Raw genomic sequence first — 57,671 nt, forward strand, 5'->3', positions numbered from 1 at the left:
TTTAAGATGTGTTTGCTATACCCCAAAATAGGTTAAAAACGTAATAAAGCACCAGCTATTGCTGGTGCTAATAATTAAAACTTTTTGGGACATTTTCAAATTCAGTTGACAGTATTTGAGAATGTATATTTTCAATATTTATTGATAAAAAAATGTAAGAAAAACATATAAATGCTTTTATACTTAGAAAATATTATTCATATTAAAGCATAATATTTGTACCCAATGTGTAATTTGAGAATATTAATATAATAGGGAATTGAAAGGAGGCTGAGTATGAATAGGGAATTAACTCCGAAGGATATTATATATGAATTTGATATTGAAAATATTGATTTAGTAGAATCATTGGATTCTATGCCACAGTATTTTGATGCAATAGAAAATATTAAAACTGCTATGAGCATAGATGAAGAAGGTTTTAATGTTTATTTAATAGACGATTTTTCAAAAGATTCACTTAGAGATATTATGAAATATGTAAATAAAATTTTAGAAAATAAGAGTAAACCTAAAGATATTTGTTATGTATTATATGAAGATGAAAAATCACCTGAACCAATTTTTGTAAGCAATGGTGGGGGTAATAAATTAAAAGAAGCACTAGAAGATATACAAAATGAATATTTAGAGTGCACATTTCAATTTTATAATAATTCTACAAATATGGAAAAGGAAGAAATTCAGGAAAGTATTCAGAATGAAAGAAATGAATTGATAGGAAATCTAATAGATACAGCAAAAGAAAAAGGATTTGATATAAAATCTAGTAATAGTGGCTTTACATTCATACCTATAAGTAATGGAAAAGAAATGTCTGAAAATGAATATGACACATTACACAAGGAAAAAAAAGAAACTATTTTATTATCAGCAAAAATGTTAAAAGATAAGGCTAAGTATATATTGGAAGAGTTAAAAGAAATTGAAGTTAGAGATTTAGAAAAGATAAAAGAAATAATGAGACAATATTATGAAAATGAAATGTATGATTTAAAACAAGTTTATAAAAATATGTTTAAAGATGATGAAGTTGTACAGGATTATTTAGATATAGTGTGCACCGATATAGAAGAAAAACTTATCGAAAATTATTCTTTAAGTTATGATGATGACGAGGAAAGAATAAATGAAATTATCTGCAAATATGTTGTAAATGTTATTGTAGATAATAGTAAAACTCAAATTCCACCAGTTATTTTTGAACAGGACCCTAACTCAGCAAATTTAATTGGTAATATAGAATATGAAAATCATAAAGGGGTTTATTCCACGGATATAGGTTTTATAAAAAGTGGTAGTTTGCTTAAAGCGAATGAAGGGTGTTTGGTTATTAGAATGAACACTTTAGCAAGTAACCCTTTGGGATATCTTAATTTAAAAAAAGCATTATTAACTGGAGAAGTAGATGTTGCATGTAATATTAGACATTATGAGCTAATTGCTCTTAGCAACACATTAAATCCACAACCTATATCATTTAAAACAAAAATAATTCTTATAGGTGATTATGAGACCTACGATTTTCTTTATAATTATGATGAAGACTTTAAAAAACTTTTTACTATAAAAGCTGAGTGTAATCAAGTGCAGAATATAGATAATGAGTTGAAAAGTTCTTTAGTATTTGAAATCGATAAAATTTGCAAAAGAAATAATTTTAAGCTTCTTACAAATGGAGCAGTAAGACAAGTTGCAAAAATCATGTCAAGAAGGGCTCAGAGCAGAAATAAAATATATTATGATAAATATGAAATAAATAAATTATTAATATTAGCTAACAATAAGGTTAATAAAGAAAACAAAGATGAGATTAGTGCAGGTGATATAATTGAAGTAGGTTACACAAAAGATATTATAGAAAAGGAAATATTAAATCATTATATTGAAAAGAAAATGCTTATTGATGTTACAAGTAGTAAAATCGGACAAGTGAATGGGCTATCAGTAATTGATACAGGATATTTTAGTTTTGGTAAGCCGATAAAAATCACCTGTTGCTGTTACAAGGGAGTAGGAAATATAATTGATGTTCAGCAAGAGAGCAACATGAGTGGTAGTATCCATAGTAAATCAATTAATATATTAAAGGGTTATATAAGTAGTATTAATGGTGGATTCAATAGACTACCAGTTGATTTTCATGTAAGTTTTGAACAAATTTATGGCAAAATAGATGGTGACAGTGCATCAGTTGCAGAAATATTATGTATGCTCTCTGCCATGAGTAAAGTACCTATAAAACAGAATATTGCTATGACAGGTTCAGTAAATCAATTTGGTGATGTTCAACCTATAGGAGGAGTAAATGATAAGATAGAAGGTTTCTTCGCAGCATGTAAAGTGATAGACACTATAAAAGGTAAAGGAGTATTAATACCTTTATCCAATGCAGATGATTTAGTTTTAAGCGAAGAAATTGAGACAGAAGTGCAAAATGGAAACTTTCATATATATACAATGACATCTATAGATGATGCAATTGGAGTACTAATGGGTGAGTCTGAATATAATTTTGAATCATTGATGGTAGTTATCACTAAGGAATTAAAAAAATACAGCAGTAGAAAATAACTTGTATTTTCATATTTTAAAATGAAAAAAGCACAGACACTATTTTTCTAGTATCTGTGCTCTACTTTTTATACGTTAAATCTAAAGTTAACGACATCTCCATCTTGCATAATATATTCTTTTCCTTCAAGTCTATATAGTCCCTTTTCCTTAGCAGCGGCTTCACTACCACATTCAATTAAATCATCATAGGAAACTATTTCAGCTCTTATAAAACCTCTTTCTATATCTGAATGAATTTTACCAGCCGCAGCAGGTGCTTTAGTTCCAATATGTATAGTCCAAGCTCTTATTTCAGGAACACCTGCAGTTATGAAACTCATGAGTCCTAGTAGCTTATAGCTTGAGTGAATAAGTTTATCAAGGCCCGTTTCTTTAAGACCATATTCTTGTAGAAGTTCCATTTTCTCATCATCAGCTAAAGCAGACAATTCTTCTTCAAGACTTGCACAAACTATAATTACTTCTGAATTTTCGTTTTTTGCAAATTCCTGAACTTTTTTAACCATATCATTTTCTGTATTACCAGAAACTAGATCATCTTCACTGATGTTTGCAACATATAATACTGGTTTTGAAGTGATTAAAAAAAGACTATTTACGAAAATAGTTTCATCTTCAGTAAATTCTAGTGTACGTGCAGGAAGATTTGCTTCAAGGTGTTTCTTTATTCTTTCCATAAGGTCATATTCTACTTTAGCTATCTTGTCACCTGATCGAACAAGCTTTTGCGACCTGTCAAGTCTTTTTTCTAATACGTCAAGGTCAGAAAAAATAAGCTCTAAGTTAATAGTATCTATATCTCTTAATGGATCTACAGAGCCATCTACATGTACAACATTTTCATCAACAAAACATCTTACTACATGAACAATAGATGCAACTTCTCTAATGTGAGATAAAAACTTATTACCTAAACCTTCTCCTTTACTTGCTCCTTTTACAAGACCAGCTATATCATAAAATTCAATTGAAGTACGAATTATCTTTTTACTATCATAAAGAGATTGTAGTACATCCAATCTTTTATCAGGAACGCTAACAACACCTACATTTGGTTCGATAGTACAAAAAGGATAGTTAGCAGATTCTGCGCCTGCTTTTGTTATTGCATTAAATAATGTGCTTTTTCCTACATTTGGTAAACCTACAATTCCTAGTTTCATATATATGTACATTCCTTTCGTGCGTTTTAGATTATTAATTACTACAAAATTATACTCTACATCTTATTGCAATTCAAGATAGTATATTAGAAGTAATGGTTTATGTTTTAAGTATTGATATATGTATAATAATTACTATTTAGTAAGAATATTCTAATTAGTTTATATATTAGTTGAATTTTTTTTAAAAAAGTCCAATAACAGAAGAAAATAAAAAGGAATTTCCATTTTTCTATAGAATATTACTTAATAGTGGTTTAAAATGGATTAAAGTGGTTTAAAGTGGAGTAATTTTATTAAGTGGGGGAATGAAATGTTTATTGGTGAATATCAACATGCCATTGATAGTAAAAACAGAATGATTATCCCCACAAAGTTCAGAGATGGATTAGGCTCTGAGTTTATATTAACTAAGGGCCTTGATGGATGTTTGTATTTATATACAAAGGCTGAATGGAATATAATGGAAGAAAAATTAAAAAAGCTTCCATTAACTAGTAAAGATGCCAGAGCATTTGTTAGATTTTTCTTCTCGGGAGCTAATGAAATATCAATTGATAAACAAGGAAGAGCTTTAATACCACAAAATTTATGTGAATACGCTGGTTTACAAAAGGAAATAGTAAGTATAGGAGTATCAACTAGAATAGAAATATGGTCTAAGGACAAATGGGATAAATATAATGAATCGGATATCGATTTTGATGAGATAGCAGAAAAAATGAGTGAATTAGGAATATAGAAAAGGAGCGAAAGTATGGAATTTAAGCATGTACCAGTTTTGTTAAATGAGTGCCTTGATGCACTAGATATTAAAGAAAATGGAATTTATGTTGATTGTACATTGGGAGGTGCAGGTCATTCTTTAGAAATTTTAAAAAGACTATCACCTAAAGGACGGTTAATTGGAATAGATCAAGATGAAGATGCATTAAAAGCGGCTAAGGAAAAAATAAAAGAATATAACAATGTTACCTATGTACATGATAATTTTTATAATATCCATGATATATTAGATAAACTTAATATAGAAAAAGTAGATGGTATTTTCATGGATCTTGGGGTATCGTCATATCAATTAGATAATGCAGAACGTGGATTTAGTTATATGAGGGATGCAGATCTTGATATGAGGATGGATAGAAGTAAAGGTATAACAGCATTCGATGTGGTGAATAAGTATGAAGAGCAGCAGATAGTAGATGTTTTAAGAAATTATGGAGAAGAAAAATTTGCTAAAAGAATTGCGGGCTTTATTGTAGATAGAAGAAAAGTGGAACCAATTAATACTACATTGGAACTTGTGAATGTTATAGATGCAGCGATTCCAGCAAAGTTTAAGAGAAGTGGAGGGCATCCTGCTAAACGAACATTCCAGGGAATAAGAATTGAAGTTAATGGAGAATTAAAAATACTTGATAAAGCAATCGAAGATGGTGTAGAGAGACTAAATAGTGGTGGTAGAATGGCTATAATTACATTCCAGTCACTTGAAGATAGAATTGTTAAAGTTAAATTTAAAGACTTAGAGGATCCATGTAAATGCCCCAAAGACCTACCTATGTGTGTGTGTGGTAAAGTACCAATTGTTAAACTTATAAGTAGAAAACCAATAAGAGCAACGCAGGAAGAATTGGAGATAAATTCAAGGAGTAGAAGTGCAAAATTAAGAGTGGCTGAAAAGATTTAGTTCTAAATTATGAATGGGGTGAATAAAGTGATAGTAGAAAAAAACAAGTTTCAGATGGATGGTAATACGGTTTTAGCAGCAATTGAGCCATTAAAAAAGAGACGATATGATGATTTAGAAACATCTAAAAAACAGATTATAAACAATAAAAAACTAAAAAATGACAAGAGGAAAAAAAGCATTCTCAAAAGTATTGGTTTTGGTTTTGTTATTGGCATGGTAATTATTTTCAGATATTGTATGATCTATAATTATCAGCAGGAAAATGCTAAAGCTAAGAATGCAATAGATTTACTAAGTAAAGAAAATGACTCATATGCAGTGGATTTAATTAAATTTAGCAACATAGGCTACATTGAGAAAACTGCTACCACAAAACTCCATATGGTTAAACCTAAGGTCAGTGATATACAATACTTAGATTTAAGCAAAAGTAATTTAGTAACAAAGGAAAAACCTCAAGTAAAAATAAACAATGGTGTTGTAAGTAAAATTAAAAATATTATCTTTTAGGTAGCATTTTATAGTTGCTACCTGATTTAGTGAGGATCAGCAAGGGAGGAATAATTTGGCAAATAGAGAGTATAGAGACAAGGTATTAGTGAAACGTAGAATGTTGGTTGTCTTTTTCATACTTTTTATTTTTTTTATTGTGTTAATTAGTAGGCTAAGCTATGTGATGATTTCTAAGGGAAAAGATTATAAAGAAAAAGCAATTTTGCAGTGGACAAGCGATGTTCGGATTGCTCCAAAGCGTGGAAGAATATTAGATAGAGATGGTAAAGAATTAGCTATAAGTGCAAATGTTTTTAGAGTAGACTTGGATCTTAATTCATTAAGGGAAACTATTAAAAAAAACAAGTTAACTATGAATGACATTGCACCAGAACTTGCTACAATACTTGGAATGAAATCTAGTGAAGTTTTACCTATTTTAACTAAGACTAATTCAAAAGGAAAAGCAATTGGAGCAGCAATACTCAAAAGAAGGATAGAAAAGAGCACAGCAGATAAAATCAATGATTTCTCAAAAAAACATAACCTTCGTGGAATTGTTATTACAGGGGATACAAAAAGATTTTATCCTAATAATAATTTTTTATCTAGTGTTTTGGGACATACAAATTCAGATGGAAATGGATTAACTGGTGTTGAATTATATTACAATAAATTTTTATCAGGTGTACCTGGAATAAAAATTTCAGAAACTGACAGAAAAAGTGAAGAACTCCCTTATACAATATCCGATTATACAAAGCCAATACAGGGCAAGGATGTTGTACTTACTATTGATGAAACAATTCAATTATTTTGTGAAAAAGCAGCCTCACAGGCTATGATTGATAATAAAGCAAAGGCAGTTACCATAATTGCAATGAATCCTAATAATGGAGAAATATTAGGCATGGCTAATCAACCAGGTTATAACCCTAATAATCCTTGGGATTTAAGCAAAAGTTATGACGAAAATCAAAAAGTATGGAGAAACAGAGCAGTAAGCGATACTTTTGAACCGGGGTCTATATTTAAGGTGTTTACAGCAATAGCCGCTATGAAGGAAGGCGTTGTTAAGGAAAGTGACAAATTTAACTGTACTGGGAGCACTGTAGTTTCAGGCAGAAGAATTAAGTGTTGGAAAACTACAGGACATGGAATCCAAAATTTTGTAGATATAATAAAAAATTCTTGTAATGTTGGATTTATGGAACTTGGGAGAAGGCTAGGACCGGAAAAATTAAATAAGTATATTTCTCTATTTGGTTTTGGTAAAAAAACTGGTATTGATTTAAATGGAGAAGCCCTGGGAATAATAAGAAAGACTAAAGATATGACTGCTCAAGATGTAGCAACAACATCATTTGGTCAAAGTAATACTTTATCTTGTGTGCAGTATTTAACAGGGTTTAATGCTATAGCAAATGGTGGTAAACTTATAACTCCTCATGTTATGAAACAAATAGTTGATTATGGTGATACAAATACAAAAAAAGTTTTGAAAACTTATTCGAATTATAATGTACGAAAAATAATAGATGACCAAACTACAGCAAAACTTCGTAGTTATCTTGAACAGGTCGTAGAAAGTGGCGGTGGTAAGAAGGCGTATATTGCAGGATATCATATTGCTGGAAAGACAGGAACTGCTCAAAAAATTAGTACAACAGGACCTGGTTATGCACCGCAGAAATATGTTTCATCATTTGCAGGAATGGCACCAGCTGCTAATCCTCAAATAACTATATTAGTTAATATTGATGAACCAGACCCATCTAATTATTATGGTGGGCAGATAGCAACAGTAGTTGGTAAGCAAGTTTTTAATGATATTTTCAATTATCTATCTTTAAAATCTGATGCAACAAGCACAGAAATTGGTAAAAGCTTGTTAAAGGATATTGTTGTACCTGAGGTTAGAGGTCTTAAAAAAGTGGATGCTGAAAAATTATTGAAAAAAAATAGTCTAAAGGCAAAATTAACGTCAGATGGGGATACCATTAGTGATATGACTCCTAAACCTGGATATACAGTTAAAGAAGGGTCCGAAATAATTTTGCATACTGGTGCTTTAAAGAAAGAGAGCAATACTGTTATGGTTCCAAATATTGTAGGTAACAGTTCAGAAAATGCTAGTAAACTTTTAAATAATCTTGGTTTAAAAGCCGAATTTATTGGTAGTGGAATAGTATCGGAGCAAAGCGTAGAAGGCAAAGAAGTCAAAAAAGGTACTACGGTCACACTTAATCTAGATGTTATGGCTGACTAGTTAAATATAGTGTATAATAATAAATTAGATACGCATTAATTAAAACCGACAGGCCTCAGTATTTTTGAGCTGTCGGATTTATCATGTAAAAGGGTATTAGTAAGAGCATTTTAAAAGATAGTTATATTTTGAATACTATTTCCAAAAGAGGTTAGTAATAAAAAGAATTATCTTTTTGAAATGTACTTATGTGATGATTTAAGGGAGTGATAATATGAAGTTAAGAAAAATTATGGAAAATATTAATTTTAATTTAATAGAGGGTGATATTGATATAGATGTAGAAAATATTCAATATGATTCAAGAAAAGTAAAAAAAGGAGATGTGTTTTTCTGCATAGAAGGTTATAAGGTTGATGGTCATAAATATATACAAAGTGCGATTGAAAGTGGTGCTATTGCGGTTGTATGTCAAAAAAACATAGAAAAGCATTTAAATATTTCTGTACTTAAGGTAGAAAATAGCAGAAGGGCATTGGCTGTAAGTGCTGCTAATTACTATGAAAACCCAAGTAAAAGCATGAAAATTATAGGGGTAACAGGTACTAACGGTAAAACAACTTCAGTTTTTATGATTAAAGCTATTTTGGAAGAAAAAGGGTACAAAGTTGGTCTTATAGGAACTATAGCAAATTATATTGGTAAAAGGAAAATACATACAGAAAGAACTACTCCAGAATCACTTGAATTACATGAGCTATTTAGGGAAATGGTAACTTCTAAGGTGGATTATTGTGTTATGGAAGTTTCATCTCATTCTTTAAGTTTAGACAGAGTTTATGGGATAGAATTTTGTGAGAGTATATTTACTAATTTAACTCAGGATCATTTAGATTTTCATAAAACATTTGAAAATTATTTTAATGCAAAGCTTAAGTTATTTAAGTATAGTAAAAGCTCTATTATTAACATAGATGATACGTATGGTGTAAAGGCTTATAATTTAATTACAAATAAAAAACTAAGTTATGGATTAAATCATAAAGCAGATATTATGGCCATTAATATAAAAATGCATTCAAGGGGTAGTGAATTTACACTGCAATATAAAGACAACTCTTATGAAATTAAATTAAATATACCTGGTAACTATAATATCTATAATGCACTTGGGTCTATAGCAGTTTGTTTAAACCAGGGGATAGATATATCTGTAATTAAACAGGCCCTGCAAAAGGTGCAAGTAAGTGGACGTTGTGAACTTGTTAAGAATGAGCATAATTTGGGGTTCGAAATAATTTTAGACTATGCACATACACCTGATGGGTTAGAAAATATATTGACAACGGTCAGAGAATTTACGAAAGGCAAGCTTATATGTGTTTTTGGATGTGGTGGAGATAGAGATAAAACCAAAAGAGCCATAATGGGTAAAATAGGAACTGATTTAAGTGATATTTCAGTAATTACCTCTGATAATCCAAGAACAGAAGATCCAATGCAAATCATAAATGATGTAGTAAAAGGAACCGTAAGGCATAATTTTGAAGTTATAGAAAACAGACGATCTGCTATAAAACGATCAATGGAGATTGCAAGTGCTGGTGATGTAATTGTTATTGCAGGAAAAGGGCATGAGGATTATCAAATTCTTAAAAATAAAACTATACATTTTGATGAGCGAGAAGTTATTTCAGAGATAATAAAGGAGCAATTTTAAATGGAGTATATAAGTCTTGCCGAGATACTTGAGGCGACTAGGGGAGAAATACTAGTTAAAGGTGAACAAACTTTGTATAATAATGTTTGCATAAATACAAAAATTATAAAAGATAAAGATATATTTATAGCAATAAAAGGCGAAAATTTTAATGCCAATGATTTTATAGTTGATGCTAGTAAAAAAGGAGCTTCTATTTGCATTATTGATGAAATAAAATATGACGAAACGAAGCTTAATAACAAAACTTATGTAATTAAGGTAGCAGATACAAAAAAGGCACTACTAAGCCTTGCTAAATTTTATATAGGTAAATTAGATTTAAAAGTAGTTGGTATTACGGGTTCTACAGGTAAGACATCAACTAAGGATTTAGTGGCTGCTGTTCTTAGCGAAAAATTTAAAGTTTTTAAAACATTAGGTAATTTTAATAATGAGATAGGACTTCCACTTATGATATTTAAGTTAGATAAAAGTTATGATGTTGCGGTTCTTGAAATGGGTATGAGCGATTTTTTAGAAATCCATAATATGTGTGAGACTGCAAAACCTGATATTGCTATTATTACTAATATTGGAATGTCTCATCTTGAAAATCTTAAAACCAGGGAAAATATTTTAAAAGCAAAAATGGAGATAACAGATTATTTTAATAAGGACAACGTATTAATTTTAAATTCAGATAATGATCTATTAAAAAATATAAGTAAAAAGAATTATAAACTTATAAAAACAGGAATTGATTCAGAAGCTGATATAAAAGCATGCGATTTAATGGTTGACGAACAGAAAATAACATTTAGAATATTAGATAAAGGAAGTTTAATAAAAAATGTTATAGAAGTTGATATACCAGGGCGTCATAACATATTAAATTCAATGCTTGCTATAGCATGTGCAAGGGTAATGGGTATGGAATATAATGAAATTGCCAAGGGGTTTAAGAGGTTAGAAGCTACGTCTATGCGTTTAGATATAACAAAGGGTGAAAAGTTTACTGTAATTAATGATTGTTATAATGCCAGCCCAGATTCAATGATAGCTGCAATTGATGTACTTTGTAATATTAGTGGAAACTCTAAAATCGCAATATTAGGAACTATGAAAGAATTAGGTAATGGAGCATATGATGCACATAAAAAAGTTGGAGAATATGCGAAATATAAAAATATTGATTTGTTAATTGCCCTAGGTGAATTTAATCAGGCATATAAAGAAGGATTTAACGATATAAATAAATATAGAAGTTTTAAGTCTTATGATGAAGTAGTTTCTTTTCTAGATGGAATAATTGGCTGTAATGATGTTGCTCTAATTAAAGCTTCAAGATCCATGAAGTTTGAGAGCATAGTAAAACAATTAGAAAATATAAATGTTAAAGAGGTGATAGAAAAATGAGCACAATTATTTATTCTGTTTTGATTGCATTTTTCTTATCAATTATACAAGGGCCTATACTAATTCCTATGCTACATAAGCTCAAATTCGGACAGAATATAAGAGCAGAAGGACCTAAAAGTCATCTCAAAAAAGCGGGAACACCTACTATGGGTGGTATAATATTCATAATTTCAACAATAATTACTATGCTAATTATTGTAAGACATACTAATGATGAGGCTATGATTGCATTATATTGTTTTATTGCTTTTGGAATAATAGGATTTATTGATGATATGCTAAAAATAAAACATAAACAAAATGAGGGACTTAAGTCTAAACAAAAGATGCTACTCATAGTAATAGTTGCTGGCTTAATTGGCTATTACTATTCACTTAAGGCCGGAACGGATATAATGATGCCATTTTTAAATAGAAGCATTGATTTAGGCATTTGGTATGTTCCTTTAGCTATTATTTATTTTGCAGCAACAACAAATGCGGTTAATTTAACTGATGGCTTAGATGGATTGGCTACTTGCGTTACAATAATAGTTATGACATTCTTTGCATTGGTTAGTAATATGATGTTTCATACTACGCTTGCAATATTTTGTGCTGCACTTGCAGGTGCACTATTAGGATTTTTAAAATTTAATTCTTATAAAGCACAAATTTTTATGGGAGATATGGGATCTCTCGCACTGGGTGGGGCTGTAGCTGCAGTTGGCATGATACTAAAATCACCTATACTTGTTGCAATTGTTGGCGGAATATATGTTTTAGAGACTGTATCTGTTATCATTCAAGTTTTTGTATTTAAAGCAACAGGTAAAAGAGTATTTAAAATGGCTCCAATTCATCATCATTTTGAGTTAAGTGGATGGAAAGAAACCAAGATTGTAGCAGTATTTTCAGTTGTGACAGTAATTTTATGTTTAATTGGATTTTTATCATTTCCCTATTAATCATTTAAGGAGGATATAATATGAAAAAATACAAGGCTAAAATGGGACAATTAGATTTTGTATTGTTTGCAACCATAATGCTTCTTGTAGCCATTGGAGTGGTAATGGTTTATAGTGCTAGTTCATATTATGCTGCGTTCAAATTTAATGACCCAGAATATTTTTTGAAAAAACAATTTTTGTGGGCATGTACTGGATCTGTTTTTATGGTTACAGCCATTAAAATTGATTATCATATTATAAAGAAATATACTGGCATTATTATGGTAATTACGGTAATGTGTCTAGTTGCTGTATTTGCATTTCCAGCTATCAATGGGGCTAAGAGATGGATTCAATTAGGACCAGCATCTTTTCAACCATCTGAAATTGCAAAATATACTGTAGTTTTGTTTATGGCTAAGAGCTTAGATAAAAAGGGAGAAAAAGTTAAAGAATTTTTAAGGGGAGTATGTCCATACTTGTTAGTCTCAGGATTTTATGCTGGTTTGATTTTGCTTGAGAAAAACTTAAGTATCGCGGCTGTTATAATGATTGTTACAATGATTATTCTATTTGCAGTAGGTGCGAATTTCAAACATATCTTTGGCATAGGGTCAGCACTTGTTGCAGCTGTTGGCGCTTTAACAATTCTTGAGCCTTATAGAATGGCAAGGCTTATGAACTTTACAAATCCATTTAAAGATAGCCAGGGTGATGGATATCAATTAGTTCAATCACTTCTTGCACTTGGGTCAGGAGGGGTTACTGGGGCAGGTATCGGACAATCAAGACAAAAATGTCTTTACATACCAGAACCACATACAGATTTTATTTTTTCAATAATAGGTGAAGAATTAGGAGTAATTGGATGTGCTTTTATAATCTTATTATTTATAATTTTTGTATGGAGAGGCATTAAAACGGCAGTTACAGCTAAAGATATGTATGGAACAATACTAGCTATTGGAATTACATCGGTTATAGCTATTCAAGCAGTTATAAATATTGCAGTAGTTACTGGATCTATGCCTGTAACAGGTGTGCCGTTACCATTTATAAGTTATGGTGGGTCAGCTCTGGTGTTCAATATGTTTGCAATGGGAATTCTTTTAAATGTATCAAGACAAACTGTAAATAAAAATTAAAATAAAAGGCATGCATGCGCGCATGCCTTTTCTATGTCCATATATGTCTTTGGTATCCATATAAGTACTAATTTATTGAAAATACTAAGAAATACATTGAAATTGAGATGAAAATAGTTTAATTAAGTGTTATTATATATAAGTAACTAGTTTAAAATTACATTTATGTGAATTATGCTTGAAATTTATTAACAAATAGTTACATAACAGATTTTATTATAATGTGTAAATTGGAATAATATTTTTAATGGATGTGGAGAAGTGAATGAACAATAAGGGTGATAATCTTAAAAATGGAAATTATATTATAGAAAATAAAGAAGAGTTATTGCATAAAAGAAAAAGTAGAAAAAGATTAAGGTATCTAATGCTACTTGTAATAATTATGGTATCTACATTGATTACATTATGTATTAAATTACCTTACTTTAATATCACAAGTATTCAGATAACAGGCAATATGAATACTTCTAAAGCTGAAATTTATAAGACGGCTAAAACTCACTTAGGAAGTAATATATTTTATGACAGTTCTAATGATAGCAAGAAACAAATCATGAAAAATCCATATATAGTATCTGTAAAAGTTAATAAAGTCTTACCTAATAAGCTTACAATTAAAGTACAGGAGAGAGTAGCTGTATTTTACGGAAAACAAAATAATAATTATTATATTTTAGATAACAATGGAATTTTGCTTGAAAAAAGAACTAATATAAAAAATATGAACCTAATAAAATTAGTTGGATTCAATTATGAAAAATGTGAAGTGGGCAAATTAATTGCATTAAAAGATGATAGAAAGATTGATGCTATAAAAGAAATAACAAGTATGATTAATGAATATAGGAAAACGAATAAAAGTAATAATATAACGATGGTAGATGTAAGTAATGTGCTAGATATCAAGATTTTCTCTGGGAATATGTGTATTAAACTTGGAGCAGTTGAAGACATAAAAAACAAATTTAATAAGGCAATAAATATTATTACTCAACTTAGATATCAGAATGCGAATGGATATGTTGATGTTAGTTCTAAAGGAAACCCAGTTGTATTTATAAAAAAATAGTGGAAAATTTAGTGATAATAATATCGCCGGATAGTAGCAAGGAGGAAATCCATGAAGAAGTTTAGAGCACAATTATCCATTGGTTTGATATGCATATTATTAGGATTTATGATATCTTATCAATTTAAAATGATAAATAAACAAAACTCAGTTGCGGAACCAGATACGAATACACCTGAGATAATAACTGAAAATGAGCAATTAAAAAAGAGCGCAAAAGATATGCAGAAAAAAATCGATGAGTTAGATGCTAAAACAAGAGAATATGAAAGCTCTTCAGTTGGAAAAGATGCACAAAGTAAATTAATATTCAAAGAATTGCAGGAAACAAGAATACTTACTGGTGGTACAGAAGTAGAGGGCCAAGGAATGACAATATACATAACACCAAAGAGTAATATTTTTGGAAGTAGTTCTGAAGATCAACTTATAAATGATACGGATTTAGTTCATATTGTAAATGAATTAAACGCAGCAGATGCTGAAGCAATTTCTATTAATGATATTAGGCTAACTTCTCGTAGTGGTATAAGGAATGCTGGAAATGCAATAATTGTAAATGATGGAAGAATTTCTTATAATAAAAGAATTACTATTAAAGCAATAGGGAAAAATGACATATTAGAAAGCGCTATTAGTTTTCCAGGGGCAATTCCACTAACCCTTAGTCAAACTTGTGACATAACTATGGAAAAATCAAACAATGTCATAATTCCTAAATATAATAAAGCGTATAAATTTGACTTTGCTAAACCGATAGTAAAGAAATAGGGGTGATTAAATGGTTGCTTTTGTAGGATTATTAATAGGTGTTATATTAGGAATTGTTTGGAATGTTAATATTCCAGTTAAATTTTCACCATATATTTCTGTAGCAATTTTTGCATGTTTGGATTCTGTTTTTGGCGCATTAAGAGGCTCGATATCTCATAATTTTAGATCGGATATTTTTATATCAGGTTTTTTTGGAAATGCGGCTTTGGCCGTTGCAATGGTTTATTTAGGCGATAAATTAGGAATACCAATTTATTTAGCTGCTGTTATTGTATTCGGAGGAAGAATATTTAATAACTTTGCAATTATAAGACGTCTCTTAATAGACAAAACAAAATCTCATTAATGAGGTGATTAAATGAAAAACAATGAGTCCACCATATTTGTTTTTATAGCTTCAATAATTATAGGTTTACTTATTGCTATGAATATTGGATTTAAAGGTAAAAATAATTTTTTAGATATAAAACAGTATAGCGAAGCATATAATGAAAGAACTAAATTGTATTCTGATCTAAATAATTTAAAACAGCAATATTATGTTAGTAAAGCTAAATTAGATAAATATAATAGTGGTGATGAAAAAAATGTTCTAGTAACAAAAGAAATTGAACAAGAGATTAATGAAAACAATTTACTATTAGGAAAAAGTGATGTTGCGGGTCCCGGAGTTAAAATTACACTGCAGGATGGTACAAATAATTTCGATGATTATCCTACTATGGATCAGTTAATTCATGACTCTGATATTGTACAAGTAATTAATGATCTTAGAAATGCTGGGGCAGAAGCTATTTCTGTAAATGGGCAGAGAGTTGTTTATAATAATTATGGATTGTGTGCTGGGTCGAATATCGATTTAAATGGCATTAAAATAGTGACACCATTTTATATTACAGCAATTGGTAATGAAGATGTATTGTATAATTATTTAACACTGGAGCAAACATATATAACTCAATTAAAAACTAGAGATGTCCATGTTAACGTCGTTAAACAAAATAAAATACAAATTTTGGCATATAATGGCAAATATATTTATAAGTATATTAAGTTAACTGAAAAATAGGCTTCATTAATTAAAAACATATAAAAATTTGAAAATATTGAAGGAATTTTATGCTTAATGAAGAATTAAGACATAAATGGAATAAATAATATAATTCATACAAAAGAAAATTTAAGGAGGGACGGATAGTTGTCTATCGGTGAAGTTTATAAAAATATAAAGGAAAAAATTCCAGAAGATGTAACATTAGTATGTGTTTCTAAAACTAGAACAATAGATGAGATAAAGGAAGTTTATGCTTCTGGAGCTAGAGATTTTGGCGAAAATAAGGTACAAGAATTGATGGAAAAATACGATAATTTAAAAGATGATATAAGATGGCACTTTATAGGCCATTTACAAACCAATAAAGTAAAATATTTAGTTGGTAAAGTTTACCTTATACATTCTTTAGATAGCATACATTTATTGAAGGAAATTGAAAAACGGTACGCTGCTAAAGGAAAAATCGCAAGTTTATTAATTCAAATTAATGTAGGCAAAGAAGTGGCAAAAACTGGTATAGCTGTTGAAGAACTAAGCTCGTTAATAAAAGCTTGTGAAGGATGTAATAATATAAAAGTTAAAGGGCTAATGGCCACAATACCGATTGGTAATGAAGAAAGTTCTAGAAAATATTTTACCAAGATGAAATCTATATTTGATAATCTAAAAACTTTTGACTATAAGAATGTTTCCATGGAGTTTCTATCATTAGGTATGAGTAAAGATTATAAAGTTGCCTTAGAAACAGGAGCAAATATGATTAGACTTGGTGAACACATATTTGGTAGTCGAGATTATAAAGAATAGGAGGTACTATAATGGCAAGTAAAGTAATAAATAAGGTTATGGGTTTTTTAGGTATGACAGAGGAAGATGAAGATGGAGATGAGATACAAGAAATGGACAATGAAGATGATAATGTGGATATAGAATCATTGAGGAATGCAAATAAAAAACAAAATAAAGTAGTAAATATACATACATCGGCGTCTACAAAGGTTGTTATCATAAAACCTGATGATTTTGATGAAGCAACGGTGATTAGCGATAATTTAAAATCTAGAAAAATAGTAGTAGTTAATACAACTGGATTAGACCCTAGAATTGGACAAAGACTATTAGATTTTGTTGGAGGGGTATGCTATGCATTAGGTGCTGAACTTCAGCAAATAGAGAAAGGGGTATACATAGTATCACCTTCTAATGTTGAAGTTAATAATGAATTAAAGACTGAACTTAGTTCAAAAGGAATTTTTAATTGGAATAAATAAAATATTGTTGAAAAATTATAATATTAGAAGGGAATAACTAATTATTAGCAATATTATTGAAATTCGGGAGGGTATAAAATTTGATTAGTAGTTTAATTAACATAATTTTTGATGTGCTAGAATATGCAATACTTATTGAAGTGATCTTGTCTTGGGTTTATGCGGGGCGGTCAAATCAATATATAGACTTATTACATAAAATCACAAATCCTCTTTTAGAACCTGGAAGAAAAATTCAAGACAGATATTTTAATAATATGATGGTAGATTTTTCACCAATAATAGCACTTTTTATTATAATGATATTAAGAAAAATTGTGTTTTTTATATTGTGAGTAATTATTTAAGGTAGGATTAAAATGAATAAAAGTCAATTTTTAAATAGCGTTAATATTGAGGATAAAAATTTATTATCCAACATATACAATAAAATACAGATAGCTGAAAAAACGGATAAAATTATATTTATTGATAATTTTTTGCCGCCAGCTGTATGGAATCAAATCTCAAATTTATGCGAAAATTATCAAACTAAATTATTTAAAAATGGTGTGTTTAAAAATGCTGATAGAAGAATGTTATCATTCTCTTCTTATGATGAACCTGTAACATATCCTATAATTATGTTGAAAATCAGCAATAAATCTAAATTTAGTAGACTTGATCATAAGGATTATTTAGGTGCTATAATGTCACTTGGAATTAAAAGAGAAAAATTGGGGGATCTAATAATTCAAAATGACGTATGCTATGCACCAGTTTGCAATGATATTAGTAATTATATTATAAATAATTTGAGAAAAATAAAGAATTGTCCTTGCGACGTTAGTGAATATGATTATATGTTAAATGATCTTCCGGAAAGAAAATTATTAGAGAAAACTATAATATCTACGTCTTTTAGACTTGATAGTATGGTCTCGGCAATTTGTAATGTGTCAAGAAGCAATTCGGTTGAACTAATATCAAAAGGCCAAACATTAGTGAATTATTTTCAATGTGAGAAAAAAGATAAGGTTATTAAAAATAATGATACCTTAACAATTAGAGGATATGGTAAATTTATGGTTGCAGATATTATAGGAAGCACTCAAAAAGGCAGACTAAAAGTAATAATAAAGCAATACATTTAGGTAGGGGTGGGAACAAAATGAAAATAACATCAATGGATATTAATAATAAAGAGTTTAAAAAAGGCTTAAGGGGTTACAATGCTGATGAGGTTGATGAGTTTTTAGATAAGGTAGCTGAAGAATATGAGGTTATATACAAAGAAAATTCAAATATAAAAGAAAAAGCATCATTTTTGGAAGAAAAATTAGAACATCATGTACAAATTGAAGCTACAATTCAAAGTACATTAGTGCTTGCTCAAAATGCTGCAGAACAAGTAAAAGCTTGTGCTCAAAAGGAATCAGAACTTATTATTAAAAATGCAAATGATTCTTCTCAAAAGTTAATAGATAAGGCTCACAATGATGTACTTAAAGTAAATGATGAATATGATAGAACTAAGCAGGAATTTGCAAAATTTAGAACGAAGTTTAGGAACTTTATGAATTGTCAGATTGAAATGTTTGATGGTTTAGAAAATGATTATCTTAAAAATAATAATGTGGGCAATGATTTAATTGACGATAATAACGATGAGAAAGATACTACTGATATAGAAAATTCAGACGTATCTGTTAAAAATATTGATGAAAATGAATTCCATAATAATGATTTAAAAGAAATAAAAAGTTTTTTTGCAAAAGGGTAGAAACATAAAAATCTCACTCATTGGGTGAGATTTTTTATGTGACTAATATAGAAAAGTTTAATTAAAAATTACTAATTAGTTATATAGTTATGAGGAGGAAAAAAAAGATGAATGTAGGTATTATTGGAGCAATGAAAGAAGAAGTTCAATCTTTAATTAACAATATGGAATTTGAAAGAAAAGAATTAAAGGCTAAAATGGATTTTAGGCTTGGTGTTATACAGAATAAACATGTAGTTGTAGTTACAAGTGGTATTGGAAAAGTTAATGCAGCTGTTTGCGCTCAAATATTAATCGATGATTTTCATGTTGATTATATTATAAATGTAGGTATTGCAGGTGGAACTGTCGATAATATATACCCAGGGGATATTGTAATAGGAGAAAACTTATTGCAACATGATATGGATACAACTGCATTTGGTGATAAATTGGGTCAAATTCCAAGACTAGACACATTTGATTTTAAATGTGATAAAAAACTAATTGAATATGCTAAAGAAGCATGCAAGGATATAAAGGAGCATAATCATTTTACTGGTAGAATTGTGTCAGGTGATCAATTTATTGCTAATATAGATAAAATAAATTGGCTTAATGGTGAGTTTGAATGTTTAGCTTGTGAAATGGAGGGAGCAAGTATTGCTCAAGTGTGCTATTTGAATAAAACTCCTTTTATTGTCATTAGATCAATATCAGACAATGCAAATAACGGAGCTAAAATGGATTATGAAAAATTTAAGGATATAGCTGTTGCCAATTCTACAAATATATTAAATAATATGTTGAAATTAATATAAAAGTTGATTTGTGTGTTTAAGTTTAAATATTTAAGCTATTTTTTAAAATATTATTAAATAAGTGTAATAATATTCTTTTCATGAGAAAACATAACCTTATAGAAGTTTTATTTGTTTAATATTACTACTATAAAAAAATGGAGGTGTTGTTATCATGGAAAAGAAAAAATTACAATATTATAAGGGAAAATTAATAACTGAGCAAATAAGAGTTCGTGATCTTATTAATCAAATGAAACAAAATGGAGTTATAGATTCTAATAGTGAATTGGCAACTGAATTATCTTTTTATGATAATCATCCGTCGGATACTGCAACCGAGTTATTTGATAAGGAAAAGGGAATTGCATTAAAAGGTAATGAAAATTCAATTTTAAATAAAATTGAGGGTGCATTAAAGGGTATTGAAAATAATAATTATGGAAAGTGTAAGAAGTGTGGAAAAAGTATTAATGAGGAAAGATTAGAATTCACACCTTATGCAGAAAACTGTATACAATGCCAAAGGTCTATTGATAATAGTATGCCAGCGGAGCACAGCAATAGATCTTCCTCTGAAGATGTACTAGGTTCATTTTTTAAATACAATGATGGTAATGTTGGTGTTGATCAGGAAGATACTTATCAAGCAGTGGAACGATTCAACAAATTAGATGACATAGTTGAGTTTTATGACGACGATGATAATGGTGGATATGTTGAACCTATTGAGGAAATAAGTAATGATCAATATAAAAATCAATTACCAGATTAATAATAAAGTGCTACAGGTTATAACTTAATCAAGTAAAATATAGAAAAGTATATATTGCATAAATTATAAACTTCATTAGAAATTGAGCAATATATACTTTTTTTATTGGTATACTAGGATTCTAGTATCTTGTTTTGGTAGTTTTTAATGTGCTTCAAACAGGGGGATGGGTATGGAAATTTTAATCGTTTTTATTGGTCTTCTATTGGATAGGTTAAGCAAACTTTGGGCGCTCAGTGTTTTAAAACAAAGCAATGGAACTATAATAATTAAGGACTTTTTTAAATTAGAATACTTAGAGAACAGAGGGGCAGCTTTTGGAATATTGCAAAACAAATTAATTTTGCTAGCGTTAGTTACATTGATAGTCATTGGAGTTATGATATATTATATTATTAAGTATAAGCCAAAGTCAAAGTTTTTAAGGATAAGTTTTGCTTTAATTATAAGTGGAGCACTTGGAAATTTATATGATAGATTATTTTATAAATATGTTGTAGATTTTATTTTATTTCATTATAAAGATATCTATAATTTTCCTACATTTAATATAGCAGATAGTTTAGTAGTTGTAGGAACATTGATTTTGGCAATTTCTATAGTAAAGGAAGAGGTATAGATGGAAAAGTTTGAGTTTAACGTTGGGGAAGATTCAGTTGGTACAAGATTAGATGTTTTTATTTCTAATGAATTTGAACATAAATCAAGATCATATATTCAGAAAATAATTGAAGGCGAGACAGCTATTGTAAATGGAAAATCTAGGAAAAGCAATTTTAAACTGAAGTTAGAGGACAAAATTACTTTGGAGATTCCGGATCCTATAGAATTAAATGTAAAAGCTGAAGATATACCATTAGATATTTTGTATGAAGATAGTGACGTAATAGTAATTAATAAACCACAGGATATGGTGGTTCATCCAGCACCGGGGAATTATACTGGTACATTAGTTAATGCACTTCTTAATCATTGCACAGACCTATCAGGTATCAATGGCGTTCTAAGACCAGGCATAGTGCATAGAATTGATAAAGATACATCTGGAGCTTTAGTAGTTGCTAAAAATGATATAGCACATAATTGTCTTGCTGCGCAACTTAAAGATCACTCAATGACAAGAAGTTATTTAGCTCTTGTAGAAGGTGTTATTAAAGATGATAAGGGTACAATTGATGCACCTATTGGTAGGCATCCTAAAGACAGAATTAAAATGGCAATAGTTGAAAGTGGTAAAAGGGCTGTTACACACTTTAAAGTAATAGAAAGATTTGATAGTTATACATTAGTAGAATGTAACTTAGAAACAGGTAGAACTCATCAAATAAGAGTACATATGGCTAAAATAGGGCATCCTTTGGTGGGGGACTCAGTATACGGCTTTAAAAAACAGAAGTTTAATCTAAAAGGCCAAGTTTTACATGCTAAAAAGCTTGGATTTATACACCCAACTACTCATAAATATATTGAGTTTATTTCACCACTTCCAGAATATTTCACACAACTTTTAAACAAGTTAAAAAGCTAAAAAATAGTTGAAAAAGCTCAGAATATGTGATATTATAAATATAATATAATTTCTATGCCTTTAAATGTTCCAGAGAGATCATAAGGATAAAGATAGTGATACTTATATGCAAGTATAGTATGCCTTTACCTTTTTTGGTAAGGGCTTTTATTATTGGGCATATTAAAATAAATAATATTAGGTAGGAGGTGAGATTATGGAATTTAAATCAGTGTTATTAGATGAAAAAGCGATAAAAAGAACACTTACAAGAGTAGCACATGAAATTATTGAAAAAAATAAAGGAACAGAAAACATTATATTTGTTGGAATAAAAAGAAGAGGGGTTCCAATTGCTGAGCGAATTTCTTTTTTAATAGAAGAATTTGAGGGAATTAAAGTCCCGGTAAGCAGTGTGGATATTACATTATACAGAGATGATTTATCTTCGCTAAATGATCAACCAGTTTTAAATAATATAAATTTAGGTATAGATGTGAGAGGTAAAAAAATAATTTTAGTAGATGATGTACTATATACTGGAAGAACTGCAAGGGCAGCAATTGACGCCATAATAGATAAGGGAAGACCTCAAATGATACAATTAGCTGTTTTAGTAGATAGAGGCCACAGAGAGTTGCCAATTAGAGCAGATTACGTAGGAAAAAACATACCAACTTCAGGCAAAGAGATGATTTCTGTGGAACTCTCAGAAATAGATGAGAAGGATTCGGTAAGTATATATGAACTTTAACTTTAATCTTTTAAAATAGTCCTAGAGAGGCTAAAAGGAGGAACTAATGAAAAATTTTATAGATGTTGACGAAAAATTACCTATATTAAAAACCCTACCACTTAGTTTCCAACATTTGTTTGCTATGGTTGGGGCAACAATACTTGTACCAATGCTTACAGGTCTTAGTCCATCAATTGCACTATTTTGTAGTGGTGTGGGAACTTTACTCTATATATTATGTACAAAAGCAAAGTTACCTGCATATTTAGGATCATCTTTTGCGTTTATTGGACCCATGGGTGTTGCTACAAAGGCATATGGACAAAGTTCTATGCTATCAGGAATTATTGCAGCAGGTTTTGTATATGTAATTGTAGCTTTAATTATTAAACTTATAGGAATAAAGTGGTTAGATAGATTATTGCCACCAATAGTTGTAGGTTCTGTTGTAATTGTAATAGGGCTTAGTTTAGCTAGCGTTGCTATAAATTGGTCAGGTTTAAATGCCGCATTTACAACACCATCATTAGATGGTGTATCCAGAGCAACATGGATAATTATATCAATGACAACTTTAGCAATAGCAATAATCGGTACTATGTATTTTAAAGGATTTTTCGGAGTCGTACCAATTTTGATTGCCATGGTTGTTGGGTATGTACTTTCTATAATTCTAGGAGTAATTTCACCTGAGGTTTTAAACAAAATTGGTTCTGCACAGTTTCTTAGACTACCAAGTTTTGTTTTGCCCACATTTAACATGAATGCGATTATGCTTATGGCACCTATAGCTTTTGTAACACTCGCCGAACATATCGGACATGTATATGTTACAAGTAATGTAGTTGGCAAAAATTTTACAAAGGATCCTGGACTTCATAGATCAATTCTTGGAGATGGTATTGCTACGATCTTTGCTGGTTTTGTAGGTGGACCACCTAATACAACTTATGGTGAAAACATAGGAGTTATGGCAATTACTAAGGTATACAGTGTTTGGGTAATTGGCGGAGCAGCTATTATAGCAATTGTATTGTCTTTTATAGGACCAGTTTCAGAAGTTATAGGGAATATTCCATTGCCTGTAATTGGTGGAGTTAGTGTTATGCTATTTGGAATAATAGCGTCATCGGGTTTTAGAATTTTTGTTGAAGATAAAGTTGATTTTAGCAAAAAAAGAAATTTGATTATTGCTTCAGTAATTATAGTTTTAGGAATTGGCGGAGGTGGTATTAAGTTCCAATTTGCAGGTGCAGATGTAGAAATTGCAGGACTTGCGCTTGCAACTTTGGTTGGAATAATACTTAACTTAGTTTTACCTAAAAACAGTAAGTCAGGAGATAATTAATTTTGCATTGTTAAACAAGATTATGTATTTAAGTGTCGGAGTTATTCTGACACTTTTATTTATTTAAAAAGTGTAAATCAAATAATGTAGACAATAATAACAAATAGAGATATTATTATATAAGTAATGTTTGTTATAAACATAAGAGAAATGGGAGAGATATATATGATGTATACTTTAATTGCCACTACGACGTTTGGTTTAGAAGCGATTACCGCTAAGGAACTAAAAGCACTAGGGTATGAAAATTTAATTGTAGAAAATGGGAAAGTAACGTTCAGCGGAGACGAAATGGATATTGCTATATGTAATATTTGGTTAAGAACTGCAGAAAGGCTGTTTATTAAAATGGCAGAATTTAATGCCTTGTCTTTTGAAGATTTATTTCAAGGTACAATTGCTATAAATTGGGGTGATTTTATACCTGAGGATGGCAATATGCATATCATAGGTAAATCTGTAAAGTCAAAGCTTCATAGTGTTCCAGATTGCCAAGGTATAGTAAAAAAGGCAGTAGTAGAATCCATGAAGAAAAAATATGATAAAGAGTGGTTTTCAGAAGAAGGACCTGAGTATAAGATAGAAGTTGGAATTTTAAGAGATGTAGTAACTTTATCAATTGATACTTCAGGTGTTGGTTTACATAAGAGAGGATATAGAGAATATGCTGGTGAGGCGCCACTTAAGGAAACTTTAGCTGCTGCTCTTGTACTTATAAGTAAATGGGATAGCACAAGAGTTTTAGCTGATCCACTTTGTGGTTCTGGAACAATAGCCATAGAAGCTGCTCTTATTGCCAAAAACATGGCTCCAGGAATAAATAGAAACTTTGCAGCAGAGAATTGGCCAAGTATGGATAAAGATATTTGGGATCAAGTTCGTGAAGGGGCAAGAAAAACTGTAAACACCAATGAAATTGAAATATTAGCTTCAGATATTGATGGAAGACTACTTAAGGTAGCAATAGAAAATGCAGAAAAAGCAGGGGTCAAAGACTTTATAAAATTTCAGAAAATACCAATGCAGGAGTTTGCATCTAGGCAGAAATATGGAGTTATAATAACTAATCCACCTTATGGAGAAAGATTAGGCGAGGCAGCAGAAGTAAAAAAACTACATATTGATCTTGGAGAAATGTATTCAAGTTTAAATGAGTGGTCTTGTTTTGTTATAACATCTAATCGTGATTTCCAAAAAGATTTTGGTAAGAAAGCAGATAAAAATAGAAAATTATATAATGGAAGATTATTATGTTACTATTACCAATACATAATAGAAATACCTAGGAAAAAGAAGGAAGACTAGAGAACTATAGACTTTCTTTTGCATGACTTGAATAAGAGTTTGAAATATGAAATTTCATTAAGAAATTCTAGTGTTTTGTTCATGGAAAATTCTCTGGCACTCACACTCGACGTCCTGTCTCGAGTTCGCTAGCCTTCCTTCCTGGAAGGCTCACGAGAATTTTCCATTTACAAAACAAGAATTTCTAAATGAAATTTCAATTTTTTCTGCTCTTCTTATTTCAAGTCACTTCCGCAGGAAGTCATACTAGTATGTCTTTGTGGAAGGTCAAGGGATCGGGATTCTCTATTCCTAAAGCAGAAATAAGGCAAGGAAGATATTATACATATCTCCATTGCCTTATTTTTTTGTATGTAACCGCTCTTAGATATATTAGAATGATTGTGTGATAGTATGGACATTCTTCGAAGTTGTTTGCTAACTTGCTAACAAATATCTTTTTTTATTCTATTCTTTCTAGTGTACTTTCAACTGGGGTTACATATATAGTTTTATTTGTCGTGTAAATAACCATTCCAGGTTTAGCTCCGGTTGGTTTATGAACATTTTTGACCTGTGTATAATCAACAGGTACACTAGAAGAGTTTTGGGATTTGCTATAAAATGCTGATAGGTTCCCAGCCTCGAGTAGTGTGGATTCAGGAATATCTTCTATATTTTTAATAATTACATGGGAACCAGGTATATCTTTTGTGTGTAGCCACATATCTTTTTTGTTCGCAAATTTTAAAGTTAATAAATCATTTTGAATATTATTTCTTCCAACATAAATATCAATGCCATCACTTGAAATAAAGTGCATTGGTTTTGTTGGTTTTGCTTTTTTCATTTTATTATGTTTTTTTATTTTAATATATTCAGTTACTATTAATTCATTTTTAATATCTTCAATTCCATTGTAATTTTCTACATTTATTATGTTAGTGAGTACAGAATGAAGATACTTCAATTCATTTTTAGTGAGATTCATTTGAATTGTTCCCATTTGCTCTGCTATCTTAAATTTATTATATTTTTTGTAATAATATTGAACATTTTGCGAAGGAGTTTTATTGGCGTCTAGTTTAATTTTAACGTAATCGCCATTATCAGTATAATAATTTACAACATTCGCGAATTTGTCACCTTTTTTAAGCGAATAAATATTAGCAGTTAGGAGTTCACCGTTTAACTTATAAGCACCTTTAGTGGTACATTCTTTTAAGGTTCTAGTAAGTATTTTCACCTTCTTATCACAACGACTAATATTATTATTAACTATTTTTTGAAGGTTTGAGCTTTTAGAATTTAATCTATCATGTTTATCTTTACGGAAATAGAAAGTTTCTATTAATTTAGATGGTGAATCAAAAATTTCACAATCATAATCTTTTAATGAGGTAAGTTTTATGCAATGAAAATCTTTTAATTTATCGTTTTTAGAGTATGAAGCTAAAAAAATATTATCATGCATATTGTTAAATGTATCTACTGTAAATTCATAAATGTTTTTAGCATGTTCTAAATCAAATTCAGCATTTTGCGACATATATCTATAAACAAGTTCCGATGATAATTTAGAACTTACTCCTGTGAAAGTACCAGTGAAAAACTTTTCACCAAATGGCATTTCTTTATCAGTTAGGTATTTGCAAAATTCATCATAACCAAAATTAAAAGCATCTAGTTTTGTGGAAGCAGGTGGGTATATATATTCGACACCGGTATATAAAACACGATAACTGTTAACATCTGAGCTAACATGCTTAATGCTATCCATAATTATGTTATCACGTGCTCGTACTAAACTAATATTACTATGCCTGCCCATTATTTCAATTATTAGTGAGTAAACACTATCAAATCCTAATTCATCGCTGCTTTTAAAGTCAATAACAAGTAATCTATCTGAATTAAGCTGTTTAACGGATAAGACAGTAGCAGTACTTAAATATTTTCTTAGAAGCATGCAGAATTTAGGCGCTTGTATTGGGTTTTGTTTATTAAACTGTGTTAAATGAATTCTTGGATAATTTGCGCTAGAACTTATTAACAACTTATATACTATTCTATTTTTTTTAAAACTTAAAATGATCTCATCTTTTTCTGGTTGCGTTACCTTATCAACTCTACAACCTATAATTATATCTTTTATTTCTTTAACGAGACTAGATAAGTAAATGCCATCTAATGCCATATATATATCACCCTTTCATTATGTTAATCTATATAAATCTTATTTATGCTTTGTAAATAATACATTATATACTATACTACTATTAAGATGTACTATTATTAACAGTATACCATTAAAGAAAATTATTGAAAAGTAATGGTGTTTGTCAGTAAGGAGGAGGAGTTATATGGAAATTATAAACTTTACTAAAATGCAGGGAACAGGAAATGATTTTATTATTATAGATGATTTTGATGAAAAATATAATAATTTAGAGAAACTTGCGAGCAAATTATGTGATAGGCATTATGGAATTGGTGCGGATGGGATTTTAGTGGTTAGAAAAAGTAAAATAGCGAATATACAGATGATAATTATTAATGCAGATGGTTCTTATGCATCTATGTGCGGTAATGGTATAAGGTGTTTTGCTAAATACATATGGCAGAAAAAATATGTGTTAGGCGATAGTATAAAAATTGAAACTGGTGATGGAGTAAAACTTGCAAATATATGTGTTAAAAATGGAGTGGCGCAAGGAGTAACTATAAATATGGGGAAATACAGTTTTAATCCTAAAGACATACCATCTTTAAATAAGGGAGAGATAATAAATAAAAAATTAGAAAGTGATAATAGAGATTATTATATTACCTCTTTGCTTATGGGTGTGCCACATACTATTGTTTTCGGAAAACTTAAAGATTATGAAATTTCTGAGGGAAAATTTATTGAGCATAATGATTTGTTTCCTGAAAACACAAATGTTAACTTTTGCGAAGTAGTAGACAAAAATTTAATTAAGGTTAAAACTTGGGAAAGAGGTGCTGGACCAACGTTAGCATGTGGAACTGGTAGCTGCGCCTGCGTGGTAGCGGCAAATAGACTAGGGCACACAAGCGAGAAAGTAACAGTACAAGTACCAGGTGGTGTGCTTAATATAGAAATTGTGAAAGATGAGGTTCTGATGGAAGGGCCAGCAGAAACTATCTTTGAAGGGAAATTTTATATAAATTAAATAAAAACAACTGCCTATATTTATTAGTGCAGTTGTTTTTTTATGCAGTTTTTTTTGCATAAACCAATAAAAGTGAATAAAATACTTAAAAATGACAATGCTTACAAATAGGATGTCCTTAGTATATTTCACATTTTAAGAAAGGTAAAAAATTATGAAAAAAAATTTGCTCCAATTATTATTAAATAAAAATTTAATTACAACAAAGCGGTATAAAGAAGTAAAGGAACTTTCACTTAAAGAAAATTGTAGTGAAGAACAGATAATTTTTCAAGATATAAAAGAAGATATAAATGAACTTATTAAGATATTAGACAAAGACTTTAATATACCATACATTGATTTAGAATCTTCGTTTGTAAAAAATGAAGCATTTAATTTAATTTCAAAGGAGGTAGCAAATAAATATAGTTTAGTACCTTTTTATGATATGAATAATGAAGTAAACGTGGCTTTTTCAAATCCATTCGATATTAAAGTTATAGATGAGTTGAAATTTATAACAAATAAAAAAATAAAAGTGTTCTTCGCTATAAAGAGTCACATATCCGAGGTTATTAAAAACTGTTATGGAAAACAAATTGTAGATGTGGCAGTTGAAGAAATGAAAAAAGAGTACATGTTAGAAGTTAAACAAAAAAACATAGAGGCGCACTCAGCATTTTCTACTGAAAATGCACCTGTAATACGGATAACTAATTCTTTGTTAAAACAGGCTGTAGATGCAGAGGCAAGTGACATTCATCTAGAGCCATTTAAATTTTTTGCAATAATTAGAATGCGAGTAGACGGTATATTAAATGAAATTAATCAAGTACCGAGTAATGTCTATAAATCATTATGCACAAGGTTAAAGATTATGGCGAACATGGATATTGCCACTAAGTTAATTCCTTTAGATGGAAAGATAACTGAGAATATAGACGGAATTGATTATGATTTCAGAGTTTCTTCGCTTCCAACAATGTATGGTGAAAAGCTAGTGATAAGAGTTCTATACAAAGCAGAGAAATTTATTAATTTAGACTCATTAGGATTTGGCTCAGAGAAAGTTATGCATTTAAAGGATATATTAAAACTTTCTCATGGAATGATAATAGTGGCAGGACCTACAGGAAGTGGAAAATCAACAACACTATATGCACTATTGAATGAAATTAATAGCAAGAGTAAAAACATTATAACTATTGAAGATCCAATAGAATATAACATGTCTAGAGTTAATCAAGTAAATGTTAATAACAAAGCAGGTCTTACTTTTTCAAATGGATTAAGGAGCGTTTTAAGGCAAGATCCTGACGTGATAATGATCGGAGAGATACGAGATGAGGAAACAGCACATATAGCCGTGAGAGCATCGATAACTGGACATTTGGTGTTATCAACATTACACACAAATGGGGCTATAGAATCAATATCTAGGTTAATTGACATGGGCATTCCATCTTATCTAGTCGCAGATTCATTAGTTGTTGTGTTAGCTCAGAGATTAGTACGGAAATTATGTCCCTATTGTAAAATTGAACATACAATTATTCATGACAAATTTCAGCATCTTGGATTAAAAAAGGGTGAGAAAATATTTAAAGCTTTAGGATGTAATAAGTGTAACGAAACAGGATACAAAGGCAGAACTGTGATATACGAATTATTTAAGTTGGATAGTAATCATAAATCCATTATTTCAAGAAGTGGCATAAGTGATGAACTTTGGAAATATTGCAATGAAAAAAAATCAAGTTCTTTTATGGAGAGTTGTAGAGAATCAGTGCTTAAGGGCATAACCTCGATAGAAGAGTTTGAAAATGCTACATTTAGCTATAATTTCAAATGAATCAGCTAAAAAACATCAAGTCAAAGATGGCTAAGGGACAGGGGAAATAACAATATGAGATATAAATATATGGCTAAAACGTCGAATGGATTGGCAATACAAGGTAATGCCGAGAGTGAAAGTATTGAGGAGTTGGCATTACAGCTACGTGAAAAAAAATTATTTTTAATAAAAACTAAAAAAATGAGAAATATAAAAGAATTTTATAGAAAACCTAATTTGAAAACAATATCTATATTTTGTAAGCAATTCTCAATATGTATCAAAGCGGGAATACCAATATGTGATATTCTTGATTTGCTCTATGAGCAAATGTTAAATAAATCCATAAAAAAGAGTCTAATAATTATTAGAGAAAATGTACAAAATGGTAACTCGCTTTTTAAAAGCATGGAGAAGACTACCAATGTATACCCTGAGTTTATGATAAATATGATCTATTTGGGTGAAGAGAGTGGAAAACTTGATATAATCCTTGAAGAAATGTCTAAGTATTATGAAAAAGAACACAAACTGCTAAAAAAATTTATTAATTCATTGATTTATCCTTGCACAGTGTTTGTAACATTAATGATAGTATCTTTGTTTTTACTCATAAAGGTAATCCCGACGTTTATTACAAATTTAAATTCGATGGATGCAGAAATACCATTAGTAACTAGAATGGTGATATGGAGTAGCGATTTTCTACGTAATAATTTGTTGTGGATTGTAATAATTGTTTTAATCTCAGTTTTTGTAATTATAGAATATATTAAAACTGAGAGTGGGAAACTTGCATTTGATAAGTTTAAGTTTATGTGCCCTATATTAGGTTCAGTATATAAAAGACTTGTTTACACAAGGTTTTCTAGAGGACTTAACATATTATTAGGTAGTGGAGTAGGACTTTTAAAAGCTTTTGAAATAATTAATGATGTTATCGGTGATACATATTTTAAGTTGAAGCTTAAAACAGCATCTAATGATATAAAAAAAGGTGAAGATTTATCAAGTTCAATAAATGCAATGAATTTGTTTCCTCAGTTTTTTGTGGCGATGATAAAAATAGGAGAAGAAACTGGTAATTTGGAAGGTATGTTTTTGACCGCTGCAGACATATTTTATGAAGATGCAGAGGAAAATGTAGAAAAAGCTACAGTTATGTTAGAACCAATTCTAATAATATTTTTAGGAATTATGATTGGTACAATTATATTAGCAGTAATGTTACCCATGCTAAATGTTATGGATTCTGCAGGAAAGTATTAATTAAATCAAAGCATTACTAAATCAAAGCATTACTAAATAAGTAAGAAAGGCGAATTTATGCGTAAAGGTTTTACATTGATCGAAATGATATTAGTTATATCTATTATGAGCATAATTGGAGGATGTAGTTTTGTTTCACTCAAATATTATAATACAGTAAAAAATAGAGTAGATGCCCAGTATTATTGTAATGCTATAGTGAGTTTTATTAATAATTCAAAAATGTATTGTAGAGAAAACTCTTCTAGTGCAACTGTAACTTTTGATATACAAAGAAATGAAATGAAACTAGAAAAAGGAATTACAATAGTAAATAAACTAACATTTGAAAATAAAATAGCGTTATATCAAATTACGGGGAGGCAGAGTAATGGAGATATAATTATTGATAATAAGGGCTTTAGCAATGATGCGTGTACGATAACGTTAAAGGATAATAATTTAGTAGAACATGAGATTACAATGAGAGTAGGTACTGGATATGTCAAAATTAACAAGTAAAAAGGGATTTACTTTAATCGAGGTATTATGTAGTCTAGGGGTATTTTCTATTATTTTCACTTGCATGATGTCTTATGAATTAGCATCTATAAATATGAAAAAAGATGTTAAAATTCTAAATAATAATGTGTTAATAATGGAAACTCTGAAAAACAACATTATATACTCTATGACCTATGAAGAATTATCGAAGTTACAGAATGATAATAAGTTATTTATAAATAGTGAAAACATAACTTTTGATAGAATAAGAACTCCGGTAGTAGATTTGTTTTCAAATACGATGACCATAAATAAATCATATATAAAATTAAGCTTTATAAAAAGCGAATTAAAGGTTTATAGTCTGAATCTTTCATTATACACAGGTATACCAAACAGTGCATTAGTGTTACAGTGCAATTTTTATAAAGGTTGTCATGAATGAAGAAAAAGGGATTTACACTTATAGAGATGGTAATTGCTTTGGGGTTGGTGTTTTTATTGTTTGGAGTGGTTAATGGTATGCTTATATCTTATGTGAAAAACTATAAAAATAGTGTAATACAAAACAAAGGATTTAATTATTTAAATGAAGCGATAGCTGTAATAGACAAAGAAGTTAACCAAAATGCCAAAGGTGTAATAACCGAAGAAAATATTATTAAGATAAATTGTTATGATGGAACTACATTAAATAATATAAAATTAATTGATAGAAAACTTTATATTTTATATGGTACAGAATACAGTAAACCCATGGATAATTCCACTAAAAGTGTAATTATAGATGATGTAAAGGAATTTGTAGCGCTTAAACCTGGGAGAATTCTTTATATTAAGTTGAGCTGGTACAATGGCCAAAGTATTGAGAGGTGTTTAGCAATACAAAATGCAAACTAAAAAGGGATTTATATTGATCTATACTATTTTAATAGGAATTATCTGCTTAGTAATCATGATATATATATTTGATATTAAAGTTGCAGAAGTTAAATACTCTGCAAGTGCTAAGGGGTATATATTAAAAGATGACAGTTATCAAAAGAACAAAGAATATTTAACAACTATGTTTTTCACATATATTAAGGAGAACAGTAAACAAATAAAAGAGCTTGGAACAAATGAATTCTTTAATAATTTTAATAATGACACTATAAAGTATGGTAAAGCCAATGTTAGTTATATAAAGATTACAAATGAATTCATATTTGCAACGCCTTATGAAGATAGGATAAATAGAAATGATTACTATAAATTAGAATCTACTGGCGAAAGTTTTAAAATTATATTTATAAAAACTGATTACACCTATAAATGAGGAGGCAAAAATGAAATTGAAAAAAAATATGTTCCTAGAGGTTTCAGATAAAAGAATTTGTGGTATAGAATTTTCAAAACACAAAATGTTAAGTAGAACTATAAATTTTATTGAGGAAACTAAGTATTATAAAGATAGACTTGATCTGAAAGATTTTAAAGTAGATATAAAAAATAAAAACTTATATATTATGGTTGAAGGTGAAACAGTATATATTAAAATGGTAACATTGCCATTAGTTAAAAAACATCAAATTCATGATATGATCAAAAATGAATTAAAATATTATTATAAAGATATTGAAAATATGGCATTTACTTATAAATCAATTAAAGAAGACAAAATCAATATGGAGTTATTAGTTTTTTGTCTAAAGGGAAGTAATTTAGATATTTTAGAAAATAGTATTGAAAATAACATAACTTTAAGAAAAATAAATCTAATCCAGTTTTGTTTTAAAAACTATTATTCAAACAAAATCAATGCAAATAATTATATATTAGTTTTCTATTATAATAGCAATATATATTTCTTGATGTGTTGTAATAATGAAATTGTGGCTAATAATATTGTAAATATTGAAGAATTAGATCAATTTGAATTTGCAATGTTAATGAACGAATTTTTAGAACAGTATAATGATTACACTAAATTAAGTGAAAAAATATATTATGCAAATATTAAAAAACTAAATATTAGTGAATTAGAGTATGCAGCATTACCTTATCAAATATTAGATGATGTAATGCGAGAAGAATTATTAAAATATATGATAGTAAAAGGATAGATAATATGATGAAAAACACATTCATTCCTAATTGGTATATAGATAAAAAAAATAAAATAGGAAATAAAAAAATCAAGATATGTATTATGGTGACTATTATATTAAATATTGTTTTACTAAGTTTAATATTTAATACGTACCATGGAGTTAGTAGTATTAAAGGAAAAATTGCACATCAAAAAATGAATATCAATGTGCCAAAAGGGGTTAAAGGTACCGAGGTTGTAAAAAAAGATACAACAAGTATTGAGCTATATAGTAAACTTAGCAAATTTTTAGTACAAAACAATTTAAATTGTAAGAACATTATTATAACAAAAACTAATTTAGAAATGGAAATTGAAGTTAAAAGTTATGATGAATATATTGTCGCAATAGAATGTATAGAAAACAATTATTCAATAAAAAAATTAACTTCTAATAATAAAAATAAAGGAAACTTTAACTTCGAAGTTATAATAGAGGTATAAAAATGTATAAAAGCAGAAAAAATATTGGGATACTATTTATATTACTTATGTTGATTGTAATTTTATCTTTTAAACTTGTTTTTGTTAAAAATAAGTTTATTACAATTAAGAATCAGACGATATCTAAAGAGAAAGGTGAAAAAAATATTACTATAAATAAGAATGTTGAAACTCAAAATAAATACGGATATAATGACATTCTAAAATGTATAGGAAGCAATAAAAGTTTTGAAGTAAAATCAATTAATATGGTTGAAAATGAGAAATGTAATGTAGAAATCATTTATAAAGGAGATATAAAATTATTAAATACATCATTAAATGATTTAAGTAAAAGTAAAATTTTTTTAAATATAGATAAGATAAGTTTTAACCAGAATGCTAAAATTACAAACCTTAATATTAATTTTTTAAAGAATAAATAATGCATAAGTATGGTTGCTTTTTATATAAAGCAAGCATACTTATTGTTGATTACTTTAAATTAATATAGTGAAAACATGAGATTGTTAAAAAAAATACACGATTATAGAAATAATATGCAATTATATTTGCAAATATCATTAAGTTTTGATAAAATAACATTGTTCCACTGTAATGTTTATAGTTAGTGTGGTTATAGAATATTTTTTAGAGTAAACGATGCATTTGATATTTTAATCATAAAAAGTTCAAGTTTATGATACATTAAAGAAGATAAAATAGCATTATGTAAAGTTTACATTAGAAGAGATAAACAATAAATATTGATGTAGTTGTAATACATTTTTAAATATTTATGCAATAGAACAATATGGTATTAAATTACCTAGTAAGGTTATAATATAAATGGGTAAAGTGAACTATTAAAGAATTTTGGAGGGATACTAAATGATTTCAGCTGGAGAGATAAGAAAAGGAACTACATTCGAAGAAGGTGGACAAGTTTACACTGTATTAGATTTTCTACATGTAAAACCTGGTAAGGGTGCTGCTTTTGTTAGAACTAAATTAAGAAATGTAATTAATCAAGGGGTTACAGAAAAAACTTTTAATCCAACTACCAAATTACAAGAGGCTGTTATAGAAAGAAAAGAAATGCAGTATTTATATTCAGCAGATGGATTATATTACTTTATGGATCAGGAAACATTTGAACAAATACCACTTAATTATGAAAAAGTCGAAGAAGCTATAAAATACTTAAAAGAAAACATGTTTGCTATAATAAAATTTTATAAAGACGATGCTTTCTCAGTAGAAGCTCCAAACTTTGTAGAATTATTAATAACTAGTACTGAACCAGGTGTCAAAGGCAATACATCTTCAAGTGTAACAAAACCAGCTACGGTGGAAACAGGAGCAATAGTTCAAGTACCAATGTTTGTTAATGAAGGTGAAACTATAAGAATAGACACTAGAAATGGTGACTATATGTTAAGAGTTTAGAATTCTAAAAAAAAGAACCAATTTGGTTCTTTTTTTTTGTTCTTTTTTTTGGAGTTAGTACATATATTATGGAAATGAATCTGAATTAAGTTAATAAGTTTTCAATTACATGGCATATTTTCTGGGGTTGTAAAATACAAATTATATATAGGATGGTGAAAAAAATGTTAGCTACAAAAGATTTATTTGAGATATTACCTAAGATTATTAGAAACAAATTAGAACAAGTTAATAATTTACAACAACTTGAAGAAATTAGAATAAAAGTAAACAAACCTATATTTATTCATATTGGAAGTAAAGAGGAAATGTGGGACTATATCGCAACAACAGAGGATATAAAATACATAATGCAGAGGATTAGTAATTATTCAATTTATGCGTTCGAGGACGAGATTAGGCAGGGGTATATAACTATAAAAGGTGGCCATAGAGTTGGATTATGTGGAATTTGTGTTATTGAAAATAATAGCATAAAAACTATAAAAGATATTTCATCTATAAACATAAGGGCATGTAAAGAAATTATTGGTTGCGCTGATAGAGTAATGCCTTATATTACTTATAATAATTCAGTTTACAATACAATCATCATATCGCCACCTAAATGTGGAAAAACTACTTTAATTAGGGATATTTCAAGGCAAATATCTCAAGGAAATAAAAATAGAAATTTTCAAGGAAAAAATGTTTCTGTAATTGATGAGAGGTCTGAAATCGCAGGTTCATTTAAAGGAGTACCTCAAATGGATATAGGAGATCGAACGGACGTATTAGACAATTGTCCTAAGAGCCAGGGGATTATGATGGCGATTAGAAGCATGTCTCCTGATGTAATAGTTTGTGATGAGATTGGTACCAAAAAGGATATGGAAAGCGTTTTAATGGCATTAAATTCTGGAATTAGTTTAATAACAACTATTCATGGTTTTGGAATTGAAGATTTGTACAAAAGAGCTGTGTTTAAAGAAATCGTAGATAATTATGTATTTACTAGAGGAATAGTACTGAGTAACAAAAAAGGAATCGGAACTATAGAACGTATTTATGATTTTACTAAAGGTATAGATGTGTGGAGGTCATAATATGATTAAAATAATATGTTGTATTGTAATATTATGTGCATCAACTATGGCTGGATTTATATATAGTGAAAGATTAAAATATAGAGTCTGTCAACTTAATGAAATGGAGAGAGCAATATATCAGCTTCAAAATGAAATAACTTATGTACATGCTCTTTTGCCAGATGCTTTTAAAAGCATAGCAAGTAAAAGTAAATATCCTATAAATGAATTTTTTAATAAAACAAGTGAATTATTATGTGAAAATGAATATGAAAATGTATACCAGGCTATGTATAGTGCGGTAGAGTCAACAAGAAGCAAATTATATCTGAACTCTGAAGATATAAATGTTATTTTGGATTTATCCAAAACACTTGGAGAATCTGATATTCAAGGTCAAAATAGTATGTTTATACCTACTCTAGCTAATTTGAAAAAACAAATAAAAGTAGCAGAAGAATTTATGAACAAAAATATAAAAATGTATAGATACCTAGGTTTTTCTTTTGGAGCAATGCTGGTAATAGCATTAATATAGGGGGGAGGTTTTTTAAGTGTTAGATGTTAGTTTATTGTTTAAAATTGGGGCAACAGGTATTCTGATTATTATTATTGATAAGATTTTAAAAAGTGGTGGCAAAGATGATATAGCTGTGGTTGCAAACTTGGCTGGAGTAATACTACTTCTTATGATGGTTATAAATTTAGTAAATAAACTGTTTACTTCTGTCAAAACTCTGTTTCAGTTTTAATGTAGGCAGATAACAATTTAAAGAGAGCTATCTTTTATTCAAAAGCAATCACAGATGCAATGAAGGAGGAAATTATGGAAATAATTAAAGTTGTTGCATTTGCTTTTATAGCATTATTTATTGTACTTATATTTAAAGGTAGAAGAGATGACTTGGCTATTCAAGTTAGCATTGTAGCAGGAATATTAATTTTCTTATTTATGGTAAACAAGCTTACAATAATAATGACTTTTTTACAGACGCTAGCAAATAAGGCCAATATTGATGTTATATATTTGAACACAGTTCTTAAAATACTTGGAATTGCATATTTAGCTTCATTCAGTAGTGAGATATGTCGGGATGCTGGGGAAAATAGTATTGCAGGTAAAGTGGAATTTGCTGGAAAAATATTAATATTAGCTTTAGCTATCCCAATTTTAATGTCGGTTTTACAATCTATTTTGAAGATAATGTAAAAATACTATATGAAAAAAAATGATACTAATCTTAACGTAGAGGTATAATATGAAAAAAATATTAATGGTTTTAATATTTTCATTATGTTTAGTATATTTCCCTATTAATGTACAAGCTCTAGAGACAGGTCAAATAGGTGAAAAGCAGCAATTAGAGATAACAAACTTATATGACTACATATCTAATGTGAAAACAAAATATGAAGTATTTAACGACATGCAGCCAAAAGCTTTTGTAGAACAATTTGTAAAAACTGGACAAGGTGGATTTAGTTTTAAGAATATATCTAATTATGTTATTAAATACACATTCAAAGAAGTTATTTCATCAATGGAATTAATAGGAAGCCTTATGATTATTGCTCTAATATGTGCACTACTTAGTAACCTTCAGAGTGCTTTTAGTAAAGAGAGTTTATCAAACATTGCTTATTTTGCATGTTATGGTGTAATGATTATTATGATAACTAAAAGTTTTTATATAGTTGTGGAACTTGCAAAAAACACTATTGTTAGTATGTCAAATTTTATGGCAGCACTTATACCAGTGCTCATGATGTTACTTGCGAGTGTAGGTGGGTTTGCGGAAGCAACGCTACTTGATCCTGTAATAATGGGCTTTGCAACCGTAAGTTCTAAAATATATGTAGATATTATTATTCCTATAATATTTATGAGTTTTGTATTACAATTTGTATCTAATATATCTCCTGATTATAAAATAAAAAATCTGACAAAGCTTTTAAAACAATCGGCTCTTTGGCTTCAGGGGATAGTTATGACAATGTTTATTGCGGTAATTACTTTAAGAAGTATAGCAGCAAAAACGCTAGATCAAGTCACTATAAAAACAGCAAAATTTGCAGTAGATACATTTGTACCTGTAGTTGGAAAATGTTTATCTGATGCAATTTCAACTGTAGCGGGATATTCACTTCTTTTAAAAAGTGCAATAAGTGGACTAGGGCTAATTGTTCTTATAGTAATAGTATTATTACCAATTATAAAACTTCTTATTATGGCTTTCATGTATAAAATGGCTGCAGCATTAATTGAACCAATAAGTGACAGTCGTACTGTCGATTGTATAAACTCAGTTGGAGATTCTATTCTTCTTTTAATGTCTTGTGTAATATCAGTAAGTGTAATGTTTTTCATAATGGTTGCAATAGTAGCAGCTACTGGGAAAGGTATAATATCAGGATAAAATATACACTTAATTGCAAAGGAGGTGGTGATAATTTGATAGATTCATTAAAAGTGTGGGTTACAAATATTGCCATTGCTATATTTTTTATTACCGCAGTGGAAATGATTTTACCAGACAATAGTATAAAAAAATATGCAAAATTTGTACTAGGAATAATGTTAATTGTAGTCATCATAAACCCTATAATGAAGGTTTTTGATAAGAATTTTAATTTAGATTCTTATTCAAGTAAAGCAACAAGCTACATGGAAGGTAGTGCTTCTAAAACAGATAATGAAAAGTATAAAAATATTAACATAGTAAATACAACGCAAAATTTTAAAAAAAATTTAGAGAATGAGTGCATCACGAACTTAAAAGAAGCTTATCCAGAAAACAAGTACAATGCTGATATAAAAATTGTTTATGATAGTAAAAAAGGAACATACAATATTAATACGGTAGAAATTGGGGTAGTGGATGAAGGGGTTAAAAGTGTTAAAAATATAGAAATTAATACAGCAAGTGTGAGCACTTCTAATAGGGAAATTTTACAGGATGAACAAGGAAACAAAATAAGGAAGCTCTTAAGTAGTAAATTAAAAGTATCTAATGATGTTATTACTGTTTATAAATTAAATTCGTAAAACTAATGATTAGTAATTAGTTTAAAAAGTAAGAAAAGAGGGGGATTTGTATGAACAATGATAATTTGCTTAGTAAACTAACTGAGTATATTAAGACAAAATTAAATGGTGGTAAGGACCCAAACAAAAGCGATAAAAGCAAAAAATCTGATAAGATACTAGGAAACTTGGTATTGATGATATTGGTAGCAGTTGTAATAGTTTTAGCTAGTAGTTTTTTCAAAACAACCAAGGCGACCTCAACTACAACCGCAACTTCAGCTACGGCAACTGATGCACAAAAAGCTACAGCAGCTATAAAAAACACAACAACACAGACAAGTGATTATGAGACGGAGTTAGAAAACAATCTTAAGATAACGCTCGAGGGAATAGATGGAGTTGGTAAGGTAAAACTTATGATCTATTTTGCAAGTGGTGAAGAAAGTGTTCCGGCATTAAATGTAACCGATTCTAAAAGTACTACGGTAGAAGATGATACATCAGGAGGAAAAAGAAATATAACACAAGATAATAGCGGAAGTACCGTTGTTATGTCCAATAATGGAACCAACAATGAACCTGTTATTGTGAAAAAATACAAGCCTGTTATTACGGGAGTATGTGTAGTTGCAGAGGGTTCAGGTGAAAAACTTACTGAACTTAGGATTAGACAGGCAGTAATTAATTTATTTAATTTGCCTGAAAACAAAGTTAATGTATATCCTATGAATAAGTAGCATATAATTTCTGAGAAAGGTAGATGGGGGGGAAATATTATGAATAAAAAACAGTCTGGTATAATTGTTACATTGGTAGTACTTATTGTATTTGCAGGTTATCTTGCAACGAAGGTGAATGGTCCATTATATGTAAATGATGGTGACTTTAGTAGCGAGAAGAGTGCAATATCTTTAAAGGACACCAAAACTGCTTCAACAGCTTCAAATTATTTTACAGAGGCAAAATTATCAAGGGATCAGGACAGTGTAAGAACTCTTCAAACTATTAAAACTTTAATCGACGATACTAATACTCCAAAAACACAAAAGGCAGCAGCGGCTACTCAATACTTAAGCATATCAATGGCATCTCAAAATGAAACAGATATTGAACTTGCATTAAAAGCTTTAGGGTATAATGAAGCAATGTGTAGTATAGTAAATGACAAGGTTCAAATATTAGTTAAATCTGATAAAAAACAACTTTCAGAAGAACAGCTTCGTAGTATTAACGATGTTGTAATGAGCAAAACAAAATTAGAAAAAATTGAAGTTAAGATAAAAGAATAATATTTGTAAATAAAATATTTATCTGCTATACTAGATTCAGCATTGTCATGTTTTACCTAAGTTAAATAAGGGGGTACTAATATGGAAGATAAAATTTTAAATGAAACGGAAATTGGGGTTGTTAAAATTTCTGAAGATGTGGTTAGTGTTATTGCAGGACTCGCTGTTGCTGAAATACAGGGAATCGTTGGAATGAGCGCTAGTCTAGTTGGCGGAATAACCCAAATTCTAAGTGGAAAGAAAAACTTATCTAAAGGCGTTAAAGTCAATGTAGGAGAAAATAGTGCAATAATTGATTTACACGTTGTAGTTGAATATGGTGTTAGAATTCCAGAAGTAACTGAAAAAGCACAAATTAATGTAAAAAAATCTGTAGAGTTAATGACAGGCCTTACAGTATCAGCAGTAAATGTGTATGTACAAAATGTTGTATTACCTAAAACAGAAAAGCTTGAGGAAATAGAAGCATAGCAATAAACACCCTCTATAAATTGGAGGGTGTTTATTGTTATGCTTGTTATTCTTATATTAAGTTATAATGTATAGTTTATGATAGGAAAATTAGGAGGATTACTAATGAATAGAAGAAAGTCAAGAGAAACAGCAATGAAATTACTTTTTGAAATGTCAATAAATAAAGAAAATTATGAGGATATTATTGAAAACTTCAAAGAGAATACTGAGGTTGATTTAAAAGAAATAGATATGTCATATGTTACAAGAGTATTAGCCGGAGTTCATGAAAATGGTAAAGAAATTGATAAAAACATTGAAAAATACTTAATTAAGTGGAAATTAGCTAGGTTATCAAAGATGAATTTAGCTATTTTAAGAATAAGTACTTATGAAATATTATTTGAGAAAGAAATACCAAATAAAGTTTCTGTAAACGAGGGAATAGAACTTGCCAAGATGTATGGTGAAGATAGTTCACCAGCTTTTATAAACGGAATCTTAGCGAAGATGATTTAAGTAAATACTTGTATAAGCAATAATAAATTAACTAGTCAATATGCACGGCTATTCTAGCCGAGTATATTTTGTGTCATACTTCGTTTAATGGAACGTCTAATAGTGTAAAACTGTTAGATGGACCTGCCCTTAGTTTGATGCAAGATATCAATGGCAATATTGACTAGTTATTATATTTTAATTTATAAAAATTTTGAAGTTATAATAAAAGTCGTTGATATATTATAACTTTTTAAGGAGAGATTAACGTGGGTATTAAAGTTAACGGTAAAATAATAGTTGAAAAGTACAGAAATGAAATTAAGTCAATTATAAACGAAGGGGTTAGTAATGGTTATAGAGTGCCATCAATTAAAACTATATTAGTTGGTGAAGACGGTGGTTCTCTTTCATATGTAAGAAGTCAAAATAATCTGTGCAATAAACTAGGAATTTCTTATGATTGTATTTCTTTGGATAAAGATACAAATCAAAAGGATATAATCGATATTATAGAGAAATTTAATGAAGATAATAGTGTAGATGGCATAATTATTCAATTACCTTTACCCAAAAATCTAAATGAGAAAGAAATCACCTCTAAAATTTCGTATAATAAAGATATAGATGGATTAACTGATGTAAATATGGGTAGATTTTATAAGGGAGAGAAAAGCTATATTCCATGTACTGCTCTTGGCGTTATTGAAATGATTAAAAATACTGGATGCGTGATTAAAGGTAAACATGCGGTTGTTATTGGTCGAAGCAATATTGTAGGAAAACCTGCAGCACAATTGCTACTTAATGAGGATGCAACAGTTACTATATGTCATTCTAAAACTTTAAATTTAAAGGGTATTTGTAAAACTGCAGATATAATTGTTGCAGCAATAGGCAAACCAGGTTTTGTTACAAGTGATTTTATCAAAGAAGGAGCAATTGTAATAGACGTCGGGACTACAATGATAAATGGTAAAATCAGTGGAGATGTAAATTTTTGCGATGTTATAGGCCATGCAAGTTATGTCACCCCAGTTCCAGGAGGAACAGGACTAATGACTACGACAATGTTAATTAAAAATGCTTGCTCTGCTTGGAGGGATAATGTTTATTAAAGTATTAACTGTAACTGCTCTTAATGGATATATTAAAAAAGTAATTGATAGTGACTTTATATTAAAGAATGCTAATGTTAAAGGAGAACTATCTAATGTAAAATTACATTCTAGTGGACATATATATTTTTCATTAAAAGATGCATTTGGAAAGATAACTTGTATCATGTTTAGATCACAAGCTCAAAAACTTAAAATTACACCTAGAGATGGTATGAACGTTATTATACGTGGTCGTGTATCTGTTTATGAAAAGGGTGGGGCATATCAAATTTATTGCGATTCTATGGAGACAGATGGGGAAGGTCAGTTGTATTTAGCGTTTAAAGATCTAAAAGATAAATTAGAAAAACAAGGATTATTTGATCTAGATCATAAGAAGAAGATTCCTCTTTTCCCGGTTAGAATAGGAGTAATTACATCACAAACAGGAGCCGCAGTTAAGGACATCATTAATGTGGCTACAAGACGTAATGCAAATGTTAATATGCTAATATATCCATCTCTTGTTCAAGGTATAAATGCTAGCAATAACGTTGCTAGCGGCATAAAATATTTTAACACTGAAAAAAATGTTGATTTAATAATTATAGCAAGAGGTGGAGGTTCAATAGAAGAGTTATGGGCATTCAATGAAGAAAATTTAGCAAATGTAATTTATTCTTCAACCATTCCTATAATTACTGGAATTGGGCATGAAACTGATTTTACTATAGCGGATTTTGTAAGTGATAAAAGAGCACCTACTCCGTCAGCTGCGGCAGAAATTGCTATTAAAGATTTAAAAGAGTTAAATAATGAAATAAGATCATTTAGAGACTTGTTATTTAGATCTGTGAACTCTAAAATTACTAATAAATACAATCAAGTAAATTTATTAAGCAAAACATTGAAAGTAAATAATCCTTTAAATTATGTAGTTAATCAATATACTCATATAGATCATTTAAAAGAGACTCTGAATTATAAATTTAATTCAATAATTTCACTTGAGAAGCAAAAATTATCAAAATTAAATGCTCTAATACATGCACATAACCCTTTAAATGTATTGGATAAGGGGTACGCAGTATTGCAAAACAATGAAAATGAGGTTATTAGTAATATAAGTACATTAAAAAATATAAAAGAGATAAAGATTACGTTAAAAAATGGAAGTACTAGATTTAAATTAAGTAATTTGGAGGAAAATTGATGGCAAAGAAAAAAGAAACTTATGAAAATATGATGGGAAGACTTGAAGAGATTGTAGAGCTTATGGATGGAAATGAAGTTACATTAGAGCAAACTATGACTAATTATGAAGAGGGTATAAAAATTTGTAATAACTTATATAAAATTTTAAATGTAGCAGAAGGAAAAATAAAGATATTAACAGATGAGGGTGAGAAAGACTTCATGGCACTTACAGATGAGGCTAGCAGTTAGCTAATATTATAGTGAAAAGAAGGGATAATATGAATATTAAATTACTAAAGGAATTAGTTGAACAATGGATAAATGATTACTTTAATAATAAATCAGAAGAAAATAATAAAAATTTTGAATCAATGATTTATAGCCTAAAAGTCGGAGGAAAGAGAATTAGACCGATATTGATGCTTTGCACCTATGCTATGTACAAAGAAGATTACAAGAATATAATGCCTTTTGCAGCAGCACTTGAAATGATTCATACATACTCACTAATTCACGATGATTTGCCTTGTATGGATAACGATGATTTGCGAAGAGGAAAACCTACAAATCACAAGATATATGGTGAGGCAATAGCAGTACTTGCTGGGGATGGATTATTAAATGAAGCAATGATAGTGCTTCTAAATCAATGCTTAGATGGAGATTTAAATAAAATCAAAGCAAGTACCATTATAGCGCAAGCTTCTGGAGCTGAGGGCATGATAGCAGGTCAGATTTGTGACATTTCCAGTGAAGGCGTATTAATATCTGAGGAAGAACTTTTATATATGCATAAAAACAAAACTGGACAGTTAATTAAAGCTGCAATAATATGTGGTGCTACATTAGGTAATGCTAATGAGTCTGATTTAACAAAATTAAAAGTGTATGGTGATAAATTGGGTTTAGCATTTCAAGTAAAAGATGATATATTGGATGTTGTTGGTGATGTTAGTATCTTAGGTAAAAATGTGAAAAGTGATGAATCTAATAATAAGACAACTTTTATAACTATTTATGGACTTGAAGAATGCAAAAATAAATGTAAACTTTTAACAGAAGAATGTTTACAAATATTAAAAGAAATCCATCTAAACACAAAACATTTAGAAGAAATTACAGAATTTTTATTAAAAAGACAATATTGATAATATGCTAAATTCATCTAAACAATAAGTCCTTCTAAAGTGACAATAACTTGTTCTAGTAGCTAAGATAGCTTTTGAATTAAATATTATTATATGATATAATATCTCCATAAATGTGGGTAAAAATAATATATTTAATAAAAGAGGATAGATACATATGGGAAAAATATTAGACGGTTTTAATGATATAAATGAAGTGAAGAAAATGAGTATTGAGGAATTAAATGCATTTTCTCGAGAAATCAGAGATTTCTTAATTGAAAAAGTGTCTAAAACTGGAGGTCATTTAGCTTCTAATTTGGGTGTAGTAGAGCTAACATTAAGTTTATATAATGTATTTAATTTAGACAAGGACAAAATAATTTGGGATGTAGGTCATCAATCTTATGTACATAAAATTCTTTCGGGAAGAAAAGACAAATTTGATACACTTAGAAGTTATGGTGGATTAAGTGGTTTTCCTAAAAGAGAGGAAAGTAAATATGATATTTTTGAATCAGGACATAGTAGTACTTCCATTTCTGCAGGTTTAGGTATTGCTAGAGCTCGTGATTTGCAAAACGATGATTATAATGTTATCTCAGTCATAGGTGATGGCGCACTTACTGGTGGTATGTCTTTTGAGGCATTAAATGATGTAGGATTTAGAAAAACAAAAATGATTATTGTTCTTAATGATAATCAGATGTCTATATCTAAAAATGTTGGAGGAATATCTAGGTATTTAAGTCAATTTAGAATTGATCCAACCTATAATAGAATAAAAAAAGAAATAAATTCTACCCTAAGGAAAATTCCTAGTGTAGGTGATGGCATGGTTAGTTCAATTCAGAAACTTAAAAATGGAATTAAACAGGTAATAGGTCCTGGAATGTTATTTGAAAACATGGGTATAACTTATTTTGGACCTATAGATGGACATGATATTAAAGAAGTAAGCAAGGTTTTAAAACTTGCAAAAAAAATAGATGGTCCTGTCATTATTCATGTAATAACTAAAAAGGGTAAGGGCTATAAATTTGCTGAAAAAGAACCACATAAATTTCATGGGATAGGACCATTTAACCCTCTTACTGGTGAGTTAATCAGTTCTCATAAAGAAAGTTATTCGGATGCTTTTGGTGACCAAATTACGCAACTTGCTAAAGAAAATAGTAAAATAGTGGCTATAACAGCAGCTATGCGTCAAGGTACAGGGCTCGATAAATTTTCAAAAGAATTTAAAAACAGATTTTTTGATGTAGGAATTGCAGAACAACATGCGGTTACAATGGCTGCAGGAATGGCATCACAAGGTTTAAAACCTATTTTTGCAGTTTATTCTACATTTCTTCAAAGAGCATATGACCAAATTTTACATGATGTTTGTTTGCAAAAATTGCCAGTTATTTTTGCTATTGATAGGGCGGGTATAGTTGGTCAAGACGGCGAAACTCATCAAGGGGTATTTGATTTATCATATTTATCTCATATACCTAATATGACAATTATGGCTCCAAAATGTATTAATGAACTTAAGACAATGCTAACATTTGCGGTTAAGCAGAATTATCCAATTGCTATAAGATACCCAAGGGGTGGGGATAATCCAAATGTTAAAATGTCTCCAATTGAAGATTTCAAGAGAGGAAGATGGGAAACTCTATTTGAAGGTGGTAAAATAGCATTTATAGCGACAGGTAAAATGGTTCAAAATGCTATTTTGGTAAGGGAAAAACTAAAAAACATAGGAGTAGAATCTAGTGTAATAAATGCGTGTTTTATTAAACCTATCGATACAGCGTTAATTTCGGATTTAGTGGATAAAAAATATTCGCTAGTAACTATAGAAGATAATCTTGTGCATGGAGGATTTGGTTCTATGGTACTTGAGTATGTAAATACACTTCCGGGAAACACAAAAGTAGTTAATTTAGGATTTAAAGATGAATTTATTCCTAATGGATCTGTTGATATATTGTATAGATTACATAAGTTAGATGTCGATGGTATTTTTGAAAATATTTTAAAATTACTTTAATAGAGTATTTTATTAAGGTATTTAAGGAGCTATATATTGGAAAATAAAGAAAGATTAGATGTTATTGTAGTTCAAAGAGGAATACTATCTTCTAGAGAGAGAGCAAAAGAAAACATTATTTCTGGAAATATATTTGTGGATGGTATTATGACTACTAAATGTGGAAAAAAGATAGACTTATTATCTAAAATTGAATTCGTTGGGGAAGATATCCCTTATGTGAGTAGAGGTGGATTAAAGCTTGAAAAGGCTATAAATCTCTTTGGTATTGATCTTAAAGCCAAAACATGTATAGATATAGGCGCATCTACAGGAGGGTTTACGGATTGTATGCTTCAACATGGAGCATGTAGGGTATACTCTATAGATGTTGGAACAAATCAATTGGATGAGAAACTTCGATGTGATCCACGAGTTGTGTCAATGGAAAAGACAAACATAAGGTATTTATGTGTAGAAAGTATTGGGGAACTCGCTGATTTTGCAAGTATTGATGTATCATTTATATCACTTGAAAAGGTTATTCCAAGTCTACTTAATTTATTGAAGATTAATGGTAGTGGGGTAGCTTTATTAAAGCCACAATTTGAAGTAGGGGTAGGCAAAGTAAACAAACAAGGCGTGGTTAAAAAACAAAGTGAACATGTTGAGGTAATAATTAAGGTGCTAAACCTTTTTAAAAATCTGAATGTAAAGGTTATTAATGTTAACTATTCTTCAATAAAAGGACCTAATGGTAATATTGAATATTTAGTTTATTTTACAAAAGCTAAAGAAAATTATGAGTATTATACTGAGGAGAAGATTAAAAGATTAGTTAGTGAAGCCCATATAAATTTAAATTAGGATTAAAGGATACAACAATTAATAGTTGAGACATGTTAGAGAAAGTGGCAAGGAGGAAATATGAAAAAGATTGGCATTAATATAAATACCACTAAGGATAAAGATGGAGAAATAATTAAGTATGTAAAAAATGTTGTTAGTAAATATATTGATGATAATAATATTTTTATATTTAAAGATGCTTTTGGGCTTAAGAATATCAAGTATAATGATTTAGATATTATTATTGCTTTAGGTGGAGATGGAACTATCTTAAGAACATCTCGAAATATTAATAATTCAAATACTCCAATTTTAGGTGTAAATATTGGTAATTTAGGTTTTCTTTCAAGTGTGGAGTTATTAGAATTTGAAAATGCTATGAAAAAAATTATAGCAGATGATTATTATGTTGAAGATAGAATGATGTTAAAGTGTACTTTACCTCTTAGAGGGGAAAGTGAAGAATATACTGCTTTAAATGATATAATTGTATCAAAGGGAACACTCTCAAGGGTTGTTAAATATGAACTTCATATTGATGATAAGTTTTACATTGATTTTACAGGGGATGGACTTATAATATCTACACCAACAGGATCTACTGCATATTCATTATCTGCAGGTGGACCTATAATTTATCCAAATTTAGATGTTATTGCTTTGACACCTATTTGTCCATTGTCTTTATCTATGAGAACTATAGTTCTGGACAGTAAAAGTGAAATATCTGTAAGTATAAAATGTGAACATGAAAGCATATTTTTGACTCTAGACGGTCAAAGAGCAATAAAGCTAAATAGTTACGAAAAAATATTAGTAAGTGTTTCGAATAAAAAATGCAGATTAGTTAAATTTAATGATTACAATTATTTTGGCATTTTAAGAAAAAAAATAATTTCGAGAACAACAGATTGTGAGGGTGAAAAAGATGAAAATTGCACGTCATGCAAAAATAATTGAGATTATTCAATCTAAGGAGGTTGAAACTCAAGAGGAGTTGGCTGAAGCACTAAAAAATGAAGGATTTAATATTACTCAAGCGACTGTTTCAAGAGATATAAAAGAACTAAAATTAATTAAGGTTATGAATGCATATGGAACTCACAAGTATGCAACTAGTTCTCCAGGAGACAGCTTTTTATCAAATAAATTAGTTAATATATTTTCTCAAACAGTGCTTTATGTTGACCATGTAGATAAATTTATAGTATTGAAAACTATATCAGGAGCAGGAGCTGCAGCTGCAGAAGCTTTAGATTCCTTAAAGTTTAACGGTATCGTAGGAACTATAGCTGGGGATAATACTGTTTTTATTTTAATTAGAAATGAAGAAGATATAAAAGAAATTATTCAAAAAATTAAAAAAATGATAAATGAATAGGAGGAGTTATTATGCTCCTACAATTAAATATTATGAATTTTGCTTTAATAGAAAAACTAAATATTAATTTTGAACATGGATTTAATGTTTTTTCTGGTGAAACAGGTGCAGGAAAATCAATTTTAATTGATGCTATAAATTATGTATTAGGAGGAAAATTTAATAAGAACTTAATTAGGACAGGGGAAAACAAAACTTATGTTGAGGCAATTTTTAGCATAGATACAAAAAAAAATAAAATAGTTTTAGATGAAATGGATATTGATTATGAAGATACGATAATTATAAGTCGAGAAACATTTCAATCGGGAAAAAGCATTGCTAAAGTTAATGGTAAAGCATTGTTACTTTCAAACGTTAGACATGTTAGTAAAAATCTATTAGATATTCATGGTCAACATGATAATCATAATTTATTAGACAAAGTTAATCACATATTTTATGTCGATTCATTTGGAAATGATAGAATTGAAAAAGTCCTTGTGGGATATAATAAGAAATATACAAAAATGATCAGTATTAAAAATAGAATTATTAAATTAGAAGGGAACGAGGGCGAGAGAGAAAAAAAAATTGATTTCTTAAATTATCAGTTAGAAGAAATTAAAATTGCTAATCTTAAAATTGGTGAAGATGAAGAACTATTAAAAAAATATGCAATAATTAGTAATGCAGAGAATTTAGAAAAGCATTTATCTAAAAGTTATCAATTATTATATACAAGTGATGAAGAAAACACTTCTGTTTTTTACAATTTAGCAATAGCGATTAAAGAACTTAGAGTTATAGAAAAGCATATGGGAAAGATAAAAACAATTACAGACTCTCTTGAGGAGAGTTATTTTAATATTGAAGAAAACATTACAGACCTTAGAGATTTAAAAGAGTCAGTCTATTATGATGAAAAAGAATTAGAATTTATGAATAGTAGAATAAGCCAAATTAATAGTTGTAAGAAAAAATATGCTCCAACCATTGAAGGTATATTTGAATATAAAGATAAAATTCAACTTGAATATGAAGAGCTAACTAATAGCACTGAAATAATTGCTCATCTTAAAAAAGAAAAAATAGAAATTGAGCACGAAATGAAAATTACAGCGGATGAAATTCATAAAATTAGATGTTTTACAGCAAAAAAATTACAAGAAAAAATAAAAGAGGAACTAAATTATATTGGACTTGAGAAAAGTAAATTTTATATAGAAGTAAAATTGGAAAATCAGTTTTACAATAATGGATGTGACAAAGTTCAATTTTGCATATCTACAAATCCAGGAGAACCGTTAAATCCATTAGAAGACATTGTTTCTGGGGGTGAGCTATCACGTATAATGCTTGCTCTAAAGACTGTATTTGTTGATAAGGATGAAATACCTACTGTCATATTTGACGAGATAGACACGGGGATTAGTGGCAGAATTGCACAATGTGTTGCAGAGAAAATGTACTCTATATCGTTAAATCATCAAATTTTTTGTGTAACTCATTTACCACAAATAGCTAGTATGGCTGATACAAATTATTTGATATCTAAAAACGTTATAAATGATAAAACATATACAAATATTAGCAAGATGAATGAAGAAGAAAAACAACATGAAATAGCTAGAATGATTGGTGGAACTCAGGTTACTAAATTAACCTTAGATAATTCAAATGAAATGATAAACATGGCGAAAAAACAAAAGAAAAGGTAGTTTTCAGTTTTATATTTTATTATAGTAATAAAAATATGTATTATAGGTAAAAATAAAGTCATTATAGATGGCTTTATTTTTTTTCGCTTTTTATTAATATAATGATTTTATTTTAAAAAAGTATCTTTAATAAAATTAATTCTTAATAAAATCAAATAATGGTATTTTAATAATAAGTATTATTAATAAAATGTTGTAATATTTATAAAAAGAGTGAAAATAATTGAAATATAGAAAAAACTTTTAATTTATCATAAATTAGTTTTACATATATATGTTTTACTATTTTTGAATTATTGTTATAGCATAATATGGAGAATTGAAGGGTAACTTAAAATTATAAATATTAAGAGAAAAGGAGGTAAAGCTTATGAGAAAAAAATTAAATATAATATGTTGGATTATGATGCCTCTAATGTTAATTGCTTTAAGTGCCTATTTTAAAGTAGATAATACAGTTGTTATGGCATTCAACAATCCTGAGCAAAAGCTACACTCTAGCAATTATACAAATAAGGTAGAAGATAAAGCTAATATTACCAACAAATCGTATTTAATTGAAAGAAATAAAGATGTAAAATTAAATTTAGACACATTATTAGTATCCCAATCAACTTTAGCAAATCATAATTCAGATATAATGGTTTATCCAGGAGGACAACCAATTGGAGTTAAACTTAATACTAAAGGTGTTTTAGTGGTGGCTTTGTCTGATATTGAGGGCAAAAATGGTAAAATACCAAGTCCAGCTGCGAATGCTGGTGTACAAATAGGTGATAGTGTAATAAAAATAAATGATATAAAAATAAATCATGCAGAAGACATAACAAGTTCTATAAATAGAAATAAAAATTCGGAATTAAATCTTACAATACAACGTAAAAATAATCCCAAACTTATAGAAATTTTAGTTAAACCAACACTTGATTCAGATGATGGTAAACCCAAAATTGGATTGTGGGTACGTGATTCTACAGCAGGTGTGGGTACATTAACAATTTATGATAGTAAAACTAATAAATTTGCTGCACTAGGACATCCTATTACAGATGCGGATACGGGAACAACTCTTAATGTTAGTAATGGTGTAATTATTTCATCTAATATAGTATCTGTAAAAAAAGGAACAAGAGGAAGTCCTGGAGAATTAAGAGGCCTTTTTGTAAATGAGAGCAAAATAAAAGGTCAAATAATCAAAAATACAGAATGCGGTATATTTGGGAATGGAACTAAAAGTCTTATTAACAACAAATTTAGTAAGCCAATGAAAATAGGTTACAAAGATGAAATAAAACAAGGAAAGGCTCAAATTTTGACCACTATAAACGGCAGTGAACCTGAGTTATTCCAAATAGAAATACAAAAATTGTTATCTCAAAATACATCTGGATCAAAAAGCATGGTAATTAAAGTTACAGATCCTAGACTTTTAGAGAAAACTGGTGGCATAGTTCAAGGAATGAGCGGTAGCCCAATAATTCAAAATAACAAAATTGTTGGAGCAGTAACTCATGTTTTAATAAACAAACCAGATGTAGGATATGGGATATATATAGAGTGGATGCTAAAAGATGCAGGCATTTTATCAAAATAACTAGTATTATTTAAAAAAAAGAGTTAAAATAGATTTAATTAGATAAGGATAGCATAAGCTATCCTTTATTCTGTGAGTAATCATAAATAATAAGAAAAAATTATTTATTTGTATTTTTTTTTAATATTAAAAGGAATTGTAATTCTTTTGTCGAATTAATATTTGTTAAGATATGGGAATTTATTTATAAAGGGGAGTTAATTTATGGAAGAAAATAGAATCAGCGTTCTTATTGCAGATGATAATAAAGAATTTTGCAATATTTTGAATGATTATTTGTTAAGTCAAAGAGATATTATGGTTACAGGTATTGCAAAAGATGGTATAGAGGCTCTTAAACTAATAAAAGAGAAAAAGCCTGACTTAGTAGTACTTGATATAATAATGCCACATTTAGATGGCCTAGGAGTATTAGAGAGACTAGGTAGCATGGATCTTGATCCAATACCAAAGATAATTGTACTTTCTGCAGTAGGGCAAGATAAAATAACCCAAAGAGCAATTGCATTAGGTGCAGATTATTACGTAGTAAAACCTTTTGACATGGAAGTTTTTACTAAGAGAATAAGACAAATGTTTAACAATACGATTTCTAGTGATAGCAGTAAAAAATCAATTTCTTTTATTGATACAACTGAGCCTAGAAAAATCAATAGAAATGAACCAATGGATTTGGAAGCTGAAATTACAAATATAATTCATGAAATTGGAGTCCCAGCTCATATAAAAGGTTACATGTATCTTAGAGAGGCAATTACTATGGTAGTAAATGATATTGAACTCTTATCTGCAGTAACAAAGGAATTGTATCCATCAATTGCTAAAAAATTCAATACTACAGCTAGTAGAGTAGAAAGAGCAATAAGGCATGCTATAGAAGTAGCTTGGGGACGTGGCCAAGTTGAAACTATAAATAAAATCTTCGGGTATACTATACATAATGCTAAAGGTAAACCCACTAATAGTGAATTTATAGCAATGGTTGCCGATAAGTTAAGATTACAAAATAGAGCGGTTAAATAGTAACTTTGCCAACGGTTAAGGTAAAAGCCACACTGACATATTATTTGAAATTTTTGTGTAACTAGTTTAAATTTATTTTGAAACTATAAATATTTATTTTTAAACATAATAGACCTTTTTATTCCTTGAATATGATAATCCAAGAATAGAAAGGTCTATTTTTATGTTAAAAATTGATGAATTATTATCAAGTGAAAAACTTATCACGAAAAAGGATGGCAAGTTATGAACTAAAAAGATGTCCTATTATTGAGGCATCTTGAATTAGTATAGATGTGTTAGATCGGTATACCAAAATTATGAAATAAAGAAAATTGTATAAATGATTGAGTTGTTCTGAAAATTGTGATAGAATAAAATAAAGTGGTAGGACCAGTACCAATAAATAATATTTTTATAAAAATTTAAATACAATATGGTTCTGCCTATAAAATAGTCTAATAATGTAAACGTATAAAGGAGAGGAAAAGTATGAAAATCATGTTATGTGTAAAGCAAGTTCCAGATGATTCTATTGAAATCCATTTGGATAATAAGACGAAAAAACCTAATTTGAATGGAGTCAGTTTGGTAGCAAATGCATTTGACACATATGCATTAGAACTCGCAGTTCGCTTTATAGAAGCTAATGGAGGAACTGTTAGTGTATTAACTGTTGGAGCAGATGATTCTTTAAATACATTAAAAAATTGCCTTTCTGTAGGAGCTAAAGAAGCATTTTCTGTAAAAGATGATTTATATGCAGATTTAGATGCTGCTTCCACAGCTGATGTTTTGGCAGATGCTATTAATAAAATTGAAAAAGACAAAGGTGAAAAATTTGATTTAATTCTTTGTGGAAAGGAATCTACGGATGAAATTACTGGTCAGGTAGGAGCATTACTTGCTGAAAAATTGGGGACAAGCTTTGTTAGTAGTGCAATTGAAATCAATTTGAAAGATGCTAACATGGAAGTTCATCAAGAAACTGAAGAAGGATATAATATAGTTTCTTTAGAATCTCCAGCTGTAGTAACAGTAAGTAAACCAAATTATGATCCACGTTATCCTACTATTAGAACTAAGATGGCAAGTCGAAAGGCAGTCATTCCAACTTACTGCGCAGCAGAAATTGGAGAGGTAAAACAAGCAAAAGTACGTTGCATTGAATATGTGCAACCTCCTAAGAAAGAGGCAGGTATCAAAATTAAGGAAAAAGATGCTATGCTAGCAGTAAGTGCTGCTATCGAGCAAATGAAAAAAGATAAGACAATCTAATTAAGGGGGAAAACGAAAGTATGAAAGCATTATTGTTTATTGAAACAGATGGAGAAAAAGTATTAGGCGGAAGTCTTGAATTGATTAGTGCAGTAAAAGCATTAGATGCAGAAGGAACAGCACTTATAATAGGTAATAGGGCTATGGCAGATACTGTAGCAACTTTTGGAATCCCAGTTATTTTTACAGAAACTGCTACAGATTGTGACACTTTGACAGAAGTATTATCACAAATTGTTAAGCAGCAAAAACCAGATATTGTACTACTTGCAAATACAACGCTAGCTAAAGATATTGCACCACGTATTGCAGGACGTATGGACTTAGGATTTGTAAGTGACGTAATAGAAATGAATAAAACTGATGATAAAGTTATATACACTAGACCAGCTTATGGTGGTACAATTTTAGAACACATTGAAGTAGATGGCACAGCCGTAGTTATAGTTAGAAACGGAACTTTTTCAAAGCCAGAGGTTGGCTTAAATGCAGTTGTTACAGAGGGAAAAGTAGAAATTCCAGCGAGTGTTGTTAAGGCAAAAATTGTTGATTCGGTAAAAGACACTTGTGAAACTGTCAATTTAGAAGAAGCACAAGTTATTGTTTCTGGTGGACGTGGAATGGGAAATGCAGAAAATTTCAAACTTGTTGAAGAATTAGCAAGTGTATTTGGTGGTGAAGTAGGTGCAACAAGACCGGCAATTGAAGATGGATGGATTTGTCGTACACATCAAGTTGGACAATCAGGAAAGATTGTAGCACCAAAACTTTATATTGCATGTGGTATTTCCGGAGCAACACAACATACATCTGGAATGACAGGTGCTAAGTATATTGTGGCAATTAATAAAGATGAAGAAGCTCCAATTTTTGAAATCGCAGATATAAGTATTATTGGAAATGTAAATGAGATTCTTCCAGCTATGATTGAAGAAATGAAGAAAGCAAAAGCAAAGTAAATGTTTACATTAAAATTTGTATAAAGGATTGAGTTGTTTTAAATAATGTGATAAACTTAACTAAAGTGGTAGGACCATAGTACCAATAAATAATTTTTATAAAAATTCAAATACACAATGGCTCTATCAAAAATACTGTTTAACAATGTAAAATGTAAAGAAAAGGGAAGTATGAAAATTGTGTTATGTGTAAAACAGGTCCCAGATGATGGTTATTAGAAACATTATAGAGTAAGAAAACGTTTAGAAAGGAAGGATTATTATGGCTAAGTATAATCAATTGACAGAAGAATTAATCTTACAATTACAGGAGGCAGCTCCAGGACATATTTTAACAGGTGATGATATCAATGAAGATTATTCTCATGATGAAATGCCTATATATGGGAAAAAAGCTCCACAAGTTGTATTTATAGCACACTCTACAGAGGAAGTTGCTGCAGTAGTGAAAATATGTAATGAAAATAAGATACCAGTAACTCCAAGAGGAGCAGGAACAGGACTTGCAGGAGGAGCAGTTCCACTACTCGGAGGAGTTTTAATTGATCTTACAAAGATGAATAAAATACTTTCTTATGATTTAGAAAACTTTGTTGTTCATGTTCAACCAGGTGTATTGCTCAAGGATCTTGCAGAGGATTGTACAAAACAAGGATTACTTTATGCTCCAGAT

62 protein-coding genes (1 of these 62 running past the window's edge) are annotated in these 57,671 nt (G+C 29.3%); 60 read left to right on the forward strand and 2 right to left on the reverse strand.

Annotated elements, in window-relative coordinates:
• Positions 1–276: 276 nt before the first annotated feature.
• Complete coding sequence (locus tag KPL38_RS02910) at positions 277–2,574, forward strand: AAA family ATPase (protein WP_216286781.1); 2,298 nt, start codon at positions 277–279, stop codon at positions 2,572–2,574.
• A gap of 68 nt (positions 2,575–2,642) precedes the next feature.
• Here the strand turns inward: KPL38_RS02910 and ychF are convergent, their stop codons facing one another.
• The gene (ychF, locus tag KPL38_RS02915; RefSeq protein WP_216286790.1) at positions 2,643–3,740 is read right to left on the reverse strand and encodes a redox-regulated ATPase YchF; all 1,098 of its coding nucleotides are present in this window, start codon (positions 3,738–3,740) and stop codon (positions 2,643–2,645) included.
• Positions 3,741–4,053: 313 nt separating this feature from the next.
• Between ychF and mraZ the strand changes: the two genes are divergently transcribed.
• From mraZ to KPL38_RS03035, 24 genes are all read left to right on the forward strand, one after another.
• The gene (gene mraZ, locus KPL38_RS02920) at positions 4,054–4,482 is read left to right on the forward strand and encodes a division/cell wall cluster transcriptional repressor MraZ (RefSeq protein WP_216286792.1); all 429 of its coding nucleotides are present in this window, start codon (positions 4,054–4,056) and stop codon (positions 4,480–4,482) included.
• 15 nt (positions 4,483–4,497) lie between these two features.
• The gene (gene rsmH, locus KPL38_RS02925; protein ID WP_216286794.1) at positions 4,498–5,430 is read left to right on the forward strand and encodes a 16S rRNA (cytosine(1402)-N(4))-methyltransferase RsmH; all 933 of its coding nucleotides are present in this window, start codon (positions 4,498–4,500) and stop codon (positions 5,428–5,430) included.
• Between the two features lie 27 nt (positions 5,431–5,457).
• Positions 5,458–5,943 (forward strand): hypothetical protein, encoded by a 486-nt coding sequence (locus KPL38_RS02930; RefSeq protein ID WP_216286796.1) that lies wholly within the window; start codon positions 5,458–5,460, stop codon positions 5,941–5,943.
• A 55-nt stretch (positions 5,944–5,998) separates the two neighbouring features.
• Complete coding sequence (locus KPL38_RS02935; protein ID WP_216286798.1) at positions 5,999–8,194, forward strand: stage V sporulation protein D; 2,196 nt, start codon at positions 5,999–6,001, stop codon at positions 8,192–8,194.
• 214 nt (positions 8,195–8,408) lie between these two features.
• Positions 8,409–9,854, forward strand: coding sequence for a UDP-N-acetylmuramoyl-L-alanyl-D-glutamate--2,6-diaminopimelate ligase (locus KPL38_RS02940; protein WP_216286800.1), 1,446 nt, complete (start codon positions 8,409–8,411; stop codon positions 9,852–9,854).
• Positions 9,855–11,252, forward strand: coding sequence for a UDP-N-acetylmuramoyl-tripeptide--D-alanyl-D-alanine ligase (locus tag KPL38_RS02945; protein ID WP_216286802.1), 1,398 nt, complete (start codon positions 9,855–9,857; stop codon positions 11,250–11,252).
• A complete protein-coding gene (gene mraY / locus KPL38_RS02950) occupies positions 11,249–12,202 on the forward strand; it encodes a phospho-N-acetylmuramoyl-pentapeptide-transferase (protein WP_216286804.1) in 954 nt (317 codons plus the stop codon). The genes KPL38_RS02945 and mraY overlap by 4 nt, the downstream gene beginning before the upstream one ends.
• Positions 12,203–12,222: 20 nt before the next feature.
• The gene (spoVE, locus tag KPL38_RS02955) at positions 12,223–13,329 is read left to right on the forward strand and encodes a stage V sporulation protein E (protein ID WP_216286806.1); all 1,107 of its coding nucleotides are present in this window, start codon (positions 12,223–12,225) and stop codon (positions 13,327–13,329) included.
• 265 nt (positions 13,330–13,594) lie between these two features.
• Positions 13,595–14,401, forward strand: coding sequence for a cell division protein FtsQ/DivIB (locus KPL38_RS02960; protein WP_216286808.1), 807 nt, complete (start codon positions 13,595–13,597; stop codon positions 14,399–14,401).
• A gap of 51 nt (positions 14,402–14,452) precedes the next feature.
• Positions 14,453–15,172, forward strand: coding sequence for a DUF881 domain-containing protein (locus tag KPL38_RS02965; RefSeq protein ID WP_216286810.1), 720 nt, complete (start codon positions 14,453–14,455; stop codon positions 15,170–15,172).
• A 10-nt stretch (positions 15,173–15,182) separates the two neighbouring features.
• Positions 15,183–15,521 carry a small basic family protein gene (locus tag KPL38_RS02970; protein WP_216286812.1) on the forward strand — a complete coding sequence of 113 codons (339 nt, stop codon included), beginning with the start codon at positions 15,183–15,185 and terminating at the stop codon, positions 15,519–15,521.
• A 12-nt stretch (positions 15,522–15,533) separates the two neighbouring features.
• Positions 15,534–16,244, forward strand: a complete 711-nt coding sequence (locus KPL38_RS02975; RefSeq protein WP_216286814.1) for a DUF881 domain-containing protein — start codon at positions 15,534–15,536, stop codon at positions 16,242–16,244.
• A 129-nt stretch (positions 16,245–16,373) separates the two neighbouring features.
• Positions 16,374–17,036, forward strand: a complete 663-nt coding sequence (locus KPL38_RS02980; protein WP_216286816.1) for a YggS family pyridoxal phosphate-dependent enzyme — start codon at positions 16,374–16,376, stop codon at positions 17,034–17,036.
• 11 nt (positions 17,037–17,047) lie between these two features.
• The gene (locus KPL38_RS02985) at positions 17,048–17,500 is read left to right on the forward strand and encodes a cell division protein SepF (protein WP_216286818.1); all 453 of its coding nucleotides are present in this window, start codon (positions 17,048–17,050) and stop codon (positions 17,498–17,500) included.
• An 80-nt stretch (positions 17,501–17,580) separates the two neighbouring features.
• The gene (locus tag KPL38_RS02990; RefSeq protein ID WP_216286820.1) at positions 17,581–17,835 is read left to right on the forward strand and encodes a YggT family protein; all 255 of its coding nucleotides are present in this window, start codon (positions 17,581–17,583) and stop codon (positions 17,833–17,835) included.
• A 24-nt stretch (positions 17,836–17,859) separates the two neighbouring features.
• Complete coding sequence (locus tag KPL38_RS02995; RefSeq protein WP_216286822.1) at positions 17,860–18,633, forward strand: YlmH family RNA-binding protein; 774 nt, start codon at positions 17,860–17,862, stop codon at positions 18,631–18,633.
• A gap of 17 nt (positions 18,634–18,650) precedes the next feature.
• Complete coding sequence (locus KPL38_RS03000; RefSeq protein ID WP_216286824.1) at positions 18,651–19,262, forward strand: DivIVA domain-containing protein; 612 nt, start codon at positions 18,651–18,653, stop codon at positions 19,260–19,262.
• Between the two features lie 107 nt (positions 19,263–19,369).
• On the forward strand, positions 19,370–20,062 hold the full coding sequence (locus KPL38_RS03005) for a 5'-methylthioadenosine/adenosylhomocysteine nucleosidase (protein ID WP_216286825.1): 693 nt from the start codon (positions 19,370–19,372) through the stop codon (positions 20,060–20,062).
• 154 nt (positions 20,063–20,216) lie between these two features.
• On the forward strand, positions 20,217–20,816 hold the full coding sequence (locus KPL38_RS03010; RefSeq protein WP_216286834.1) for a TraR/DksA C4-type zinc finger protein: 600 nt from the start codon (positions 20,217–20,219) through the stop codon (positions 20,814–20,816).
• Between the two features lie 172 nt (positions 20,817–20,988).
• The gene (gene lspA / locus KPL38_RS03015; protein ID WP_216286836.1) at positions 20,989–21,435 is read left to right on the forward strand and encodes a signal peptidase II; all 447 of its coding nucleotides are present in this window, start codon (positions 20,989–20,991) and stop codon (positions 21,433–21,435) included.
• Positions 21,436–22,344, forward strand: a complete 909-nt coding sequence (locus tag KPL38_RS03020; protein WP_216286845.1) for an RluA family pseudouridine synthase — start codon at positions 21,436–21,438, stop codon at positions 22,342–22,344. It begins immediately after the preceding gene.
• 196 nt (positions 22,345–22,540) lie between these two features.
• Positions 22,541–23,077: a bifunctional pyr operon transcriptional regulator/uracil phosphoribosyltransferase PyrR gene (gene pyrR / locus KPL38_RS03025; RefSeq protein WP_216286847.1), complete on the forward strand. Its 537-nt coding sequence runs from the start codon at positions 22,541–22,543 to the stop codon at positions 23,075–23,077.
• A gap of 46 nt (positions 23,078–23,123) precedes the next feature.
• Complete coding sequence (uraA, locus tag KPL38_RS03030) at positions 23,124–24,407, forward strand: uracil permease (RefSeq protein WP_216286849.1); 1,284 nt, start codon at positions 23,124–23,126, stop codon at positions 24,405–24,407.
• Positions 24,408–24,572: 165 nt separating this feature from the next.
• Positions 24,573–25,712 (forward strand): THUMP domain-containing class I SAM-dependent RNA methyltransferase, encoded by a 1,140-nt coding sequence (locus tag KPL38_RS03035; protein ID WP_216286850.1) that lies wholly within the window; start codon positions 24,573–24,575, stop codon positions 25,710–25,712.
• A 442-nt stretch (positions 25,713–26,154) separates the two neighbouring features.
• Here the strand turns inward: KPL38_RS03035 and KPL38_RS03040 are convergent, their stop codons facing one another.
• Complete coding sequence (locus KPL38_RS03040) at positions 26,155–27,888, reverse strand: Rqc2 family fibronectin-binding protein (protein ID WP_216286852.1); 1,734 nt, start codon at positions 27,886–27,888, stop codon at positions 26,155–26,157.
• A 175-nt stretch (positions 27,889–28,063) separates the two neighbouring features.
• On the opposite strand from KPL38_RS03040, the gene dapF reads away from it, so the two are divergent.
• From dapF to KPL38_RS03215, 35 genes are all read left to right on the forward strand, one after another.
• Entirely contained in the window at positions 28,064–28,885 is an 822-nt protein-coding gene (gene dapF / locus KPL38_RS03045; RefSeq protein ID WP_216286943.1) for a diaminopimelate epimerase, read from the forward strand.
• A gap of 154 nt (positions 28,886–29,039) precedes the next feature.
• Entirely contained in the window at positions 29,040–30,719 is a 1,680-nt protein-coding gene (locus tag KPL38_RS03050) for a GspE/PulE family protein (protein WP_216286854.1), read from the forward strand.
• Positions 30,720–30,773: 54 nt separating this feature from the next.
• Positions 30,774–31,970, forward strand: a complete 1,197-nt coding sequence (locus KPL38_RS03055) for a type II secretion system F family protein (RefSeq protein WP_216286856.1) — start codon at positions 30,774–30,776, stop codon at positions 31,968–31,970.
• 57 nt (positions 31,971–32,027) lie between these two features.
• Positions 32,028–32,471 (forward strand): type II secretion system protein, encoded by a 444-nt coding sequence (locus KPL38_RS03060; protein ID WP_216286858.1) that lies wholly within the window; start codon positions 32,028–32,030, stop codon positions 32,469–32,471.
• A complete protein-coding gene (locus tag KPL38_RS03065) occupies positions 32,452–32,898 on the forward strand; it encodes a type IV pilus modification PilV family protein (RefSeq protein WP_216286860.1) in 447 nt (148 codons plus the stop codon). The genes KPL38_RS03060 and KPL38_RS03065 overlap by 20 nt, the downstream gene beginning before the upstream one ends.
• A complete protein-coding gene (locus tag KPL38_RS03070; RefSeq protein WP_216286862.1) occupies positions 32,895–33,353 on the forward strand; it encodes a prepilin-type N-terminal cleavage/methylation domain-containing protein in 459 nt (152 codons plus the stop codon). The genes KPL38_RS03065 and KPL38_RS03070 overlap by 4 nt, the downstream gene beginning before the upstream one ends.
• 55 nt (positions 33,354–33,408) lie before the next feature.
• The gene (locus KPL38_RS03075; RefSeq protein WP_216286870.1) at positions 33,409–33,771 is read left to right on the forward strand and encodes a hypothetical protein; all 363 of its coding nucleotides are present in this window, start codon (positions 33,409–33,411) and stop codon (positions 33,769–33,771) included.
• Positions 33,772–33,781: 10 nt separating this feature from the next.
• Positions 33,782–34,558 carry a hypothetical protein gene (locus KPL38_RS03080; RefSeq protein WP_216286872.1) on the forward strand — a complete coding sequence of 259 codons (777 nt, stop codon included), beginning with the start codon at positions 33,782–33,784 and terminating at the stop codon, positions 34,556–34,558.
• A gap of 5 nt (positions 34,559–34,563) precedes the next feature.
• Positions 34,564–35,028: a hypothetical protein gene (locus KPL38_RS03085; RefSeq protein ID WP_216286881.1), complete on the forward strand. Its 465-nt coding sequence runs from the start codon at positions 34,564–34,566 to the stop codon at positions 35,026–35,028.
• 2 nt (positions 35,029–35,030) lie between these two features.
• The gene (locus KPL38_RS03090; protein WP_216286883.1) at positions 35,031–35,453 is read left to right on the forward strand and encodes a hypothetical protein; all 423 of its coding nucleotides are present in this window, start codon (positions 35,031–35,033) and stop codon (positions 35,451–35,453) included.
• Positions 35,454–35,898: 445 nt separating this feature from the next.
• The gene (gene efp, locus KPL38_RS03095) at positions 35,899–36,456 is read left to right on the forward strand and encodes an elongation factor P (RefSeq protein ID WP_216286884.1); all 558 of its coding nucleotides are present in this window, start codon (positions 35,899–35,901) and stop codon (positions 36,454–36,456) included.
• Between the two features lie 164 nt (positions 36,457–36,620).
• Positions 36,621–37,541: a stage III sporulation protein AA gene (spoIIIAA, locus tag KPL38_RS03100; protein ID WP_216286886.1), complete on the forward strand. Its 921-nt coding sequence runs from the start codon at positions 36,621–36,623 to the stop codon at positions 37,539–37,541.
• A gap of 1 nt (position 37,542) precedes the next feature.
• A complete protein-coding gene (gene spoIIIAB, locus KPL38_RS03105) occupies positions 37,543–38,061 on the forward strand; it encodes a stage III sporulation protein SpoIIIAB (protein WP_216286888.1) in 519 nt (172 codons plus the stop codon).
• Positions 38,062–38,077: 16 nt separating this feature from the next.
• Positions 38,078–38,275 carry a stage III sporulation protein AC gene (gene spoIIIAC, locus KPL38_RS03110; RefSeq protein ID WP_216286890.1) on the forward strand — a complete coding sequence of 66 codons (198 nt, stop codon included), beginning with the start codon at positions 38,078–38,080 and terminating at the stop codon, positions 38,273–38,275.
• Between the two features lie 74 nt (positions 38,276–38,349).
• Positions 38,350–38,733 carry a stage III sporulation protein AD gene (gene spoIIIAD, locus KPL38_RS03115; RefSeq protein ID WP_216286892.1) on the forward strand — a complete coding sequence of 128 codons (384 nt, stop codon included), beginning with the start codon at positions 38,350–38,352 and terminating at the stop codon, positions 38,731–38,733.
• Between the two features lie 49 nt (positions 38,734–38,782).
• Positions 38,783–39,940, forward strand: a complete 1,158-nt coding sequence (gene spoIIIAE / locus KPL38_RS03120) for a stage III sporulation protein AE (RefSeq protein ID WP_216286900.1) — start codon at positions 38,783–38,785, stop codon at positions 39,938–39,940.
• A gap of 35 nt (positions 39,941–39,975) precedes the next feature.
• On the forward strand, positions 39,976–40,569 hold the full coding sequence (gene spoIIIAF, locus KPL38_RS03125) for a stage III sporulation protein AF (protein ID WP_216286902.1): 594 nt from the start codon (positions 39,976–39,978) through the stop codon (positions 40,567–40,569).
• Positions 40,570–40,619: 50 nt separating this feature from the next.
• Complete coding sequence (spoIIIAG, locus tag KPL38_RS03130; RefSeq protein ID WP_216286911.1) at positions 40,620–41,288, forward strand: stage III sporulation protein AG; 669 nt, start codon at positions 40,620–40,622, stop codon at positions 41,286–41,288.
• A gap of 39 nt (positions 41,289–41,327) precedes the next feature.
• Complete coding sequence (locus tag KPL38_RS03135; protein WP_216286913.1) at positions 41,328–41,840, forward strand: SpoIIIAH-like family protein; 513 nt, start codon at positions 41,328–41,330, stop codon at positions 41,838–41,840.
• A gap of 81 nt (positions 41,841–41,921) precedes the next feature.
• Positions 41,922–42,311: an Asp23/Gls24 family envelope stress response protein gene (locus KPL38_RS03140; RefSeq protein ID WP_216286915.1), complete on the forward strand. Its 390-nt coding sequence runs from the start codon at positions 41,922–41,924 to the stop codon at positions 42,309–42,311.
• A 105-nt stretch (positions 42,312–42,416) separates the two neighbouring features.
• Positions 42,417–42,812 (forward strand): transcription antitermination factor NusB, encoded by a 396-nt coding sequence (gene nusB, locus KPL38_RS03145; RefSeq protein WP_216286917.1) that lies wholly within the window; start codon positions 42,417–42,419, stop codon positions 42,810–42,812.
• 248 nt (positions 42,813–43,060) lie between these two features.
• Entirely contained in the window at positions 43,061–43,909 is an 849-nt protein-coding gene (locus tag KPL38_RS03150) for a bifunctional 5,10-methylenetetrahydrofolate dehydrogenase/5,10-methenyltetrahydrofolate cyclohydrolase (protein ID WP_216286919.1), read from the forward strand.
• Positions 43,899–45,104, forward strand: a complete 1,206-nt coding sequence (gene xseA, locus KPL38_RS03155; RefSeq protein WP_216286921.1) for an exodeoxyribonuclease VII large subunit — start codon at positions 43,899–43,901, stop codon at positions 45,102–45,104. The genes KPL38_RS03150 and xseA overlap by 11 nt, the downstream gene beginning before the upstream one ends.
• The gene (locus KPL38_RS03160) at positions 45,104–45,337 is read left to right on the forward strand and encodes an exodeoxyribonuclease VII small subunit (protein ID WP_216286923.1); all 234 of its coding nucleotides are present in this window, start codon (positions 45,104–45,106) and stop codon (positions 45,335–45,337) included. The genes xseA and KPL38_RS03160 overlap by 1 nt, the downstream gene beginning before the upstream one ends.
• A gap of 29 nt (positions 45,338–45,366) precedes the next feature.
• Entirely contained in the window at positions 45,367–46,236 is an 870-nt protein-coding gene (locus tag KPL38_RS03165; RefSeq protein ID WP_216286925.1) for a polyprenyl synthetase family protein, read from the forward strand.
• Between the two features lie 157 nt (positions 46,237–46,393).
• Positions 46,394–48,256, forward strand: coding sequence for a 1-deoxy-D-xylulose-5-phosphate synthase (gene dxs / locus KPL38_RS03170; RefSeq protein ID WP_216286927.1), 1,863 nt, complete (start codon positions 46,394–46,396; stop codon positions 48,254–48,256).
• A 33-nt stretch (positions 48,257–48,289) separates the two neighbouring features.
• The gene (locus KPL38_RS03175; RefSeq protein ID WP_216286946.1) at positions 48,290–49,102 is read left to right on the forward strand and encodes a TlyA family RNA methyltransferase; all 813 of its coding nucleotides are present in this window, start codon (positions 48,290–48,292) and stop codon (positions 49,100–49,102) included.
• Positions 49,103–49,162: 60 nt separating this feature from the next.
• The gene (locus KPL38_RS03180; RefSeq protein WP_216286929.1) at positions 49,163–50,044 is read left to right on the forward strand and encodes an NAD(+)/NADH kinase; all 882 of its coding nucleotides are present in this window, start codon (positions 49,163–49,165) and stop codon (positions 50,042–50,044) included.
• Positions 50,013–50,465, forward strand: a complete 453-nt coding sequence (locus KPL38_RS03185; protein ID WP_216286931.1) for an arginine repressor — start codon at positions 50,013–50,015, stop codon at positions 50,463–50,465. The genes KPL38_RS03180 and KPL38_RS03185 overlap by 32 nt, the downstream gene beginning before the upstream one ends.
• Positions 50,466–50,476: 11 nt before the next feature.
• On the forward strand, positions 50,477–52,165 hold the full coding sequence (gene recN / locus KPL38_RS03190) for a DNA repair protein RecN (RefSeq protein WP_216286934.1): 1,689 nt from the start codon (positions 50,477–50,479) through the stop codon (positions 52,163–52,165).
• Positions 52,166–52,535: 370 nt separating this feature from the next.
• Positions 52,536–53,759 carry a SpoIVB peptidase gene (gene spoIVB, locus KPL38_RS03195; protein WP_216286936.1) on the forward strand — a complete coding sequence of 408 codons (1,224 nt, stop codon included), beginning with the start codon at positions 52,536–52,538 and terminating at the stop codon, positions 53,757–53,759.
• A 204-nt stretch (positions 53,760–53,963) separates the two neighbouring features.
• The gene (gene spo0A, locus KPL38_RS03200) at positions 53,964–54,782 is read left to right on the forward strand and encodes a sporulation transcription factor Spo0A (protein WP_216286937.1); all 819 of its coding nucleotides are present in this window, start codon (positions 53,964–53,966) and stop codon (positions 54,780–54,782) included.
• Positions 54,783–55,253: 471 nt separating this feature from the next.
• Positions 55,254–56,039 (forward strand): electron transfer flavoprotein subunit beta/FixA family protein, encoded by a 786-nt coding sequence (locus KPL38_RS03205; protein WP_216286938.1) that lies wholly within the window; start codon positions 55,254–55,256, stop codon positions 56,037–56,039.
• A gap of 20 nt (positions 56,040–56,059) precedes the next feature.
• Positions 56,060–56,998 (forward strand): electron transfer flavoprotein subunit alpha/FixB family protein, encoded by a 939-nt coding sequence (locus KPL38_RS03210; RefSeq protein WP_216286939.1) that lies wholly within the window; start codon positions 56,060–56,062, stop codon positions 56,996–56,998.
• 262 nt (positions 56,999–57,260) lie between these two features.
• A protein-coding gene (locus KPL38_RS03215; RefSeq protein ID WP_216286940.1) for a D-lactate dehydrogenase crosses the window boundary here: on the forward strand, positions 57,261–57,671 show its beginning. 1,023 nt of this gene lie beyond the right edge of the window; 411 of the gene's 1,434 nt are visible here — the first part of the coding sequence; the start codon lies at positions 57,261–57,263; its stop codon lies beyond the right edge, outside the window.

Source organism: Clostridium psychrophilum (assembly GCF_018861705.1).
Classification (GTDB): domain Bacteria; phylum Bacillota; class Clostridia; order Clostridiales; family Clostridiaceae; genus Clostridium_AD; species Clostridium_AD psychrophilum.

Excerpts from the sequence above, each read along its gene's own strand:
- KPL38_RS02910 (WP_216286781.1), top strand. The coding sequence starts at position 277 with ATGAATAGGGAATTAACTCCGAAGGATATTATATATGAATTTGATATT.
- ychF (WP_216286790.1), bottom strand. The coding sequence starts at position 3,740 with ATGAAACTAGGAATTGTAGGTTTACCAAATGTAGGAAAAAGCACATTA.
- mraZ (WP_216286792.1), top strand. The coding sequence starts at position 4,054 with ATGTTTATTGGTGAATATCAACATGCCATTGATAGTAAAAACAGAATG.
- rsmH (WP_216286794.1), top strand. The coding sequence starts at position 4,498 with ATGGAATTTAAGCATGTACCAGTTTTGTTAAATGAGTGCCTTGATGCA.
- KPL38_RS02940 (WP_216286800.1), top strand. The coding sequence starts at position 8,409 with ATGAAGTTAAGAAAAATTATGGAAAATATTAATTTTAATTTAATAGAG.
- KPL38_RS02945 (WP_216286802.1), top strand. The coding sequence starts at position 9,855 with ATGGAGTATATAAGTCTTGCCGAGATACTTGAGGCGACTAGGGGAGAA.
- mraY (WP_216286804.1), top strand. The coding sequence starts at position 11,249 with ATGAGCACAATTATTTATTCTGTTTTGATTGCATTTTTCTTATCAATT.
- spoVE (WP_216286806.1), top strand. The coding sequence starts at position 12,223 with ATGAAAAAATACAAGGCTAAAATGGGACAATTAGATTTTGTATTGTTT.
- KPL38_RS02960 (WP_216286808.1), top strand. The coding sequence starts at position 13,595 with ATGAACAATAAGGGTGATAATCTTAAAAATGGAAATTATATTATAGAA.
- KPL38_RS02965 (WP_216286810.1), top strand. The coding sequence starts at position 14,453 with ATGAAGAAGTTTAGAGCACAATTATCCATTGGTTTGATATGCATATTA.
- KPL38_RS02970 (WP_216286812.1), top strand. The coding sequence starts at position 15,183 with ATGGTTGCTTTTGTAGGATTATTAATAGGTGTTATATTAGGAATTGTT.
- KPL38_RS02975 (WP_216286814.1), top strand. The coding sequence starts at position 15,534 with ATGAAAAACAATGAGTCCACCATATTTGTTTTTATAGCTTCAATAATT.
- KPL38_RS02985 (WP_216286818.1), top strand. The coding sequence starts at position 17,048 with ATGGCAAGTAAAGTAATAAATAAGGTTATGGGTTTTTTAGGTATGACA.
- KPL38_RS02995 (WP_216286822.1), top strand. The coding sequence starts at position 17,860 with ATGAATAAAAGTCAATTTTTAAATAGCGTTAATATTGAGGATAAAAAT.
- KPL38_RS03000 (WP_216286824.1), top strand. The coding sequence starts at position 18,651 with ATGAAAATAACATCAATGGATATTAATAATAAAGAGTTTAAAAAAGGC.
- KPL38_RS03005 (WP_216286825.1), top strand. The coding sequence starts at position 19,370 with ATGAATGTAGGTATTATTGGAGCAATGAAAGAAGAAGTTCAATCTTTA.
- KPL38_RS03010 (WP_216286834.1), top strand. The coding sequence starts at position 20,217 with ATGGAAAAGAAAAAATTACAATATTATAAGGGAAAATTAATAACTGAG.
- lspA (WP_216286836.1), top strand. The coding sequence starts at position 20,989 with ATGGAAATTTTAATCGTTTTTATTGGTCTTCTATTGGATAGGTTAAGC.
- KPL38_RS03020 (WP_216286845.1), top strand. The coding sequence starts at position 21,436 with ATGGAAAAGTTTGAGTTTAACGTTGGGGAAGATTCAGTTGGTACAAGA.
- pyrR (WP_216286847.1), top strand. The coding sequence starts at position 22,541 with ATGGAATTTAAATCAGTGTTATTAGATGAAAAAGCGATAAAAAGAACA.
- uraA (WP_216286849.1), top strand. The coding sequence starts at position 23,124 with ATGAAAAATTTTATAGATGTTGACGAAAAATTACCTATATTAAAAACC.
- KPL38_RS03035 (WP_216286850.1), top strand. The coding sequence starts at position 24,573 with ATGATGTATACTTTAATTGCCACTACGACGTTTGGTTTAGAAGCGATT.
- KPL38_RS03040 (WP_216286852.1), bottom strand. The coding sequence starts at position 27,888 with ATGGCATTAGATGGCATTTACTTATCTAGTCTCGTTAAAGAAATAAAA.
- KPL38_RS03050 (WP_216286854.1), top strand. The coding sequence starts at position 29,040 with ATGAAAAAAAATTTGCTCCAATTATTATTAAATAAAAATTTAATTACA.
- KPL38_RS03055 (WP_216286856.1), top strand. The coding sequence starts at position 30,774 with ATGAGATATAAATATATGGCTAAAACGTCGAATGGATTGGCAATACAA.
- KPL38_RS03060 (WP_216286858.1), top strand. The coding sequence starts at position 32,028 with ATGCGTAAAGGTTTTACATTGATCGAAATGATATTAGTTATATCTATT.
- KPL38_RS03065 (WP_216286860.1), top strand. The coding sequence starts at position 32,452 with ATGTCAAAATTAACAAGTAAAAAGGGATTTACTTTAATCGAGGTATTA.
- KPL38_RS03070 (WP_216286862.1), top strand. The coding sequence starts at position 32,895 with ATGAAGAAAAAGGGATTTACACTTATAGAGATGGTAATTGCTTTGGGG.
- KPL38_RS03075 (WP_216286870.1), top strand. The coding sequence starts at position 33,409 with ATGATATATATATTTGATATTAAAGTTGCAGAAGTTAAATACTCTGCA.
- KPL38_RS03080 (WP_216286872.1), top strand. The coding sequence starts at position 33,782 with ATGAAATTGAAAAAAAATATGTTCCTAGAGGTTTCAGATAAAAGAATT.
- KPL38_RS03085 (WP_216286881.1), top strand. The coding sequence starts at position 34,564 with ATGATGAAAAACACATTCATTCCTAATTGGTATATAGATAAAAAAAAT.
- KPL38_RS03090 (WP_216286883.1), top strand. The coding sequence starts at position 35,031 with ATGTATAAAAGCAGAAAAAATATTGGGATACTATTTATATTACTTATG.
- efp (WP_216286884.1), top strand. The coding sequence starts at position 35,899 with ATGATTTCAGCTGGAGAGATAAGAAAAGGAACTACATTCGAAGAAGGT.
- spoIIIAA (WP_216286886.1), top strand. The coding sequence starts at position 36,621 with ATGTTAGCTACAAAAGATTTATTTGAGATATTACCTAAGATTATTAGA.
- spoIIIAB (WP_216286888.1), top strand. The coding sequence starts at position 37,543 with ATGATTAAAATAATATGTTGTATTGTAATATTATGTGCATCAACTATG.
- spoIIIAD (WP_216286892.1), top strand. The coding sequence starts at position 38,350 with ATGGAAATAATTAAAGTTGTTGCATTTGCTTTTATAGCATTATTTATT.
- spoIIIAE (WP_216286900.1), top strand. The coding sequence starts at position 38,783 with ATGAAAAAAATATTAATGGTTTTAATATTTTCATTATGTTTAGTATAT.
- spoIIIAG (WP_216286911.1), top strand. The coding sequence starts at position 40,620 with ATGAACAATGATAATTTGCTTAGTAAACTAACTGAGTATATTAAGACA.
- KPL38_RS03135 (WP_216286913.1), top strand. The coding sequence starts at position 41,328 with ATGAATAAAAAACAGTCTGGTATAATTGTTACATTGGTAGTACTTATT.
- KPL38_RS03140 (WP_216286915.1), top strand. The coding sequence starts at position 41,922 with ATGGAAGATAAAATTTTAAATGAAACGGAAATTGGGGTTGTTAAAATT.
- nusB (WP_216286917.1), top strand. The coding sequence starts at position 42,417 with ATGAATAGAAGAAAGTCAAGAGAAACAGCAATGAAATTACTTTTTGAA.
- xseA (WP_216286921.1), top strand. The coding sequence starts at position 43,899 with ATGTTTATTAAAGTATTAACTGTAACTGCTCTTAATGGATATATTAAA.
- KPL38_RS03160 (WP_216286923.1), top strand. The coding sequence starts at position 45,104 with ATGGCAAAGAAAAAAGAAACTTATGAAAATATGATGGGAAGACTTGAA.
- KPL38_RS03165 (WP_216286925.1), top strand. The coding sequence starts at position 45,367 with ATGAATATTAAATTACTAAAGGAATTAGTTGAACAATGGATAAATGAT.
- dxs (WP_216286927.1), top strand. The coding sequence starts at position 46,394 with ATGGGAAAAATATTAGACGGTTTTAATGATATAAATGAAGTGAAGAAA.
- KPL38_RS03180 (WP_216286929.1), top strand. The coding sequence starts at position 49,163 with ATGAAAAAGATTGGCATTAATATAAATACCACTAAGGATAAAGATGGA.
- KPL38_RS03185 (WP_216286931.1), top strand. The coding sequence starts at position 50,013 with ATGAAAATTGCACGTCATGCAAAAATAATTGAGATTATTCAATCTAAG.
- recN (WP_216286934.1), top strand. The coding sequence starts at position 50,477 with ATGCTCCTACAATTAAATATTATGAATTTTGCTTTAATAGAAAAACTA.
- spoIVB (WP_216286936.1), top strand. The coding sequence starts at position 52,536 with ATGAGAAAAAAATTAAATATAATATGTTGGATTATGATGCCTCTAATG.
- spo0A (WP_216286937.1), top strand. The coding sequence starts at position 53,964 with ATGGAAGAAAATAGAATCAGCGTTCTTATTGCAGATGATAATAAAGAA.
- KPL38_RS03205 (WP_216286938.1), top strand. The coding sequence starts at position 55,254 with ATGAAAATCATGTTATGTGTAAAGCAAGTTCCAGATGATTCTATTGAA.
- KPL38_RS03210 (WP_216286939.1), top strand. The coding sequence starts at position 56,060 with ATGAAAGCATTATTGTTTATTGAAACAGATGGAGAAAAAGTATTAGGC.